Origin of the sequence: Clostridium sp. AF28-12 (assembly GCF_003435225.1) — a bacterium.
Taxonomy (GTDB): domain Bacteria; phylum Bacillota; class Clostridia; order Lachnospirales; family Lachnospiraceae; genus Pilosibacter; species Pilosibacter fragilis.
Genome location: NZ_QWGJ01000004.1, coordinates 115,344 through 173,014, shown reverse-complemented (window position 1 = coordinate 173,014; position 57,671 = coordinate 115,344). Strand labels below are relative to the sequence as shown.

The following is a 57,671-nucleotide window of genomic DNA, read 5'->3' as shown; positions in this document are numbered from 1 at the left end:
TGATGCCGAGTTCACCGCGCTGGCAAGGTTCACATCTCCCTCAAGCATGGAGGTGTACGGAACGCCAAGGGCCGATACCGGGCCAAACATCAGGATTGCCAGGGTTCTGCGGATCTCCAGGGAAAACGGCAGAAACTGATAAAACAAAACTGCCAGGACTGCAGAAACTGCAAATCTCGTTCCCAGGATCTTCGCAACACTGCCCGTCTGCTCTCTCGTCATATGTAACTCCAGTCCGAGACCGATCATGGTCATAGAGAGGAAGGTGTTGGCGTTCCCCACAGTCTCAGCTACCTGGTCCATGAAGACCGGAATACGGAGTCCCGCCATCGTCAGTGCTGTCATAATTACATAGCAGTCAAACGGGATGGATTTTAAGAGCTGGATCACGATCCTCCGGATCTGATGCTTATCTCCGGCACCGCCTTTTCCTGCCACTGACGCAGCCACCGCATAGGAACCACCAGTACAGACCACCGCGTTTCCCGTATCAAAAAGGCTGGTACAGGCCACGCCCGGCGCTCCTAAGAATCCCTGGACGAAAGGCATCGTAAAGCAGCCGATATTGTATCCCGACGCGTTTACGAGGCCAAACGCCTTCTGGTCCCTCGTCCCTTTCGCAAAAAGTCCGTATCCGATCACCGCATACGCACCGCTGCACAGGAAACCGATCAGCACGATCACCAGCATGGAGACATCCATGGTCGCCTGGCTGAAGTTATGGATGATCGCTGCCGGGAGTGTGATCTTCGTGACGAGCTTCGAGAAGACCGGAAGATCCGACTGGCTTAAAAGACCAATTTTTTTCAGACCATATCCCATCAGGATGATCAGGAAAAAGCAGCCCGCTTTTAGTAAAACTGAACTCATATTTCATGTTCCTCTTTTTATGTATTTTCTCGCAGAAATAGAAACAAAATTTGTAACTGTTCAGTAGGTCTGCGCACTTGCTGCTCTGACCGTAAGGAAACATAGGCTGGAAGGCAAAAATCCCATCAGCGAAGCTGATCTGGAATGGATTTTTGCACGTAACTATGAAGGTACTGAATAGTTACCAAAATTTATTATATCTCAAAGTCACACTTGAATCAATCATTCTTTTTCCGCCTGTTTTGCCCGCTCCTCCACTGGACATGTTTCCATTCTGATGTTATACTTGTTCTGTTCTCATACAGTTTTCAGGGAGGTTTTTACCATGTCCGAAGAAAAAGATGCAAAAATCCAGGAACTGGAAGCCGAAATTGCCCGTTTAAAGGACGAAAATTCAAAGCTTCAGGAGACCGTCCAGTGGATGCACGACCTGATCTGGAAGATGGTCCGTGAACGCGAGGGACAGAAAGGAGATCCGTCCGATGGTACATACGCTTGTCCCGATGTCCGTGAAAATTAAGATCAAAAATTTTGAGACACCGGCGAGACTGATCAACCATATGGAATTATCCTGCGCAGTCGGCATGGCGTGCCGTCAGGCTTCGCTTCCGTGTCCGGAGGGAACTGCCGGAACAGATCTCAAGGAATTCGTAAAGTCGGTTCCGGACACGATCTATTCGAGTTCTGCCGTTGACGAAAAGCTGAAAGTGCTGATCCGCGATTATATCTACAAAAAGGGCGAGGTTCTGGATGATGATTCTCTGGTCACCCTGAAGCTCGGATATGAAAACACTTAAGTGATCGTGAGGATCCCGAATCATCACGCACTACGATCCAAGTCCGGATCACAGGAAAGGAGTTTGCAGCTATGGATTTTACACCAGCAGAATTTCCAACCACTGGAGTTTCTGAAAAAGAATTCATTGATAAGATGATCGCTCTGGCAAAGGCCGGCGAAGACGAGATGGAGCATTTAAAATGCATATTCTACACATGGGCTGTTTTTTACGAGGCTGACGAGGAGACCACCAGCGGTATCGCTGAGTTCCTCGCAAATGCGGCTGAGATTGCAGAGAAAGACGCATTTATCAAAAGTCTGACTTGCATTTTATAAGAATTCGCACGTCCACGCAGTGCAGAGGCTGACTATTTTTTCTCTGCCGTGCTCATATAAAAAGATACCGATATGACCGCGAAACGCACAGCTCATACCGGTATCTTTTTTTGTTTAACAGGAAGGCACATTCTTTTTTATCTTCATTTATTCTTCAGTGCTGTCCTCTTCCGGGCAGAGATACTCAATCAGAGCGTCCTGCTCTTTTCCGGAAAGGCGGAAGAAACCTTCGCCCACGCAGAGGTAACCGTCCTCAACATAAACTTCGCTGGAATCGAAATACTCGCCCTTCGCGAACTTGCGGTTTAACTCCGCGTTGATCTCGCCATAGTTCTCCACCTGAAGGATCTTGTTTTTCTTCTGCTCGATCTTCATTAAATGATAATATGCTTTCTTTAAATAGTCGCCCCGTTTTTTCATTAGAGTTCTCCTTTACTTTCGTTTCATATTTCTCCCGGCAGTTCTTGGTTCCGGGAAGTGTTCTGTAATTTAAAGTGTAAAGCATGAAAATAATTTTGTCAATCTGTGCTGTTCTCTTTCCAGTATAAATAGCTTTTCATGTAATATTTCGTGTGATACTTCCCCCGTAGATATGCACTTTTAGCGTTTTATTTGAGCTGATAACATCTTTTAATATTTCTCGCAAACAGGCATAAAATAAGGGAAATCCCGATTTCTCAAGACTTCCCTTATAGTGGACCTGAGGGGAATCGAACCCCTGTCCGAAAACCTATCCCCTGTTCTTCTACTATCATAGTCTGTTATTTAGAATTCCCGCCCGAACCCGAAAGCAGACATCCTGATCCGTTTGGTAGCTTCATCATACGCCCGCGTGCGCAAAGCTTTGCACGTGTCGTTTCCTGCTTTAAATGATGCCGGTTACTTAAAATGCAGGTATTCTAAGGCCGACAGCTGCCTAAATTAGGCTGCGTATGCTAATTCGTCGTTAGCGTTTATATTTAGGTTTGCCATTTAACGCATTGCATGCGGATAGCTTCACCAGCTTCAAAGCCCCCGTCGAAACCAGTACAAGCCCTTACTGGCACTCTCTTCGGAGTTTATCGCATCGCCCGATCCGCAATGGGCCGCAGACATTCTTCCGATGCGTTCGCTTTTGACAGTGTTCAAAATCCAGGCGACCCCGAATTCTATACTGGTACTGTTCTCGCGTAACACAAATCTTACCATCACTCGCCCAAATTGTCAAGGGTCCGCAGTATAGATCCGCTCTAGTACAGGTTTTTCACCTTGAATTCCTTCTCCAGCTCTCTTCTCTGATCCTTCTTCGCGATATCAGCGCGCTTATCGTAGAGCTTCTTACCTCTTGCGAGACCAATCTCCACTTTTACGAGACTTCCCTTAAAGTATACCTGGAGCGGCACTAAGGTATAACCTTTTTCCTGGATCTTTCCCTTTAATTTGTTGATCTCGTAGCGGTGCATCAGGAGTTTTCTCTCGCGGAGCGGGTCCTTGTTGAAGATATTTCCCTTCTCATACGGGCTGATATGCATGCCGTAGATCATCACCTCGTCGTTTGTGATCCGCACGAAGGATTCCTTGATGCTGCACTTGCCCATACGCATAGACTTTACTTCCGTTCCCGCAAGGGCAATACCGCACTCGAACTTATCGTCGATAAAGAAGTCGAAATACGCTTTTTTATTGTTCGCGATCAGCTTAAAGCCGCTGCTCTTTGCCATAATCCTATCCTCTTTTCTGTTCCAGCCGGGAACTCATCCGACCGGAACTTATCTCTATATTATAATACCATTTCACTGCAAAGCAATGTTTTCCGGGAAATTTTCGCCGCCAATCCGTCGTGTCCGAATCATTTTGCCTAATCAAATTTTCTTACCGGCAGAAAATCTATGGTCTTCAAATATCTGTCCACAGAGACCACCTGGATCTTCACCGTCTGTCCCAGCTTATATTTCTTTCTCGTCCGCTCTCCCACTAACTCATAGTGTTCCTCATCGAACACATAGTAATCGCCATCCAGGTTCGCAAGGCGTACCATGCCTTCCACAGTGTTCGGGAGTTCCACATAGAAACCGTAGTTGCTGATTCCAGAGATCACACCGGTGAATTCCTCGCCGATATGGTGTTCCATGAACTGGACCTTCTTCGCCTTGTCGGTCTCCCGCTCCGCCTCGTCCGCAAGGCGTTCCCTGGATGATGTCCAGACCGCAACCTCCGGCAGGATCTTCTCGTAGTGGGCCAAGCGCTTCTTCGTGAGCTCACCGTGAAGGTTCTCCTTGATGATCCGGTGAATCTGAAGATCCGGGTATCTGCGGATTGGGGAAGTGAAGTGGGTATAATAGTTCGCCGCAAGACCGAAATGTCCCATGCAGTCCGTCGTGTACTTCGCCTGTTTCATGGAGCGGAGCGCCAGTCTCGCGAGAAGCGCCTCCTCCGGGGATCCGGCCACCTTTGCAAGAAGCTTCTGCATCTCCTTCGGGTGAAGCTCCCCGTTCTGGAGACGGATCGAGTAACCGAAATTGTTGATCAGGATTCCAAAGCGCTTGATCTTCTCCCCATCCGGCTTCTCATGGCTGCGGTACAGGAACGGCGCCTGCTGCCAGTAGTAATCTTCCGCCACGGTCTCGTTGGCCGCCAGCATGCAGTCCTCGATCAGCATTGTCGCCGCGTTCCGCTCGTATGGCTTGATCTCCACCGGGCGTCCCTTTGCGTCCAGGATGATCTTGCACTCCGGGAAATCGAAGTCCACAGCACCTCTCGCCATGCGCTTTTCTCTTAAGACGCGAGCGGTCTCGTCCAGAAGCAGGAACATCGGGACGAAATCCTCGTACTCTTCCAGGCACTTTTTCGCGAATTCAGCTTTCTCTTTCGCTGCGTCTTTCTTTTTCTCGAGATCATCTGCCTGTACATTTTTCAGACTCCGTTTCGATTTTTTCTGTTCATCATTCTCAAAACGCTCGTCCTGGTTCCGTCCATTTGTCTCTTCTAACTCAGCGTCCTCCCCGCTATTCTTTCCATTCTTCGCTTCCAGGATCGCATTCACCGCCGTGTACGTCATTCTCCGGTCAATGTTCACCACAGACTCGCAGATCTTATGTCCCACAATAATACCCTTTTCATCGATATCCATAAGACAGCTCATTGCCAGCCTGTCACATCCTGCATTCAGGGAACAGATTCCGTTGGAAAGTCTGTGGGGCAGCATCGGGATCACGCGGTCCACAAGGTACACGCTGGTTCCCCGCTTGTACGCCTCCTCATCGAGAGGACTCTTCTCCTTTACATAATGGCTCACATCCGCGATGTGAACGCCGAGATGGTAGATCGTCTCCCCGTTTACCGTCTCCTTCGACACACTGACTGCATCGTCCAGATCCTTCGCATCCTCTCCGTCGATGGTCACCATCGGCACATTTCGAAGGTCCACTCTTCCGTTCTTCTCGATCTCCTCCGCTACATACTCCGGCGAGAGCGCCTCCGGGACATGGGAGACCTCCTCCATCACCTCTTCCGGGAACTCCTCCGGCAGCCCGTAGGCCCGGACGATGGACAGGATATCCACTCCCGGATCATTGATATGGCCCAGAATTTCCTTTACATGGCCTTCCGGATTTTTATTTTTCGCCGCGTAAGTATCCAGCTTTACCACAACTTTATGCCCGGATACCGCGCCGTTTTCCTTTCCCCTGGGGATAAAGATATCCATGGTGATCCGCGGGTTGTCCGGGATCACGAAACCGAAATTCTTGTTTTTCTCGAAGGTTCCGATCAGGGTCTCATTGGCATGCTTCAATACCTTTAAGACTCTCGCCTCCGTCCGGCCGCCTCTTCCGTTCTCATTGATGACAACCTGGACCGTATCCCCGTCCATGGCATCCCCGGTATCATCCGGCGGGATAAAGAGATCGTCCTCCCTGCCCTCGATAGTCACAAAGCCGAAGCCCCGGTGATGAGCCGCAAAAACTCCCGTCTGGGCGAAGACCTCGGATCTCGCATATTTTCCCTTTTTCGAGATTCCAACCTTTCCAGACGCCACCAACTCATTTAAAACTTCTTCCAGCTCGCCGCGCTGCTCCTTTGTGACACCAAGAAGCATCGCCAGCTCTTTTAATTTCATCGGAACATATGTCGGGTCCTTCATCAGATCCAGCAGCATATTTTTCCGCTCTTCCATTAACTTTTCTTCCATTCTTCTCCTTAAATAATATCCGGTAAAATCCAAACAATCTAAAAGTTCCCAGCGCAGTATTCACACCGGGCAGCCGCAAATGATCAAATTAATAAGGTTCTGCAGACCATATTATAAATAATAAAGAGCGTGCCCTTTTGTCACCCGGAATCTTCATCGAAATTTCCTGTTAAACAAAAAACACTCCTGCACGGAAGTTATCGCTGCAAGAGTGTTCGTCATCTTAGAATTAAATTACCTTTAAATTTAATACCAGGGCAAGTACAAAAATCAGGATTGCCGCAATTTTTGTAAACTTTTCAAGGTTGCCTTCCATAGAACGGCCTTTATTTTTTCCCCAGTAGCTCTCAGCTACACCACTGATCGCGCCAAGTCCGGAAGTCTTTCCTTCCTGCATTAACACGATCACTGTCATCGCAATACATAAGATAACGAATACAATCGTCAGAATAATTCTAATCACCGACTACACCTCCTGTCCACAGATAAAGTCATCATAACATAAAAACTCAGGGCTGTCAATCTCCAGCTTGCGGCGCTGAAATCTCAGGCAGCATGCGGGCAGTTACTGACATTGCCCGTGTACAATAACTACGGACTTACTGTCTGCCGCGCTCGAAAGCGCATGGGGACGGTACGAAGCAGGCAGGCAGAAGAATGCCTGCCTGCTTCGGAAGTCTTTACGGATCACTGGAGCTTTTTCCAGTCGATCCAGTCGCCGTAATAGACGGTCTGGTCTTCCCCGTTTTTCGTCCATATCTTATATGGGTAGGAGCTCCCCGATAAGTCTGCGCTGAAACTGAACGTTTTATCCGCATTGTTTTCGTTTCCGGAAGATAAGATATTAGACATGGACTCCTCTCCCGGCACTGCCGCCAGATTTACAATATCAAAAAATGTATTGAGATAAAAAATGAGTGATGCTCGGTCTTTCAACCTGGCATCACTCGTTTTTCGTTGTTTCTTACCAACCCCGTTTGACAGATACCGTAAAATAGTTAAGTTTTTGGTTTAACTGTTTTACGAACACCCGGCATTGCAACGGATCATTTTTTGAGCCAGAAGATCCCGGATCGTCTCCGCGCAGAGTCTGGCATCCGGTTTCGCTCCTTCTTCGATCCGTTCTGAAATACACTCCTTCAGCACGCCTTTTTCCATATACGCGATCTTGATCCGGTAATTTCCAATCTCAATTCCCAAACAATTTTTCATCTTGAAGTTCTCCAATTCAGAACAGGTCAGTATACCAGCCGGTCAATTTTTCTCCGTATAATATCATAATAAAACAGGCCGCCGCGATCGCCGGGCCAAAAGGAACACGTTTTTCTTTCCGGAAAGACGCGAACCCCAGACCGAAGAGACAGCTTAAGATCAGGTAAAACAGGATCTCCCAGGCCGAGCTCAGGTAAAGTCCTGTCATAAAAAACAATTTGATATCGCCCCCGCCAAGGCTTTCCTTCCCTGTGAGCTTGTCAAAGACCAGAGATACGAGAAGCATCCCCCCGCCGAGGATCAATCCAAGGAAGAGACCTCCAAAGATTCTCTGGATCGGGTCCGGGAGAAACAGGGCGGTCGCTAAAAATATCACACAGCCCGCAATCTGCAGGCGGTCGGGGATGATCCATCCATGAAGGTCGGTCAGGCTGAGGATCATAAGGACTACTGTCAGAAGAATTCCCCTGAGACTCATCACAGACATGTCATAGCGATACACGATCATACAGCAGGCAATTCCCGATACCAGTTCCACAAAAAAGGCTTCTGCCGGTAGCTTTGCCCTGCAGTAGCGGCAGTGTCCTTTTAAAAGGAGCCAGGAAAACAGCGGGATCAAGTCCAGCACTCCCAGGACATGCCCGCAGTGGTCACAGTGGGACCGCCCGGCAAACACTGACTCTCCGGAAAGAAGCCGTCCCGCCGCGCAGTCCGCAAAGCTTCCGAGACAGCAGCCCAGGATGAATGTGATCGTTAGGATATATATTGTAATTCCCGGGCTGATGTGCAGCATATTGATACTCCTTTATCTTTTTGTCAAAGATCCTTTGTAGTCCTATCTTCGAGGGCCGAATGGGTTCTGTCCCTGGATCTTTCCTACGTTTCCATCCTCGTCGTAGTACGGGGCTGCCTGGATAATATTTTCGCCAGGCTTTGGTACATATCTGGACATTTCCGGCGTGATATCCACCATTGAGAGATCGATATATTCGATGCCAAGCTGGATCCGCAGTGTATCGATCAGCTGTTTTTCCGTTATATAGTTATGTTTGACCAGAGTCGTTCCCAGTCGTTCTTTTTCCTGTGCCTGATATTTTAATGCCTCGTCGAGCTACTCCTCCGTGATCAGCCCAGCCTCAAGAAACATATCCCCTAAACGTTTTGTATGCATAATTTGTCACCTCTGCAAGGATTCGGTCATATCTGACTGCCAATTTTCTGAACAGACATGTTCTTTTGTATTGTACCATAGGGAAACGTTCTTTTGTAATTTTTCTGGCCGAACGTCTGATTTTTATCTTCCAGCCTTTTTGTTTAAGCGAAAAAAACAGTCATCCGGTGCAGGTTCATGCCTGTATCAGATGACCGTTTTCAAATATTTGATCAATATTCCATTGATCCTACCGGATATCAGCTCCAAGACGGAACTTCAGGTTTCCGAGGATCTTCTTTACGAATCTCTCGATATCCTTCGGATCAAGTGCCTTGTCCTCCGGGACAAAGGTGATCTTGAATGCCATGCTCTTCTTACCCTTTCCGAGCTGCTCGCCGCGGTAAATATCGAAGAGCTCTGCGTCACCGACCTGCTTGCATGCCTTCCTGATCTCATTAATCAGGCTGCCGCAGCTTACATCCTCGTCAACGACCATAGCCAGGTCACGGGTAACCGTGTCATACTCGGAAATCGGTTTGTAGCGCAGACCTTCCGGCATATGGGAAGCAAGTGCCGCAAAGTCGATCTCACCGAGATAGATCTGGTTGTTTGCCTTGCTGTCCTTCGGGAGCTTTAACTCTCCAGCGACACTGTTTGCAAGTTTACCAAAGGAGCCGACGCGCTCACCGTCGCAGAGAACATACGCGGAGATTCCCGGATGGAGATACGGGACATCCTCCGCTCTCTCATAGTCGAAGCTTACACCGAAGGAAGCCGCAAGCTCTTCCATCGTCCCCTTCAGGGTAAAGAAGTCTTCTGCCTCACCGAATGCCGCGAATCCAACATGCGGGATCTCGTTCGGGAGTTCTGTGAGCGGAAGTGCCTTCGGATAGTATACATTCGCGTACTCGAAGAATCGTCCGGCTGCGTTGCCCTTCTTCACATTCTCAACCACCGTATTCAACATGGACGGAGCCAGTGTTGTGCGCATGATGGAAAGGTTTGTGGTAATCGGGTTCAACAGGCGAATCACATTGCGTTCTTTCGCATCTCCGGCGATATGAAGCGCGTCAAGGTCAGCGTCAGAATAGAACGCCAGTGTGGACACCTCAAAGTAACCCTGAGATACCATTACCTGTTTTAATTTTGTTCTTCTCTTCTGTACAGGGTTTAATCCACCGTTTGTAACTGCGGAATCCTTTAAGAATGTCGGCACAATGTGCTCGTAGCCGTACTCACGGATCACTTCCTCCGCGAGATCCGGCTCACCAACCTCGATATCTTCACGATAGCGCGGCGCTGTCACAGTAAGAACATCACCGTCGCGCTCAACCTCAAAGCAGAGTCTGCGGAGAATGTCAAGAACATTCTCTGACGGGACCTCGATTCCGAGGATCTTATTGATGCCGCTTAAGGTTGCGGTAAATTTCTTTCCTTCTCTCGGTGCGCCTGCGCTTACATCGAAGGCACTCGCTGTGATCTCGCCGCAACCGAGTTCCTCGATCAGGTGAAGGGCACGTGCCATACCGATCTCAACGGTATACTCTGCGATACCTTTCTCGTAATGGCTGGACGCATCCGTATTCTGTCCGAGGCTTCTCGCGGTCTTACGGATGTTGTCACGCATGAATTTTGCGGACTCAAAGAGAAGCTGTGTGGTGTTCTCTGTGATCTCACTGTTCATGCCGCCCATGATACCCGCAAGGGCTACCGGTTTGCTGCCGTCGCAGATCACAAGGTTGTTCTCGTTTAACTTAAACTCTTTTCCATCAAGTGTCTGGATCATCTCGCCGTTCTCCGCGCGGCGGACGATGATCTGGCTGCTCTCTAAGGTGTTCATATCAAAGGCATGCATCGGCTGTCCGATCTCAAGCATGACATAGTTTGTGATATCGACCACATTGCTGATGCTCCTTAAGCCGCAGAGTGCTAACTGGCGGCGCATCCATCTCGGGGACTGGCCCGGAGTGATGTTTCTGACACCATGACCTAAGTAGCGCGGGCAGAGATCCTGTGCCTCTACTTTGATGTCAAGGTTTTCATATTTATAATCGCTCTCTTTGTAGTCGAGAGCCGGCATTTTAAGCGGTTTGTCTAAGACTGCGGCAACCTCTCTCGCGATTCCTAAAACAGACTGGCAGTCCGCACGGTTCGCTGTTACAGAGATGTCGAAGATATAGTCGTCTAAGCCAACGACTTTCGCGATATCTGTTCCCGGGACGGTGTCCTTCGGAAGGTCTAAAAGACCGTAGACCTCAGAACCTGGATACAGGTCCTCGTTTAAGCCCAGCTCTTCACCGGAGCAGAGCATACCGTTGGACTCAATGCCGCGCATCGGTTTTGCCTTGATCCTGATACCGCCCGGAAGAGAGGAATTGTCAAGAGCCGCCGGTGTGTGCATGCCTGCGTAGACATTTGGAGCGCCTGTGACGATCTGAATGTCGTTTCCATACTCGCCGCAGTCTACTTTACATGTGTAAAGATGTGTTCCCTCCACCGGGGTACATTCTTTTACAACACCAACAACGACACGGTCGATCTCAGCGGAGAGATCGATCAGTTCCTCTACCTCAAATCCACAACCAAAAAGCTTATCCTCTAACTCCTGTGCTGTCACGTCAATGTCAACATATTCTTTCAGCCAACTAAATGGTACTTTCATGATCTTCTCCCTCCCTTATTAGCCTTTGAACTGCTTCAGGAAACGAAGATCATTCTCATAAAGCAGGTTGATGTTGTTAATACCGTATTTTAACATGGCAATACGCTCGATACCGATACCAAAAGCAAGACCGGAATACTCATTCGGGTCGATGCCGCAGTTTTCAAGCACCTTGTGGTGTACGATACCGCCGCCGAGGACCTCGATCCAGCCGGTGTGTTTGCAGAGCGGGCAGCCTTTTCCTCCGCACTCGAAGCAACTGACATCGACCTCAACGCTCGGCTCCGTGAACGGGAAATAGCTCGGACGGAGACGTGTCTTAACTTCGCTTCCAAAGATCGCCTGTACAAACTTGTCCAGCATACCCTGAAGGTCGCAGAGTGTGATCTTCTTATCCACAACAAGACCTTCCATCTGATGGAACATCGGGGAGTGGGTCGCGTCGCTGTCGGAACGGAATACGCGCCCCGGTGCCAGCATCTTGATCGGCGGCTTCTTCGCATCCATGACACGGATCTGTCCCGGACTTGTATGTGTGCGGAGTAAAATATCCTCAGCCACATAGAAGGTATCCTGCATGTCTCTCGCCGGATGGTTCTTAGCTACATTCAATCTTGTAAAGTTGTGATCATCATCCTCGATCTCCGGACCGTCATAGATCTCAAAGCCCATTCCGGCGAAGACATCGATCATCTCGTTCTCTGTGACGGTGAGCGGATGAAGTCCTCCTGCCGGGCGCATCTTTGCCGGCATGGTGATGTCGACCTGCTCGCTCTTGTTGCGGGCTGCAAGCTCCAGCTCATCCATCTTATTTTTCATTTCCTGGTAGCGTGCTTCTACCTGATTCTTAAATTCGTTGATCGTCTTACCAACGTTCGGGCGCTCCTCCTTCGGAACGCTTCCAAGACCTTTCATCAGGTCCGCAATGCTGCCTTTCTTTCCAAGGAAGTTCTGCCAGAACTCACCAAGCTGTTCCTTGGACTCTACACTGCCGAGAGCGGCTTCCATCTGCTCTTTCAGTGCCTTGATCTTCTCTTCCATAGTCCACCTCATTCTTTCGGTATGGTTTGGTTATCTATCAGTGCGGCGGTCAGGCTTTTCTACATATCCATATCTTCTTGTTTTCGCTTTCACGAAAACAAGAAGCACGGGACGTTCCCCGTATGATGATTTTCCCTGAAAAAGGCTTATGCAAGCGAGCTTGCAACACCTTTCCCAGGAAAAATCATCGCATGGCTGAACTGTTTACATAAAAAAAGCCCCGTCCCGCCTTGGGACGAAGCTGACTCTCCGTGGTACCACCCAGATTCCGCATGGTTCATATGCGGCACTCAAACGTCTGTAACGGGACTTCCCGTCCTGCACTACCGGAATTTCTTTCGCACAGGCTGCTCAAGAGTGAATTTACAAAAGCTTCCTTCGGAAGGTCTTTCAGCCGGTGAACCTTCTCTCTGTGATACCGGAATTTCTTTGTACTGTCTCTGTCATTGCGTTTTACACATTGACGATGGTAGCACAATCCGTAATATTTGTCAAGTGGCGGGCAGTCCGCCGGGATGGATCCATGTTTTAACCTAACCTGTGAATTTATTTCGAAACATTGCCCACATTTCTTGACACAATTCCCGTTTTATGGCATTATCACCTTGTGGCAGCAAATTATCTGCATATTATCTTTTATTTCATCCATTCGCATTCGCAATATGCAGGTCTTTTCGAGACAACACCTGTCAAAAAGGAGGAATTTCTATGGATTTTCTGACACTGACCATCGGTAAACAGAAAAACATTGCTCTGATCGCCCATGACAGTAAGAAGCATGAGATGATCGAATGGTGCGAGGCAAATAAAGAGATCTTAAAGGGACATTTCCTATGCGGCACAGGAACTACCGCGAGAATGATCACCGAAGCCACCGGTCTCCCGGTAAAGGGCTATAACAGCGGTCCTCTCGGCGGTGACCAGCAGATCGGCGCGAAGATCGTGGAGGGGCGCATCGACTTCGTTGTTTTCTTCTCCGATCCCCTGACTGCCCAGCCCCACGATCCGGACGTGAAGGCGCTTCTTCGTATCGCCCAGGTCTACGACATCCCGATCGCAAACAATAAGGCAACGGCAGATTTCATGATCTCCTCCCCGCTTATGAACGAGACATATGACCACCGGGTCATTAATTTCCATGAGGCGATCGCGGACAGGGCGAAGACGCTGTAAGATTATTGATTTCAACCAGGCGGCACAGATATCAGAAAAAGCAGAAAAACATTCAATGTGGATGTTCTTCTGCTTTTCTTACTTGCCAGTATTTAAATATACACAGATCTAAGAAATAATTCTATATTTGTAACTGTTCAGTACCTTCACAGTTACATGCAAAAATCCATTCCAAATCGGCTACGCCGATGGGATTTTTGCCTTTTAGCCTAGGTTTTCTTACGGTCAGCGCAGCAAGTGCGCAGACCTACTGAACAGTTACCTATATTTTTCTTATTTTTAAACCTCTAAACCATCAAGTGAGCTCTCCGCTGTTGATCACTGCTTCCAGTTCTTTCAGCCGGCTCTCCCCGTACACTTTCAGTCCATACCCGGCAAGCAGGGCCGCAGTCTTTCCCATTCCTTCGCGGAGTTTATGGGAAAAGGTTCCGTCATAGATGCCGTTTGAGCCGCATGACGGGCTTCTTTCTTTTAAAAGCGCGATGGTGCAGTCATATTTTTTCGCCTCCCGGAGCGCGAAGTCGGCGCCGAGGAGGAATTCTGCCGTGACGTCCTCGCCTTCCGTGTTCATGACCGCCTCGTCCGGCATATGGATCTCGGAGGCCGCCCGCGGGGTCGGAAGTCCGCCCGCCTGTTCCGGGCAGACCGGATGGAACTTTGCCTTTCCTTCCATTTTTTTCATAAAATCGAGCACATCCTGATTGCGGTTGTTCGAGCCGTCCCACTTGCAGTTTTCGCCGATGAGACAGGCACTGATCAATATCTGAAGCATAATTCTCCCTCTTTCAATGCACGCCGGACAGAGTTCCAGGCTCCTGCATCAACACATTCTGCTGCTCAGATGGCAGGAATCATCACACAGGTTTCTTATTTCTCTCAATCCGGCTGTATGATAAAAGCAGGATCGTCCCACACTTTTTCATGCGGAAGCGATCCTGCTTTCTTTCTATCTTTTCATAAGATCACGCTGCGTCTTCGTGATCCTATCTTCGTACGTTTCCGCGCAGATGGTGATCAATGATTACATCTGGCTCTTCTTGCTGATCATGGCTCTCTTTCTGAGAGTCGGATCCAGGATCTTCTTTCTGATACGAAGGCTTGTCGGTGTGATCTCAAGAAGCTCATCTGTATCGATGAAGTCCAGACACTGCTCCAGACTCATGATCTTCGGCGGAACAAGCTTTAATGCCTCATCGGCGCTGGATGAACGTGTATTTGTTAACTTCTTTGTCTTGCAGACGTTGATCTCGATATCCTCCGCCTTCGGGCTCTGTCCAACGACCATACCGGAGTAAACCTTTACACCCGGTCCGATGAACAGGGTACCTCTCTCCTGCGCGTTGAACAAACCGTAGGTGATGGACTCACCGGCCTCAAACGCGATCAGGGAGCCTGTCTTTCTGTAGCTTAACTCGCCCTTGAACGGAGCGTATCCGTCAAAGCTTGTGTTTAAGATACCGTTACCCTTTGTATCTGTCATAAACTCACCGCGGTAACCGATGAGACCTCTGGACGGGATCGAGAACTCAAGTCTTGTGTAGCCGCCGTTTGTCGGGCTCATTCCCTGAAGTTCGCCCTTTCTGCTTGTGAGCTTCTGGATGACAGCTCCGGTAAACTCATCCGGAACGTCAACATAAGCAAGCTCCATCGGCTCTAACTTTCTGTTTCTCTCGTCATATTTGTAGATAACCTCTGCCTTGCTGACAGCGAACTCAAAGCCCTCACGGCGCATATTCTCGATCAGGACGGACAGGTGAAGCTCACCACGGCCGGATACCTTGAAGCAGTCTGCGGACTCTGTCTCTTCTACACGGAGGCTGACGTCTGTGTTTAATTCACGGAACAGGCGGTCGCGGAGGTGACGGGAAGTGATGAACTTACCTTCCTGGCCTGCCAGCGGGCTGTCGTTTACCATGAAGTTCATGGAGATCGTCGGCTCGGAGATCTTCTGGAACGGAATCGCCTCCGGCTTTTCCGGGGAGCAGAGAGTATCACCGATATGGATATCCGGGATACCGGAGATCGCTACGATCTCACCGATGGTCGCGTTCTGTACTTCGACTCTCTTTAAGCCGTCGAATACATAGAGCTTACCGATCTTAACCTTCTTCATCTTGTCCGGATCATGATGGTTTACGATCACGCAGTCCTGATTTAACTTTAAGGAACCGCTGTCGATCTTACCGATACCGATACGGCCTACGAACTCGTTGTAGTCGATGGTGCTGATAAGGACCTGGGTCTCAGCCTCCGGATCACCTTCCGGCTCCGGGATATAGTTGATAATGGTCTCGAATAACGGACTCATATCCACTTCAGGATCATCTAATTCTTTCTTTGCGAAACCTGCACGGGCAGACGCGTAAACGAACGGACAGTCAAGCTGCTCATCAGATGCGTCGAGATCCATGAATAATTCAAGAGTCTCGTCGATCACTGCATCCGGTCTTGCCTCCGGGCGGTCGATCTTGTTGATGCAGACGATAACTCTTAAGTCAAGGTCAAGTGCTTTCTGGAGAACGAACTTCGTCTGCGGCATCGGTCCCTCGAATGCGTCGACAACAAGGACAACACCGTCTACCATCTTAAGGACACGCTCAACCTCGCCGCCAAAGTCCGCATGACCTGGGGTGTCGATGATATTGATCTTCACACCCTTGTAGAATACGGCTGTATTCTTGGAGAGGATGGTGATTCCTCTTTCTCTCTCGATGTCATTGGAGTCCATGACACGCTCTTCTACTTCCTGGTTTGCACGGAATACGCCGCTCTGCTTTAATAACTGGTCTACCAGGGTCGTTTTACCGTGGTCAACGTGGGCGATGATCGCAATATTTCTGATATCTTCGCGTTTGATCTTCATAATCAATCCTCTTTCTTCATCTATAACTGTCCTCTCACCGATCATTTCCCGACCCGTTTTGCACAGTCATCTTACATTGTATACACTACATTTCCTGATTTTTGCATTACCGACTCAAAATTATAGCATTCATGAAATCAAAATGCAATATATAATCTTTCAAAATTCGGGGCAGATCTGCCTTTTCTGTGTGTTTTTTTCTGTCCAATCGGCAGTTAGTTTTCTCTCACCCATTCAAAATGTCAGAACCCCCGTTTATACTGGCTTGCTGCGGCATTCAAGGATCAGCCTGATATCCCCTTCAAGACATAACTTCTGTATGTGCAGACTGATGCCCCGGCCGGCAGTTAAAACAGAATCACTTCCTTATTAAGTGTGCCGTACCACACCTCATCGCCCTTCCCGATCTTCGCGCCGCCGCTTGTCCCCTCGGTGATCTTCTTTTCCAGGCCATCGTACTCTGCCACCGGGACGAGAACGGAAAACTCCACCTTATCCGTGTACACGCTGTCCAGCACCGTCATATTTTCCTGTCCCAGAATGTACTGGATCTTTCCGACACCTGTGTAGTCCGTCACGATCTTCATCTCAAAGGCGCACTTCTTCTCAACGATCTCGGAAGCCGCAAGTCCCTCCTTCACAGCGCCGGAATAAGCCCGCACAAGACCGCCTGTTCCAAGCAGGGTCCCGCCGAAATATCTCGTCACGACGACACAGACGTTGTGGACATCCTCGCCTAAAAGCACGTCAAGCATCGGCCGGCCCGCCGTCTGGGCCGGTTCCCCATCATCGCTGCATCTTGTGAGCTCATGGTTCATGCCGATGGTAAAGGCCTGGCAGTTGTGGCGGGCGTCCCAGTATTTCTTTTTGATTTCGGCGATAAACGCCGCTGCCTCCTCCTCGGACTCCACCGGTTTCAGGTTCGCGATAAAGCGGGATTTCTTCACTTCGATCTCCGCTGTGCCGCCTTTGTATAAAATTTTCACGCTGTTAAGAGCCATATCTTCTCTCCTTCATATCCCGTCCAAACCTGCTGTCCGTCCCGTATATTTTTCCGTTATTTCCGGTTTCCGGGCAGAACCGGACAGGCAACCCTCATAATTCCGCATTGCGGAAAGTTATCCCTGTCATTCATATTTTTGTCATGTTTTTGACGATTCCGACCACAAAATGTAATTTTTCCTTCATATTTTCCCACTTTGCGGTCAAAAATATCATAATACAAACCAAACTTTTCCACAATAACTATTTATAAATGAATGAAACTTTGCTATAATTAGGGAATGATAAAGGAGGCATCCTGAATGAATTATGGAAAAAACGAGGTGGAAAAGACACTCCGCAAGACAAATTCCAGATCACAGAAGATCACCTCACATCTGGTGCTTCTTCTCACAAAGATCATCCTGATCCTGGTTCTGTTTGCAGCGGTGCTTGGAATCAGCTTCGGTTACGGAATCTTCAAGGGCGTTATCGACGCGGCCCCGGAGATCGATGTAGCGAGCATCGAGCCAAGCGGTTATGCCACCATGGTCTATGACAGTAAGGGAAACCTCACGGAAACGCTCGTAAAATCAGGAGCAAACCGTCTTGAGGCATCCTACGAGGAACTTCCCCAGTGCCTGATCGACGCCTTCGTCGCGATCGAGGATTCCAGGTTCTGGTCCCACAAAGGCGTTGATGTCCGTTCCATGGTCCGTGCGGCCGTCGGAATCATTACCGGTGACTCCAGTGCCGGCGGCGGAAGTACCCTGACCCAGCAGCTCATTAAAAACAATATCTTTGAAGGCGGCAATGAGGACACCTTCGGGGAGAAGCTTGAGCGAAAGATCCAGGAGCAGTATCTGGCGATCCAGTTAGAGAAGATCATGGATAAAAAGATCATCCTCAAAAACTACTTAAACACCATCAACCTCGGAAACAACACTCTGGGCGTAAAGGCGGCGGCTCTCCGTTACTTTGATAAGGATGTTTCGGACCTTACACTCTCCGAAGCTACCGTCATCGCCGGAATCACCCAGAACCCGTCGAGATTCAACCCGCTCTCCGAGAACGGAAGAAAACGCAACGAAGAAAAGCGCCGCGTGATCCTCCAGTACATGTACGAGCAGGGAAAGATTACGAAGGAAGAGCAGGAGGAGGCTCTTGCCGATGACGTTTACTCCCGGATCAAAAACGTGGATATCGTCACAAAAGAGACCCAGACGCCGTACTCCTACTTTACCGACGAGCTGATCGATCAGGTATTAAAAGCCCTGCAGGACAAGAAAGGCTACACGGAGACGCAGGCCTACAATCTCCTCTTCTCCGGCGGTCTTGAGATCCACACCACCCAGGATCCGGATATCCAGTCCGTGGTAGATGAAGAGATCAGCAGACCGGAAAACTACGACGTTGTCTACTACTCGATCGACTACCGTCTGTCGATCCAGCATCCGGACCAGACAACAACGAACTATTCCGATGAGACATTAAAAACATATTTCCGCAAGGAACTCGGCGAGACAAACTTCGACGGTCTCTTCTCCTCAAAGGAGAAGGCGGATGAGGCCATCGCAAAATACAAAGCTGCAGTGACAAAAGACGGGGATACGGTTCTCGGCGAATCTGTCCACTATGTACTTCAGCCTCAGGCGTCCTTCGTCCTCATCGACCAGTCCAGCGGCTATGTAAAGGCGCTCAGCGGCGGCCGCGGCCAGAAAGAGGTCAGCCGTTCCTTAAACCGTGCCACAAACACCCTGCGCCAGCCTGGTTCCACCTTCAAGGTCATCACATCCTTCGCCCCGGCGATCGATACCTGCGGTGCTACCCTGGGAAGTGTCTACTACGACGGCCCGTACACCATGGACACAAAGACGTTCCGGAACTGGTACAGCAGCAAGGGCTACATGGGCTACAGCACGATCCGTGACGGTATCGTCTACTCCATGAACATTGTTGCCGTCCGCTGCATGATCGAGACTGTGACACCGCAGCTCGGCGTGGAATACGCGAGAAACTTAGGGATCACTTCCTTAACAGATACGGACTACAACGCTTCCACCGCTCTCGGCGGTATCACAAAGGGCGTTTCAAACCTGGAGCTCACCAATGCCTTTGCGGCCATCGCAAACGGCGGTATCTACACGAAACCAGTGTTCTTCACCCAGATCCTGGACCACAACGGAAAAGTGCTTCTGGAAAATGCGCCGGAGACAAAGCGTGTACTTAAGGACTCCACCGCATTCCTTCTCACGGACGCGATGTCCCAGTCCATGGAAAGCAGCCGCATGTTCGCGTCCTCCGGAGTCAGCTTGAACTCCACAAGTGCAGTGGCAAATATTCCGGGAATGTCCAACGCCGGTAAGTCCGGTACCACAACAAACAATAACGATATCTGGTTTGTCGGATTTACCCCGTACTACACGGCGGGAATCTGGTCCGGATGTGACGATAACCAGAAGATCTCAGCCATCGGAAGCAGTACTTCCTACCACAAGAAGATCTGGAAAGCAATCATGACAAAGATCCATGAGGGGCTTGCGGACACCGGTTTCCCGGTTCCGTCCTCCGTCACAACTGCCCAGATCTGCCGGAAATCCGGAAAGCTTGCGATCCCTAGTGTCTGCGAGAATGATCCAAGAGGAAACGCCGTTTACACCGAGTACTTCGCAAAGGGAACTGTTCCAACAGAGGTCTGCGACCATCATGTACAGCTGACCGTGTGCAGCGAGTCCGGCGGACTTGCAACAGAATACTGCCCGGAGAAGAATACAAGGACCTTCATGGTGATTCCGGACGGCGAATCCGGCGGAACAGATGATTCTAGGTACCGTTCTCCGGGAACCTGCACGATCCACAGCTCGACCTCCGTTGTTCTTCCGAGCGAAGAAGACACTGAGAACATGGGTTCCACAAAGGTCGAGACTGTTCCGGAAACCGTTCCGGAGACCACAAAAGCAGCGCCGAAATCGCCGCTTGACCAGGTATATATTCCTGTGGGACCTGGATATAACTAATCCTAAGTAAAGCAATACGCCGGATAGATTGAGTTCTATCTGGCGTATTGTTATAGAATTTTAGTAACTGTTCAGTAGGTCTGCGCACTTGCTGCGCTGACCGTAAGAAAACCTAGGCTAAAAGGCAAAAATCCCATCGGCGTAGCCGATTTGGAATGGATTTTTGCATGTAACTGTGAAGGTACTGAACAGTTACGAATTTTATAAGATTCCAGACACTGCCTGCGGCGAATTTATAGTCGATAAAATTCTCTGTTGATTCGCAAATAGTAGTAAGCTGCCAAGCACCGCTCAGAAAGTTATACTGCTGAAAAATCCCCCAGCTTTAATACCGGGGGACTCTCTCTATTTACATCATGGCTTTTGTAAATACGACCTTTATTCCGCTTTTCTTTTCTTCATCTCTTCGATCATCACCGGAAGAATCTTTGTGACATCCCCGACGATTCCCGCATCTGCCACATCAAAGATGGACGCATCCTCATCCTTATTGATGGCTACGATATAGCCGGAACCGATCATGCCGGATACATGCTGGGTGGCGCCGGAGATTCCACATGCGATGTAGAGCTTCGGAGCGACGATCTTGCCGGACTGCCCGACCTGGTGGGCTCTGGATACCCAGCCTTCCTCGATTGCAGGTCTGGTGGCTCCCACAACACCTCCCATGACCTCCGCGAGCTCTTCCACAAGGGCAAAATTCTCCTTGTTGCCCATTCCTCTTCCGCCGGATACGATGATCTGTGCTTCCTCGAGGTTGACGGTCTCTGCGATCTCTTTTACTGTCTCAACGACCTTTGTGCGGACTGTGTCTGCGGAGGCGTCCTCAGCGATGACTTCGCCGGTTCTGCTCTCGTCTAATTTTTTTGCGAAAGAACCGGAACGTACGGTCGCAACATGCGGAAGGTTCTCTCCCATCTTCATGTCATTCAGTACATTTCCGTTGTAAGAAAGGGATGTGTAAACGCCGTCTGCAGTGATCCCTGTCACATCTGTCACACAGCCGGACTCAAAGACTGCGGAGACTGCCGGGGCGATCATCTTTCCCTCCGGGGTTCCTGCCATATAGACTGCCTTCGGCTGATATTTCTCCGCAAGTTTTACGAGGATCTGTGCCTTCTCCTCAGCCTGAAGTCCTTCCTCACCTGCCACGAGGACCTTGGAAGCTCCTGCTGTGATCACGGTCTTTGTATCAGTGTCCTTTCCAAATACAACAGCGATCACTTCCTCGCCGTTTGCCTTTGCAAGCTCTGCGGCCTTGCTGACTGTCTCAAGTGCTGCACCGACCGGTGCACCGTCTGCGCTCTGGGCGTAGACCATGATATTCTTTCCATCTGTATATTTCATCGTCTCAATTTCCTTCCATGCTTAATTCCGGCTGACATTCACGTTTTGTGCGGGCCAAAGCCGGTTCTGCCGATCCAGCATTCATCAGATTGCTTTTGCTTCGCTCATCATGGCGAGCGCCTGGCTTACCGCCTCCGCCGGATCTTCTGCCTTGATCTTCACACCTGCGGCTCTCTTTGCCGGTGCGTAGACCCTGAGGACCTCGACCTGTGCAGCTCCTGCCTCTTCTGCGGCGAGCTCCTCGATCGGTTTCTTTCTCGCTGCCATCTTGCTCTTGATCGTCGGATAGCGCGGGTCATACTCCGGCTTATTGACAGCCACAACGCACGGAAGCCCTGACTCGATCATGCAGTAACCTTCCTCCGTCTCCTGCTTTACTGTCACTTTTCCCTCTCCTGCTGTGATATCAACGGCATCTGCTGTTACCGGAGCGGAAAGCTCCTTCGCCAGGATCGTTCCCACCTGTCCGGAAGCGAAATCTGTGGTCTCTTTGCCGCAGAACACGATGTCAAATTTCTTTCCTGTCCTCTCCTCGATGGCTTCCTTCGCAGCCTTCAGTTCCTTTGCGATGATCTCCGGATCAGCGCTCTGGTAAGCGTCATTTGCCGCAAGGTACGCGTAGTCAGCGCCCACTGCCAGGCAGTTCTTTAAGGAGTTCTTAACGCTCTCATCGCCGATGGAAAGAACGGTCACCTCTCCTCCTGCCGCCTCTTTTAAGCGGACTGCCATCTCCAGCGCATATGTATCAAATGCGTTTACTACCGGTGTCACACCGTCAAGAGCCGGTGCCCCTGTCTTCGGATCCAGGGAGATCTCAACGGAATCGTCCGGAACCTGCTTTACACATACTAAAATTTCCATGTTTTCCTCCAAAATTCGTCCGGTTCCGGCAGAACCAGTTCTTCACGGATACTGCCGGACCGGTGTAATATCTCGAAATTTTGCGGCTTTCACAGCCGTTTCTCCGCCATTCATTTGCCTTTACGCGCAAATTGCTTTTACTTTCCTATCACGTTGTTTGCCACAACAATTCTCTGTACCTCATTGGTTCCCTCAAAGATCTGGAAGATCTTCGCATCTCTAAGAAGCTTCTCGACCGGGTACTCTCTGCTGTAGCCGTAACCGCCGAACATCTGGATCGCCTCAGAAGCAACCTCCATTGCGATATCGGACGCATAGCATTTCGCGATAGCGGATTCCTTCGTGTACGGAAGTCCCATATCCATCTTTGTTAAAGCATGGGCAACCATCTGACGGGCCGTCTCTGTCTTGATCTCCATGTCGGCTACCTTGAACTGTAATGCCTGGTTCTTGATGATCGGTTTGCCGAACTGGATCCTCTCCTTGCCGTATGCGACTGCCTCGTTGATGCCTCTCTGGGCGATACCTGTGGCAACGCAGCCCATCCATGCGCGGGCCTGGTCGAGAGTCTTCATGGCGATTCCGAAGCCCTTTCCTTCCTCTCCGATGAGGTTCGCTGCCGGGATCCTGCAGTCCTCGAATACAACGTCACAGGTATTGGAGGTACGGATACCCATCTTGTTTTCCTCATGTCCTGTGGAGAGACCCGGAGTTCCGGCATCTACCAGGAACATGGAGATTCCCTTTACCCCTTTGGATTTATCGGTCATGGCTGTCACGCAGTAGAAGGAAGCGACACCGCCGTTCGTGATGAAGCATTTTCTGCCGTTTAATACATACTCATCTCCGTCTTTCACCGCTGTGGTCTTGCCTGCGCTGGCATCGGAGCCTGCACCCGGCTCTGTCAGACAGAACGCACCGAAGCCTCCGTCGAGGATCAGATCGCAGACATGCTGCTTCTGCTCGTCGCTGCCCGCGATGAGGACCGGCTTCATGCCGAGGCCGCTGGCGGAGATCGTTGTGGCAAAGCCTGCGTCCGCGATCGCCATCTGCTCGATAAGGGCAGCTACATCCACACGGGAAAGGCCCGGGCCGCCGAACTCTTCCGGAACCTCGAGAGCCTGATAGCCCTGCTCGACCGCTTTATCATAAATTGCCTTCGGCCATTCGCCGGAAACATCGTATTCCTTGCACTGCTCTGCAACTTCTTTGTCACAGAAATTTTTAACGTCCTGCAGGAGATCCTGCGCCTCTTCAGAAATTAAGTATGCCATAATGAAATTCCTTTGCTGCTATGTCTTCTGCGGCCGCCCTGGAAAATATGCGGGCTTGCCGGACAGCAGCTTTCCTTTCTTTTTTATTTGCGCCGGCCGGTTCACGGGGGAAATTGCCGGCCGGCAGACAGTGTCAACAAATATATTGGTGTACGGCAGCCGTCTCACGGGGGAGAAAAGGGACTGCTGCCGGGGCTAAACAGAATACTTTACGCCTCTTCCTTCGGATCATAGCAGATCTTGCCCGGGTTTAAGATCATCTTCGGGTCGAAGGTCTCCTTGATGCCGCGCATCAGGCGCATGTTCACCGGACCTGCGAACTCTGCAAGATAGCCTTTCTTTCCAAAGCCGATTCCGTGCTCACCGGAGATCAGACCGCCCAGCTCTGCTGCCTTCCTGTAGATGTCTGCCATGAACTCGGAAACCTGTTTCTTGAAGGTCTCCTCGTCCATATCGTTCGCGCATGTATAGATATGTAAGTTACCGTCACCCGCATGTCCGAAGCTCTTGACCTCGAAGTCATATTTCTCGGACGCTCCCTTGACGTATGTCAGGTATTTCGCGATCTGGTTGACCGGAACGACGACGTCGCACTCATCGAGGAGCTTTGTCTCCGCCTCGATGGCCTCAAGGAAGGAGCTTCTCGCTGCCCATGCGTCTTTCTTCTTCGCCGGGGTATCAGCAACGAGAACATCCACAGCGCCCGCGTCGAGAACAACCTCAGCCGCCTGCTCTGTGAGCTCCTCCAGCTGTTCCATGTTGTCGCCGTCGAATGTCACAAGAAGGTAAGCGCCGATGTCAACACCCTCGACCTGCTTCGGGAATACGCTCTTTCCAAGGTAGCGCTCGGAAGCGAGAACGATCTCTTTCTCCATGAATTCCAGTGCCTGCGGCTGGAAGTGGTTCATGAAGAATTTCGGAACCGTCGCAATACAGTCTTCCAGGTTCTCATACGGGATGATCAGGCTGATGGTCTCCTTCGGTGCCGGGATGAGCTTTAAGGTGAGCTCTGTGATGATACCTAAGGTCCCCTCGGAACCGATCATTAAGTTTAATAGGCTGTATCCGGTGCTTGTTTTGGAGACTGTAGCGCCCAGCTTAACGATCTCGCCGGTCGGAAGGACAACGGTCATGGCGCGCACATAATCTCTTGTGCATCCATATTTGACGGCGCGCATGCCGCCTGCGTTCGTGGAAACATTTCCGCCGAGAGTCGCAAACTTTTCACCCGGATCCGGCGGATATAAGAGACCCTGCTTCTGTGCGTCCTCAGCGAGGTCATTTAACAGAACGCCCGGCTCCAAGCGGACTACGAAGTTCTCGAGATCATAGTCCAGGATCTTGTTCATCTTGCTCATGTCGATCATGACACCGCCGTCTACTGCAACAGCCGCGCCTGTAAGACCGGTTCCTGCTCCCCTCGGGATCACCGGGATGGAATTCTCATAACAGACCTTTACGATGGCCGCGATATCCTCTGTGGTCGTCGCCTCGATCACGACCTCCGGCGCGCCCTTTCCGTAGATCGGCATCTCGTCGTGGAAATAGTCACTGTTGATCTCTTCGCCCGCGTATACTTTTCCCGGAACGATCGCTTTGAACTGCTCCAGGATCTCAGGCGTTACCTCATTATACTTCTTTGCCATGTTTGCTTTCTCCTATTCTCATATATTGCCGCCACCCATATGACACATGTGCGGTTTTGTGTGATGCAATTGATTCTCTTTTATATTGGTAGTACCAATTATGATATATTTTAAACACCATGCACATTTGTTTGTTTATTGCGCACAATATTGATTGTTTTCTCTTTATTGGTAGAACCAATTCGTTCTAAAAAATAACTGCTATCAATAAGCAGTGTATTTTTTCCAATACAAGGATATCGCTGTCCCGGAATTTTGTCAAGACTTTTTGTTTTTCTTTGCGCAAATTTCGCACAGATTGTCTGATTTTTGTCAGGCTTGTTAGAATTATATCATAGTCATGGTTCCCGCTCTTTTCCCTGACTCTCAAAGCACTGGCTTATCGAAATAATCAGTCGGAACTCTGTCATGATTTTTATAAGTACTGGTAAATATAGTGGAAATGAAGCTTCAGTCCCTCTCTCGCCTTCTCGATATTTCCCTCCGCGAAACCTTCTGCCAGTGTCCTGTGGGCGCGGCTTAAGAACTGCTCGCTGTGCATACCCTCGATGATCTTTCCACGCATCTTCGGGATATACTCGTCCATGATCTTGTTGAGGGCCTTATAGTTTGCCAGCATACAGAAGTTTCCGGATGCCTCGATGAGAAGGTAGTGGATCGCCTTATCCCAGCGGACACGCTCCTCCTCCGTCTCCGCCCGCTCCAGATTGTCGAGATAGGACATCATCTTCTGGCGCTGCTCCTCCGTCGCCTGTTTCACCCCTGTCTCAATGGCCCCCCACTCCAGGGTAGAACGGAATTCCGTGATCTTATTCACGTCGATCTTCTTTAAAATATACATGAACGACAACATCTCCGCCAGAATCTCGTCAAAATTTCCGGAGACATAGTTTCCCGCACCTTGCTGGCTCTCCAGAACTCCCATGTTTTCCAGGATCCGGAGTCCCTCTCTCGCGGAATTCCGGCTGATCTCCAGCTTCTGGGCAAGTTCCCGCTCCGGGAGAAGCTTCTCACCCGCCTGGATCTCCCCGCTTCCGATTCCATGTTTTACATATTCAATGACTTTCTCGTAGGATTTCTCCATTTTTGATTCAGCAGTCCTTTCTTTTAACCAGAACTCCTGTACTTTCTACCCTGTTAGACTGATACACCGTTCAAACAGATCTAGCATCTCTCAGCAGACCGTACATTCATTCAAATAGAAAAGCACAGCCGCTGCCCCTTGAAACAGAGCTGACGTTCCATCTCCGCATCCATAACAAACTGCAGTCCGGCTGTGTTCTTAAATGTCTTTTTTGTGCGGAATCTTTTCCATAAGATTCCTGCTATTCTTCCATTGCCTTTTTGATCGCCTCAAAGAGCTCATCATACGTCTCGAACGCTGTGATCTCCGGATGATCTTTCTTGATCTGCTCCGTGCTGCGGAACAGGAATCCCGCCTTGCTCGCCTCTATCATTCCGAGATCATTGTAGCTGTCCCCGCTGGCGATCGTCTCAAAGCCGATGGACTGAAGTGCCTTCACCGTCGTATACTTGGACTTCTCGATCCGCATCTTAAATCCCGTGATCTCCCCGTCCGGAGCGACCTCCAGGGAATTGCAGAAGATCGTCGGCCAGCCAAGCTTCTTCATCAGAGGCTTCGCAAACTGCGTAAACGTATCACTGATAATGATGACCTGACCAAGCTCACGAAGCTTATCCAGGAACTCCTTCGCACCCGGAAGCGGATCGATCTTCTCGATGGTCTCCTGGATCTCCTTCAGTCCCAGTCCATGTTCCTTCAGGATCCCGATTCTCCAACGCATCAGCTTATCATAATCCGGCTCGTCCCTTGTCGTCCTCTTAAGCTCCGGAATCCCGCTGGCCTCCGCAAACGCGATCCAGATCTCCGGCACTAAAACTCCCTCTAAGTCAAGGCATGTGATATACATAACGGTTTCCTCCTCATTCCCGTGCTTTATTGTCATAATGAAAATATTATAACATTATCAACCTGAAAAATCTATAAATGCTTTAATTGCCCATAAAAATATGCTGCCCGCTGAATTTCCCAGCCAGACAGCATATCATTAAATTTATAGTCTTTTCAAAAAGATATTCCTGCCGGTTATTTCGCCGTCTCTTCCTTCAAATACTCATACATCACCCGCGCCCCATCACAGATACTCGTAATCTCCGCATGCTCCGAAGGATTGTGAGACACACCGCCCCGGCACGGAATAAATACCATACCGGAATCACAAATCTCCGCAAAAGACATGGCATCATGCCCCGCACCGCTGGGCATTCTCCGGCTGGAGATTCCAAGCCGCTTCGCCGCCTGCTCCAGACCGTCTTCCACTGACTCACTCATACTGATCGGAGGAATGCTGTTGATTTTCTCCGCCACATACTCGACACCGCGCTTCTTGCAGCTCTCCCGCACCGCTGCCTTAAACGCCCGCTCCATACGGTCGAGACTATCCTGATCGATTCCGCGCATATCCACGCCGAGCTCCACCCGGCCCGGAATCACATTCAGGACATTCGGATGATTCTGCACAACGCCCACCGTCGCCACCGACTGGTACGCGGATTCCCACTTTCCGATCTTCTCCATCTCCAGAATGATCTCCGCGGCCGCACAGAGCGCGTCGCTTCTCATATCCATCGGCGTCGCACCAGAATGCTCTGCCATACCACGAAGATACACCCGATACCTCACCGGCCCCGCGATCGTCCCGACAATACCGACCTGCGTCTTACATTCCTCAAGCACCTTTCCCTGCTCAATATGTAACTCCAGATATCTCCGAAGTCCCGATATCTTCTTCGGATGAAGCGTCAACCCCCGGCGCTCAAAAATACTCTCCAAAGACTCCCCGTCCTTCGACATCAGATGTCCGATATCCTGCTTATAGACCTCATGTGTAATCAGTCCACTACCGATCGTACAGCACCCAAAATTACTGGACTCCTCACACCGGAACGCCCCGACCCGAAGCGGGATCCTGATTCCATCCTCCTTCGCCCAGCGCATCACCATAAGCCCAGCCATCACGCCAGCCACACCATCATACCGTCCACCCTCGATCACAGAATCCAGATGCGACCCGATCAGCGTATACCCGTCCTCGTCTGTATTCGTCACATAAGTATTCCCAACCTCGTCCGTAATCACAGAAGCCCCGAGCTCCCTTCCAAGCCCCTTAAAGACCTCATGCATCGTGTCCTCCGTTTCCGAATACCCCAGCCGCGTCACGCCGCCCTGCGACGTACTTCCGATATCATAAAAACTCTGAAATAACCTTTCACAATACTGAACATCCTCGATCCGACGCTCCATAACAAGTACCTCCTGAGTTCCCCTAAGTATTTTCCAATCTATCTCATCTTCATTGCATATTTACTTTATCTCTATTTCGCAACAAGAAATAATTCTGACAATACCATTATAATCCATAAGAACTCAGAATTATATGTTCTCCCAGCCAAACTGAAACGCGCCTTTTTGTACGTACGGACAAAAACAGTCTCCCTGGCATGCCAGTACACAGCGGGGGTGAGGCTTCGGGCACGGATGCGCCTGAAGCCTCACCCCCGCGTACCCCTCGTCACTCCTTCATCCGCCAAGCCAAAACTCCCATATACAACTTAAAACCATCCTCCGGCCTTTTAATATCCAACCCCGTAACCGCCTGAATCCTCCCCAGCCGATACTTCACCGTATTCCTATGCGTATGCAGCACCCCAGCCGTCTCATCCAGACTCCCCGAACACATAAAATACGTCCACAGAGTCTCTAAAAACTCCCGACTCTCCACCGGTGCCAAAATCCTCTCAAATACATCCCTTTTCCCCGCTGAAAAAAGATCCTGCAACACACAGTACATCTCAACCTTTTCATATACGCAGACACAATTCTCAGGCTGAAGCTTTCTCATGACCCTAATTGCCTTAAACGCATCACTGTATGTATCGCGAATCCCGGCGAGTCCAGTCCGGACCGGACCGACAGAACAGACAAACTTATCCGTTCCCGCATTCCACAGAGAACATATTCTCTCCTCTTCAAAAAAATCCACAAGCGTCTCCCGAAGCCTGCACTCATCCTCTCCCTCAGTCAGAATCAGATACCCCTTCTCCAACGGAACCATCACACACTCCCTGATCCCAGCAGTCTCTCTCATCCTCTCCAACAAAGTCCGCCCCAGAAACCTGATCCCCTTCCAATCCTGCTCATCCGGCACATACCGCTTTCTGAAATTGATCACCACCGCCGAAAACCAGTCATGCTCCACGTCCATCCCAAAAAGCCGTCCCCGTTCCTCCATCAGGATCTCATCACTGTAATTCTCGTAAAGAATATCCTTCACATACTTCTCCAGAATCTCCGAGTTTCCCTCCTCCTCAAAGATCAGATTCATCACATTCACAATAATATCAATATAAGCCAGCTCCCCCGGAATCTCCAAAACCGGCAGTCCCACCTCATCCGCCGCTCTCTTCACACTCTCCGCGACAGTCTTCACATACTGCCCCGTCTTCACCGCAATACAGCAGCACGTATCCGCCAGATCCCGGATCAAGGCACACTGATCTTCCTCACTCTTCCGCACCGAATAAAAACTCGTGATCAGAAAATCATTTCCCTTGAGCCACCTCTTGATCTCCGGGACCTCCATCACCGTCACATGCTCCACTTTCCTAAAAAGTCCCTCTTCCCCCGCCACCACGCGGACACCCCGCATAACCGAAAGCTTCAGGACATCACTTACCTTTGCCACAAAAGTCCTTATCTCCTTTACAAATCATTACACTTTTCCATTCAAGGAACAATTGTTAATTACGTTATCTCCTAAGCGGAAATCATAACTTACGTTATAGACCCTAATACACATAACTATTTTACCACATTCTACGATTATTCTCAATCTATCCTTGCCTTAATGCCACTCCACTCCACAAGCCCCGTCATACTGTCTATCTCGTTGCCTCTCGTCTTCCTGTTCCATCACCTTACAAATAATCGTATCAATCTGCACCGAATCAGCATGTTTTTTACACCCTTCAAATTTAATCATCCCTATTTTTCAAATAATGTTTTTACATATAAATTCTCACCATAACAATACCGTTTAAAAAATTCCAAATATTTTTTACTCTTCCACAAACTCCCGCGTCTTTTTGTCCCTCCGAGACAAAAACAGCCCACACAGGCATGCCAGTACACAGCGGGGGTGAGGCTTCGGGCACGGGCGCGCGCCCGAAGCCTCACCCCCGCGTACTCCTGTCACTCCTTCATCCCCGGCCTGAAGATAATCGCACCCAGATATCCAAACACCAACGCCCCACTGATCCCCACAGCACTGGCTGTAAATCCCCCTTTAAAGATTCCAAGCACTCCATCCTCCGCCATCGCCTTCACAACCCCTTTCCAAAGTGTATTTCCAAATCCAAGCAGCGGCACAGTCGCTCCTGCCCCGGCCCACTCGGCAAACGGCTCATACACTCCCAAAAATCCAAGGACACTCCCGCTGACCACTAACAGCACCATGATCCTCCCCGGCATCATCTTTGTCTTATCCATCAGGATCTGCACCAGCATGCAGATCAGACCACCCACAAGAAAAGCTCTGATATATTCCATAGCCATACTCACTCCACTTCTCATTCCTAAGATTTATATTTTCACACTCTGTATGATCCACGTCCGTCTTCCCTTAACATTTTTTTCCAACAGATTGTTCCTCCTTCGAAAATCCCCGGCTAAGTTCTTACAGAAAATCCGGCGTCTCCAGCACCACCCCATGCGCGATCCCCGGCACACTCTTCCCCTCATTAAAGCTCACCGTAGAAAGCAGAGCCCCCGTCGGCAGAAACAGCACCCTTTTCCACTCCCCATTCCTGATCTTCGGCAAAACAAACCCGCAAAGCACCGCCGCTGAACACCCGCATCCGCTTCCCCCGGCATGGGTATCCTGCTCCTCCGGCGAAAACATCTCGATCCCGCAGTCCATATACCGGCTCTCGATCCGGTATCCTGCCTTCATAAGATAATCCAGCAGAAGTCTCCGTCCCACTGTCCCCAGATCCCCGGTGATGATCTTATCATAATGTGTCTCGTCCACCCCGAGATCCCTGAAATTTTGCAGGATCGTATCAAGCGCCGCCATCGCCATCGCAGCCCCCATATTCATGGAGTCATGAAAATCCATATCCACGATCTTTCCCGTCGTCACCGCCGTGATCTTCGCAAGCGGCGCTTCCTTCCCCCGGCAATCCCCGGAGGACACGATCACCGCTCCGCACCCAGTCACCGTCCATGTAGCCGAATACGGCCTCTGATTCCCATATTCCAACGGAAAACGGAACTGCTTCTCCGCCGAAGCGAAATGGCTGGAAGCGCCTACAAGAACATGATCCGCAAATCCACCCTCCACGCACATGGCGCCCAGCCCCAGACCTTCCCCCATGGTGGAGCATGCTCCGTAAAGCCCGAACATTGGGATCTCCAGATTTATATTTCCAAAAGAAGTGGCGATGAGCTGTGCCAGAAGATCCCCCGCAAACGAATACCTGATTTCTTCCTTCGAAAGCCCGCTCTTCTCGATCACAAGACCTGCAGTCCTGCTCTGAAGCTCACTCTCCGCCTCCTCCCAGCTTTTCTTTCCCAGCATGGGATCCAGCTCCACCCGGTCAAAAAAAACGCCAAGAGGCCCGTCTCCTTCCTTCTTTCCCACCGTCGACGCAGCCGCCATGATCAGCGGCGGATTTTCAAACACCACACTGGCACGCCCGCGCTGCTTTCTTAACGTTCCTGTTTTCTCATCCATTTTTCTATCCACTCCCATCTTTATTTTGGTCTCAATTCACCTATCAGTTACATCCATACATATCGTACTTTTTGAACAAAAACGACTCCAATCGTACTAAATAAATATACCTTAACACTCCAGTACCCCGTGCAGTCATTCGCAACAGGCTTCATCCTCACATAGGTACACCAAAATAAGGTCTCCATGCAAATAGAATCCCCAAAATAAACAAAAAGATGCAGGAATCCGAAGTTCACCTCGAATTTCCGCATCTTTTCCCACGACACACATTCTATAAATTTTTCACTCACATCGCCTGAAGCAGCCCCAAAATCACCGAGTACACCGCCTCATTCTTTTTCACCACAAATGCCAGCTCCTCCTTTGCCTGGTTCAGCCGGTGAAACAGCCGCCTTACACTCCGGTTCCCAGACCGCAGATATCCCGTCTCATCATAAAAATATCTCTCATCCAGCAAAACGACCAGCCGCTCCACATCCTCGCTGCTCCCGGCATTCTCCTCAAAATACCGATATCCCAGCGCCAGATACCCTTTTAAAAGCTTCTCTGCTTCCTCCTCATCATTCCCGTACCCAGCCGAGACATGGGGATACATCCGTCTCCCCTTTCCTCTGGTCAGGCGCATCATATTCTGGATAAAAACAGACAGCTCTGCGTTCGTCCGGATCCGGTTCGTCATCCGGAATGTCTGCACACCCGGCACAGATTTCCACACCATCTCAGCGCTCTCCCCCAGCTCATCCGGCGAGATCACATCCTCGCAGTCCCCGGAAAAGATCACCGGCCGCCGGGTACTGATCCCAGCCAGCAGTTCCCTCGCCCCAGGCTCAAGAAGATGTGCCTCATCCACCAGAACCGCGGAACACTCTTCCAGACCGCACTCCGCCCCAATTTCGGAATCTGGCAGATACTCCCCCCGCCGAAGTCTCTCATGAAGCCGCTTCCAGTCCTTCTTGCTCTCCCCGCAGTGGATCATGCAGACCCTCTGCTTCCCGGAAAGCTTCATAGCGATATCGTAGAGCAGCAGCGTCTTTCCCGTCCCCGGAAGTCCCGTAAACCAGTACGCCCCGGTCCGCTCCGCCCGGATTTTCTTTAAGATCTGGCGTTCAATATCCCGCTGCTGGGCAGTCAGGAAATATTCCTTGTTCAGGAATCGCTCCGGCTCTGTGAGAGGCGAGATCAGATACAGTTCCGCCTGAAACAGCTCCTCCACATCGCCCTCATAGTCCTTTCCGCCATCCCTCAGATCCGCGCAGAGCTGTTCCCAGTCCGCGTCCACGATCCGGTCGTGGTTCGTAAGGCGGACAAGCCGGTTCTGGCTGCTGATATATGTATAGGACCGGATCGTCTTTCCCTGCACCGCGAGATAATATCGGTTCTGTATCAACTGTTTCCGCAGTGCCTCATCGGAGACTGCTCCGCTCTTCAGCTCCACATTCACGATCTGGTCCTCCCTGATCTGCAGAAGGTCAAACTCCTTTCCCAGTCTCGGAATCTGAAACGAGTAAAAGAACCAAAGCGCATACACCTCGTCCATATGCGTCTCCAATTCCCTCACAAAGGCCTTCATGCTGTCAAGCTCCCACTCCCGCATCTTCAAAAAGTACCCGCGCCCCGACATCTGTCTCTCCAGCTTCTGGACGCAGGAAATATTCTGATTTCTTGTGAGCGTATAGATCGATACTGATTTCACGTTTTCCTCCGCTTATTCCATGCTGACGCTGTTCATATGCTCCACAGCCGCCGCATCTTCTCTCTCCATTATACGTTCCTGCCGGTTCGTTTACAAGTATCTCCAGAAATACTTCACCATCCCCAGCACCCAGCTCGCAAGGATCCCGTAGAGGATCACCGGTCCCGCGATCGTAAAGATCTTGCAGCCGATCCCGAAGACATGGCCCTCCGCCTTGTACTCGATTGCCGGGGACACCACGGAATTCGCAAATCCTGTGATGGGAACCAGGGCCCCGGCTCCACCGAATTTTACGATCTTCTGGTACACATGAAACCCCGTCAGGATCACGCTGAGGCCGATGAGACTCAATGTCGTCCACGCCGCCGCGCTCTCCTTCTCGATCCCGAAGGACATGTAGACGGATGTGAATACCTGTCCCAGCATGCAGATCAGTCCGCCAACGAGAAACGCCCGCCAGAGGTTCTTCCAGGTGTTGTGGACCGGTGTCACCTGCTTCACATATTTTCCGTACTCTTTCTTATCGATCTCCATAAATTCCTCCATGTATACTTTCAAATTGAACGTTCGTGAGACTTGGCGCGTGATTCTGGTCAGCGAAGCTGACAGATTCCTATCAGAATCACTGCGCATCCTCGCGGAGCGTTTATCTCAGTCGGAGATCAGACTCCCACTGAGATAAATCATCCGAATCCCCGCAGAAAATACACTGCCGATCCAAATGCCTTTCCCGCAGCCACCGCCAGGATCACATACTGCAGCCCCACCGCCAGCCCGATCCGGCGGTTCAGGATCGGCAGTGCCTTTAGCGTTTCCGCCAAAGACATCACAAGGCATCCCACGAAAATTCCGACAGCCGTCCCACACACTGCGAGCACAAACTTTCCAGGGAACGGAAACGCCACGCTGTAGAAGTCCGCCAGATTCCCCCATGTTCCCCCGAGGATCAGAAGCGTCTCATAGAGGATCACATGCTCCGCTGTGTGGGTCACACCGATGAGTCTCGGAAACACGCCGATGATGGCGAGGAAGGCAAAGATTCCGGCAGCGATCACTGCCCCGGCACCGAGGCCTGCAAAGGCCAGAATCCCAAGCTTAAGATACATCGACCCCTGACTCCTTTCTCCCGCCATTTTTGATCAACGTCTTATTTAAGTTCTCCTCGTAGAGCCGCATCTCCACCTCTATGGGCGTAGGGTCCACCGTGATCTTCCAGGAGGCGAAATGGTTGAAGAACAATAAAATCCCCAGGGCCAGTCCCACGGAGTAGGACGCCTCCAGGATCGTCGGTCCGTCCGCCCGGGTCCCGATGATCATCTCATAGAACTTCGCGAACACATCCGTCACGTTTGCGTCGTTGTTGAATGTCATGATGGCAAACGCCGCCCCGAAAAACGCCACCGCGGACACCATGGCCGTCTTCATCCACTCCCATACCAGACTTTCCTTCTTCCCTGCCCGGTATGTGACCACGAAATCCGATTCCCCGAGATTGTCCACCTGGATATTCTGGCCGGTCTTCTCGATCTTTTCCACGAGTTCCATGACATTTCCAACAAACGCTGCCTCTTTTCCCTTCCCGGAAAATGAGGTGATTTTCACGGCTTTCGCCTTCGCCTCCGCAGCCCTGTCGCTGCTGTGGACATCGGCGATCATTCCGAGGTACACTTCCGGCTCATAAACTTCCTTCACCTGGGGAAGCTTTAAGTAGATCGTCGTGCTGCTCATGCGCTCCACGGCTTTCTGTCCATATCCCCAATGGTCTTTAAAACCCCTGTGACAGTGCCTCGGCAGACTTCCATTTCCGTCCCCGGCACCATCACGAATGTCCCCGACTGCTCCGCTTTCTTTGCCGGGACCGCCACGAGAAAATACCAGAACACAAACACCAGTACTGCCAGCGCCAGCACCGCAAAAATGATCTCCACGTAGTCCTTTAACGGTTTCATAATATTCCACCTTCTCATCCTGTTTATCGCATTGCTTTACGCAAATAGGATGTTCCGAATCAATGGACATTATACATAACCATGGGCAGAATCATTTTCATCTTTTATGAAGTCAGTCTCTCCCTCATCTCCCTCAAGATCTTCTTCTCCAGCCGCGACACCTGCACCTGGGAGATTCCAAGCCGCCCTGCGATCACGGTCTGGGTCATATTTTCAAAATACCGCATTTTTATGATCTGCTGTTCCTTCTCCCCGAGACCGGATAAAAGCTCCGCCAGCACGATCCGGTCCAGGACCCTGTCATTCTCCGATGTCTTTTCCGCGATCTTATCCGCCAGACAGCCTCCGGATTCATCCCCGGCATCGAAGGGCTCGTAGATGGATCCGACTCTCGCCCCAGCTTCCATGGATGCCGCAACCTCCTCACGGCTGGCTCCCACCGACCTTGCAAGCTCCTCCACTGTCGGCTCCCGCCCGAGGTCCGCCTCCAGCTTTTCTCTCGCCGCCCCGACTTTTCCCGCCAGTTCCTTTAGCGGCCTGCTGACCTTGATCATCCCGTCATCCCGGAGAAATCTCCTGATCTCCCCGGTGATCATGGGAACGGCATAGGTGGAAAACCGGACGCCCAATTCTGTGTCGAAATGGTCGATGGCCTTTATAAGACCGATGTTCCCGATCTGGAACAGGTCATCCGGTTCCGGTCCTCTCCCGATAAATCTCCGGACGATACTCCAGACAAGGCCCGCGTTCTCCATGACGAGGCGGTCCCTCGCCTCTTTATCCCCTGCGTGTGAACGTTTTAAGAGTTCCGCAGTGTCCGCCATCCCGTCACCTGCCGATCTTCTTTTTCATGGTGACGGAGGTTCCCTTTCCCGGTGCGGAGACCACCTCCACCCGGTCCATGAAGGCCTCCATGAAGGAGAATCCCATGCCGGACCTCCCGTCCTCCGGACATGTGGTGAACATGGGTTCCATGGCCTGCTCCACGTCGCGGATCCCGACGCCCTCATCCCGCACCGTCACAGAAAGCAGCTGTTCCTTTTCCCATGCCGTCGCCGAAAGATAGATCTTTCCTTCCTGTCCCCGGTATCCGTGGATCACCGCGTTCGTCACTGCCTCCGACACGGCGGTCTTGATATCGTCCAGTTCCTCCAGCGTCGGGTCCAGACGGCTCGCGAAAACGGCTGCCACGACTCTCGCGAACTCCTCGTTCTCTGACCGGCTCTCCATAATAAGTTCCATAGTCTCACACTCCGGCATTCCTACATTTTTCCCGTTCTCTCCAGTCTGCTCTGCCTGTACTTTCTGCGTTTCCTGTACGGTCTGTCCTGTCTCTTCCATCCCTATACCTCCCTGCTGTAGATTGCTTCTTCTTTTGACTCATACTGATGCATCAGCCCCAGAATTCCCGCAACCTTTAAAACCCGCATCACCTGCGGGCAGGCACCGTAAAAACCGGTATGGCCTGCTTTCATCTGCTTGTAGCGGTTTAAGAGGACGCCGATGCCGGAGCTGTCCATGAACCGGGTACGCGTAAAATCGAAAATGATTCTGGAGACATAATTTTCCGCCATCAGAAGGTCCGTCTCATATCTCAGATTCCGGCAGTTGTGATGGTCGAACTCCTTCGGCAGGTGAATGATGAGTGTGGGGCCTTTTGCCTCGTATACGAATGAATCTTCCATAAATTTTTCCTCCCATTTCAAAATTTTGCAGCCAAATTCAGCCCACAGCCTGTATCCCAATGCGAGGCTGATTTTCACAAATTTTTCTTACCTCAAAACAGCTTTCTAAATCCATTCTCCTGTAGTTTTCTAGTCTGAAACAACAAAAAAGAGACCTCACAGTATTTTCTTCTGTAAAGTCTCTTTTAAGTTTTTTTGAAGTAAGTTTTATCAACGAACCTCTATACACTCTCTGTGAAACAGAAACCAGAATTGCTCCTTAGTATCCTCTCTCTTCCTTCGCCTTCTCCGCAAACTCCGAATCCGCAAAGTTCATGATGACCTGTCCGAACATCTGGTTCGCGTTGTCGGTATCGCCCTTTGCCTTGTATACCATTCCCATGTTGTAGATGACTTCCGGGTTCTTATCGTTGAATTCCATATATCTCTCATAATAGCGGAGCGCTGAGTCGTAGTCCCCGACAGAGTTTGACTGGGCTGCTGCCGCCATAAGGACTGTCGGGGCGTTGGCATCCATGTCCGCCTTGATTTCATTTAAGATCGCCACAGAGCTGTCATCCGTGATCTTCGACTGATCCATATCCACATAAGTCAGAACCGCCGTGTTCGTATCCCCTTTGCGGTACGCGTCCAGGATCTTTGCGAGCGCCGCGTACTGGTTCACCGTGCTTCCGGAATCGCCCTTTAAGTCATTTAACTGGCCTTCCGCGTCCTCCTTCTGCTTCTGGTAATCCTCAACCTGGAGCTTCAACTTGTCCGTCTCCTGGTTCGCGATATTTAACTTATCCGTGTAGGACTGCATCTCCTGATTATGTTCATAGTTTAACGTTCGCTCCCTCGCCGGCATGATGAGGAACACGACCATGACCGCACCCAGGACAAGACCAATACCGATGTTGATGATGGACTGCCAGCCCGTGTTCTCCTTGTAGGTCGGAGGCAGAATAACGTCATCGTCCTGCATCTCCCTGTGGGAAAACGCGTTCTTCATCTTCCGTTTCTCGACCTCCGCCTTGCCGGTCCGGCTCTTTACGTATTCCATGTACCGGGTGGCTTTCTCGTTATTGTTATCGATCTGAAGTACCTTGAACAGGGATTTTCCGGCTTTCGTGTAGTCCCCGTGCTCCATGTAGAGAAGCGCCAGAAGCAGATGCGCTTTCACGAAATTCGGCTTCTCGTCGACAATCCTCTTAAGCTGCAGGACCGCCAGATCATCACTGTCATTCTGGGCATAGAATAATGCCTGATTGAACTTCTTTACCATCTGGCTTGCGATCTCAAGCTGTCCCGGCTTTCTCTGGACCTCATCGAGGTAATAGTCTGCCCGGTTTCCGTCCGGCTGGAGATTGATGCTGATGACCCACTGGATCAGCGCATCTGACGTCTCACCCATCTCGTAAAAGATCAGTCCAAGAAGGTTTCTGGCATCTGTGTGGTATTTATTAAACTGCAGGGCGCGTTTTAAGAATCTCGCCGCCCCGGAAAGGTTTCTCTCCTTTGCCATTTCCAGACCGCGGTTGTAGTAGCTGTTGGCCGCGTACTGGATCTTCTGCATCTCATCCATATATTACTTTTCCTTTTTGATATCCTTCATGATGTCCATCATAATATCTGCCATATCTGTGAGATCGCTTTTTACGATGGCGTCGCTGACCGCCTCCACCTCAAGACTCGGCTTGAAGCGCTCGATCTCTTCCTCAAAGTTGATCATTTTTCTTCCTCCTTTGGTGTCCCGGCAGCAGCATACTGTCACCGGAACTCACCGCATGTCAATCTGCACCTGAAAATGCTCTGTTGATCAGTTCTGCGGTTCCCTGTTCTGCTTTATTTGCCGCATACCGGAACGGTCCGGTTAACTTGTGCTTTTGCTGATCTGTTCCTTTACTTCCCCCGCAAGATACAGTGACCCCGCGATAAGCGAAAGATCCCGTTCCCCATGCAGGCCAAGCAATTCCTTCACGGCATGTTTCACATCCCGGCTCACCCGGTACTCCGTCTCTTCTCCATATTCCGCCCGCAACTTTTCTGCCGCCGCTTCCAAATCCTCCACGGAGAGGGTCCGGTGTGACTCCATTTTCGATAAGATCCACAGATCCGGTTTCAGCCGCTCTGCAATCTCACGCAGCATCCGTTGATGATCCTTGTCCGCGGAGACCGCAAACAGGATCCGCACATGATCCGGCTTCCGAAGTTCCTTTAATCTGCAGGCCGCGTCGAGAAATGCCCGGATCCCATCCGCATTGTGGGCCCCGTCGAGGTAGACACCAGTGCTGATCTCCTCCATTCTTGCAGGCCATTTTGCCTTTTTTACTCCCTCTGCCGCCTGTCCAGGCGCCACCGGAAGTCCGGAAACCTCCAATGCCCGGATCGCCAGAGCTGCGTTCATGAGCTGGTAGGGAGCTGCAAATGGGATCTCAAACAAAATCTCTTCACCACGATAGGAAAAGCTCATTTCCTGATGTCCTGCCACGCCCGGATCCGGAGATTTTACGAGACAAGGCCGGATCCCGCGACAGACTTCATCCGGCGTCACTGGAAATCCTTCAGATTTCATCTCCTTTGCTTTCGCAAAGATCACCGCCGCTGCTTCCGATGAACTGTCATCATACACCACAGGACGCCGGGACTTTATGATCCCCGCTTTATGTGCCGCGATCTCCGGGATCGTGGATCCTAAAAACGCTGTATGATCGATGCTGATGGACGTGATGACGGAGACAAGCGGATTTTCCACAACATTCGTCACATCGTAAGTTCCGCCCATTCCTGTCTCTAACACGAGCACCCTCACACCCGCGTTCCGGAATATGCAGAGTCCCATGTAAAATAAAAATTCAAAATAGGTGGGATGGGGCTCTCCTCTCCTTTCCCATATCCTGCAGGCATGCTGTACCTCCAGGAATGCCCTGATAAATTCCGGCTCCGGGACCATCTCCCCATTTATAAGGAACCGCTCCCGGATATCCACAAGATGGGGGGACAAGAATGACCCACAGGGAATTTTTGCTTCCCGGATCATGGAAGTAAGGAATGCGCAGACGGAACCTTTTCCGTTGGTTCCCGCCACATGGATCACTTGAAATTTCCGGTCCGGTTCTCCAAGAATACCAAGAAATTCCCGTACTTTTAAAAGACTGCTCTTTTTTCTCGCATATCCCGGGATCGCCTCGATCTGATCCCAGACTTCCTGCATCGTTATGTACTCCAAGAAATCGCCTCCTGTTGTGACCTGCAATCGGAACGCTGTCTGGCGTTATTCTCGGTACAGAAAATATATGCCGTAAACGGCAGCGTTTCTTTCACTTATGATACCTGTTTATGGTATTTTTTGCAACCAGAACATGTCGGAAAGATTCGACAGGATTGCTGTATCCTACGGTATTTTGTGAACGAAAAAATGCTGTATGATACAGTGGCGGCAGCAGTCTGCTCCTCCCATAAAATGAACAGCCACAGGCCATAAAACCTGCGGCTGCCCTGACAGCAGGTCATGTTCCACCCGCTGTCCTTTCCTGCTGAAACCATTCAGCACTTTCATGCCATGGTCATATTTTCATCGATTACTTACCAAGCTGAGCCAGACGAGTCTTTACCTGCTCCATCATCTCGGTGTACTTCTGGAGTTTTGCCTTCTCCTCATCGATCTTCGCCTGCGGTGCCTTGCTTACGAACTTTTCGTTTGCAAGCATTCCGTTTACGCGGGCAAGCTCTTTTGTGAGGCGCTCTTCTTCCTTCTTTAAGCGCTCGGTCTCCTTCTCGATGTCGACAAGCTCAGCGAACGGCATATAGATCGCTGCCTTCGGGATCACTGCGGATACAGCGTCCTCACCGATTCCTGTCTTATCCTTCTGGATCACTACCTCACTGGCGGAAGCAAGGGTACTGAAGAATACACGGCTGTTCTCGAAGATATCCGTGAGATCGGCATCCTCAGTCACAACAAATACTTTTGCCTTTCTGCTCGGCGGAACGTTCATGGATGTGCGCACATTACGGATCGCGCGGACAGCCTCTTTGATGACCTCTACCGCGTGCTCGTCTGCCGCGAAGTTCCACTCTTCCTTATATACCGGCCAGGAGGAGATCATGATGGACGGCTCCTCATCCTGTAAATTGCAGAAGATCTCTTCTGTGATAAACGGCATGAACGGATGTAAGAGCTTTAAGGAATTGATCAGAACCGTCTTTAAGGTCCAGATCGCAGCCGCCTTCGTCCGGTCCTCATCGTTCCAGAGACGCGGTTTTACCATCTCGATATACCAGTCACAGAATTCCTCCCATACGAAGTCGTAGACCTTCTGGAGAGCGATTCCAAGCTCGTACTTGTCCATGTTTTCCGTTACTTCCTTCGCGAGGTCATTGACCTTGGAGAGGATCCATTTATCTGCTGCCGTGAGGTCTGTAAGCTTTGCCTCGCCTGCCGGCGCTTTCTCGATATTCATCATGATGAAACGGCTCGCGTTCCATACCTTGTTTGCGAAGTTTCTGCTGGCCTCGACTCTCTCCCAGTAGAAACGCATATCGTTGCCCGGTGCATTTCCTGTCATAAGTGTCATACGGAGAGCATCCGCGCCGTACTTGTCGATCACCTCTAACGGATCAATACCGTTTCCTAAGGACTTACTCATCTTGCGTCCCTGAGAATCGCGGACAAGACCATGGATCAGGACAGTGTTGAACGGGCACTCGCCTGTCTGCTCAAGTCCCGAGAATACCATACGGATAACCCAGAAGAAGATGATATCGTATCCGGTAACGAGAACGTCGGTCGGATAGAAGTACTTCATCTCATCGGTTTCCTTCGGCCAGCCCAGTGTAGAGAACGGCCATAACGCGGAGGAGAACCAGGTATCAAGGGTGTCCTCATCCTGCTTTAAATGTGTGCAGCCGCACTTCGGGCACTTCTCCGGCATCATCTTCGCAACCGTCATCTCACCGCACTCTTCACAGTAGTAAGCCGGGATCCTGTGTCCCCACCAGAGCTGTCTGGAGATACACCAGTCGCGGATCCCCTCAAGCCAGTGGAGATATGTCTTACCGAAGCTCTCCGGAACGAATCTTAATTTGCCGCTCTTTAATGCCTCGATGGCCGGTTTTGCCATCTCATCCATCTTTACGAACCACTGCGGTTTTACCATCGGCTCTACGGTTGTGCCGCAGCGGTCATGGGTACCAACGTTGTGGCTGTGCGGAACGATTTTCACGAGAAGGCCCATTTCCTTTAAGTCCTCGACCATGGCTTTTCTCGCCTCGTAGCGGTCCATGCCGAAGTACTTGCCCGGAACATTGATGGTCGCGTCATCGTTCATGATGCAGATCTCTTCCAGATTGTGGCGTTTTCCGACCTCGAAGTCGTTCGGGTCGTGGGCCGGTGTGATCTTTACGCAGCCGGTTCCGAATTCCTTGTCAACATACTCGTCGGCGATCACCGGGATCTCGCGGTCTGTGAGTGGAAGCTTTAACATCTTTCCGATGATGTCTTTGTAACGCTCGTCCTCCGGGTTTACAGCAACGGCTGTATCGCCGAGCAGTGTCTCCGGTCTCGTTGTGGCGATCTCGACAAATCTTCCCTCTTCGCCCACGATCGGGTAGTTGATGTGCCAGAAGAAGCCGTCCTGCTCCTTGTGCTCTACCTCAGCATCGGAGATGGATGTCTTGCAGACCGGACACCAGTTGATGATCCTGGATCCCTTGTAGATATATCCTTTTTCATAAAGGCGTGTAAATACTTCTAAAACAGCCTCAGAACAGCCTGCGTCCATGGTGAAACGCTCTCTGTCCCAGTCAGCGGAGGAGCCGAGCTTGTGGAGCTGTTTGATGATCCTTGTGCCGTACTCATCTTTCCATTTCCAGGCCTCTTTTAAAAATCCCTCACGTCCAAGGTCATTCTTGTTGATGCCCTCTTTTTTTAACTTGTCGATGACCTTGACCTCGGTAGCGATCGCCGCATGGTCTGTTCCCGGCTGCCAGAGTGCCTCATAACCCTGCATTCTCTTGTAACGGATCAGGATATCCTGCATCGTATTGTCGAGGGCATGTCCCATATGGAGCTGTCCTGTAATATTCGGCGGCGGCATTACGATCGTAAACGGCTTTTTGCCCTCGCGTCTTCCTCTCTCCGCGTCAGCGTGGAAATATTTGTTGTCCAGCCATTTCTGGTACAGACGGTCCTCAATGTCCGCCGGATTGTAGGTCTTTTCCAGTTCTTTCATGGTCTTCTCCTTAAAACTTTATCAACATGTTTCTTTTTTGTAACTGCAAAAATGTGGAGCAGTTACTGCTTTTCAATTTACTTTTTTATTATCAGCGCAAAATGCGCAGACTCACAAAATCATCTCGTTTACATCTGTTTTCTTACAACAGCGTACTCATCATCTGCCTGGTAAAAACCGCAGGAAAAGTCACTTCCGCGGAGGAACGCGGACATCTCGTCCTCGTCGAGATCTGCCTCACAGACATAATATCCATACTCGTCATCATATGTGTAAAAGGCGCAGGTCTCGCAGTTCGTGATCCGTACTTTTTTCTGTTTTGCATCTTTTTTTACCATCATGTACTCCTCTCGAAAGGCTGCTGCTGTGCGCCTGCCGGGCACTCCCTCAGCTGCTGCCAACATTCGTAATCCGGGCTATCGCCCTGCTTACTCATATAAGAAAAGCCCTCTGCACTCTCATGCAAAGGGCGAATCACCGCGTTACCACCTTTATTTACTGTCCGGATCCAGAACGATCCTCCAAACAGCATCTCTTCGTTCTTAACGAGGTCTCTCCCCGGGAACAGCTACTTTTTATTTCACCATTCCGGCTCCGAAGCTACCTTCCATTTTTGCATTCCCGGACCGACTTCCAGCCTGTGATCAGTCCTCTCTGAAGGTGCAGAAAATGTACTCCTCTTCTTCCCAGCCTTTCTTATATTCCATGGAGCAGGTCTCTTTATCAGCCGCCTGTTCCATATCACGGTCATCTGATTTTTCCGGCCGCTCTTACATAATATAGTAGAATCCTGATAAAATGTCAAGGGAAACTACAGCATTCTCCTGTATTCCATCTTCCACTGATTCAGGATATCCCCCGCCGCTGCGATCCGGCCAGCCGGGTCTTTCTCGAATACGGCGGCAAGCTTCAGCGTCTCCGGCGCCTTCTCTGACTCTTCTCTCGCCTCTTCCACTTCTTTATTCCAGACTTCCTTATCGTCCTCCCCGATCATCTCCCGGAATTTATCCTTAAGCGAAAGCTCCGGATTCAGTATCGTGAGGAAGTACATGCGTTTCACATACTCCGCCTCCGGCTTCGCATTCCAGGCATTCTCGTAGGCATGCATAGCTTTCTGGTAACAGAAGAGTTTCGCGTAGCAGGCCGCGATATTGTTCCAGACTTTTCCCCGGAAATCCCCGGAGAGATGGCGTCCGGCCCCATCTAAGGTCTGCTCGTAGATCGTGACCGCTTTTCCGAAAAGATCCAGACCATAGAAATAATCTGCGCGGCGCTTCTCGTACTCTTCCTCTGAGAGTTTTTTCAGTCCGTTCACGGTCTGTCGGTAAGCCGCCTGCTCCTTTGGGGTATAGTAATTACATTCCTTGAGGATCAGGTACAGAATCTCCTCCGTCGCCCCGTGGCTGTCCAACCATTTTTCCACCCGTTCCGCGAGAAACGGCATCCGAAGCTCACTTCTTAAAAACTCAGTCAGGCGTTTATCAATAAATCCCTCCAGCACCAGCAGCGGATTGTTGTAGATCACATAGCAGAGCTCCTGGGAGGAGTAGAGATGGATCCCAAGATCCTCGATATAAAGCGGAACCGTTACCGGTTCCTGTCTGCAGAGAATCAGGCTCATAATGTCACCTCCTGACGGACCACCGCGTCCGTTTTCGGGAACAGTTCCCCAAATCCCTGGTCCGTGAGCTTGACCACCATGGTCTTCTCATCTAAGAATCCCACAGCCACCCGGATCTTCGTCGTCTTATTCGGGCGCTCCGGAAATCCCTCAAGAGGGATCTTCACGGTCCTTTTTTTCTTTGGCTCCTGCTGCGGTGTGATCGTAAAGCAGATCTCTTTCTCCCCGTCCGGGATCACTTCCACCACACTTCTCGCCTCGTACCAGCTCTCACCGGCGGATGCCAGACTGATCTCCGTCTTTGTATCCCGCTTCATAACCTCCAGAGAGACTGTGGACTTTAATTTTCCCTCGCAGAGACATACAAAGGATCCGGAACCGCTCTCGTTTAAGTAATCCTCAGCCTTCATGGCCGCACCTTTTGCGAAGATGGCTGTCTCCACGAAGACTCTTCTCCGGTTGCAGATCTGCCTCATAAATTCCGGCGCCCAGTCGGTTCTCGCGAAACCTTTTCCCGTCAGGAAGATCGAGGAAAAGATCTTTTTCTGTAAAAACCGTTCTCCACAGGCACACAGGATCTTGTCTGCCATCTTTGCCCCGGAGCCTGTATCGAGAACGCTGAGGCTGAAACCCTCTTCCAGCTCCTCATGCTCCGCGATGGCTGTCATCCGGCGCGGTCCTCTCGTGACCTTCAGTTCATAGTAACGCAGGTCCTCATCGGATAAGGAAAACATGCCAACCTGACCGCCCCAGACATCTCTTCTCTGGTTCAGCACATAGTAGACGAAGCATTCCGTGTGGCTTGCGATATGGACATTTCCTCTCGGGATCCCAAGAGCTTCTACGCTGGCCGTAAGTCCCTCCAAAAGCTTCATCTCCAAATTTTTGAGGCTGATGACCAGCTCATCGATCCTCTGTCCGGCATACTCCGCACGCACCATGGCGAGGATGCTGCCTAAAAATCTCTGCAGCAGTTCCATTCCACCGTACTTTACGCCTCCAATGGTGGATGTTCCTTCTTTTGCTGCCAGGCTTAGGAGCTTATCAACGATGACGCCCTCGCCCACCAGCGTATATTTATATGCATCTTCCCCCACATACCACTCTTCCGCGGATTTTTTTCTGCAGATGACGGTCGGGAGCATCCACGCCTCCTCACGGCCCAGAACAGCCGCCTGAGTGTAGGTATCACAGAGGTCGATGCCAACGATCAGTTTCTCCATTTATTTGCCCTCATTATGCCAGACGGAACAGCTTTTTCGCGATCTGACTGTCCATCACGTATTCTGTCATGCTTTCTTTTAATTTCCGGTCATCCTTCATTCCGAGATAGAGGTTCATGGCATTTAAAGCCGTGAAGCGGTTTCCTTTATCCCCCGTTGCCGGTTCGCTGCAGGTCACTTCGCCCTCCGCCTTTTTCACCAGTCTTCCGTCCTCATTCTCCCAGATCTCGTACTCCATGATCTCACCGTCAAACAGGAGTTTCTGGCGCACATAGATCCCTTTATAGACCATGTTCATCTCTTCCTCATGGAACTCTTCTTCGTCCGGCAGGATCCGGATCTTTAAGATCGGTCTTCCGTCCGGCCGTCCATGGTACTCGATGATCTCCTTATCCATGACCTCGCCCGGCATATCCACATATTTTGCAAGATCCTTGTACCACGCAAATACCATACCTCTGGCGGAAAGGATATCCATCATCCGGGATAGCAGGGCCTTCTGCTCCTCAGTAATCTGTGCCAGAGTCGAATAAAATTTCGCCAGCGCCAGAAGATAGATCTCCGGCACCTTCCGAAGCTCCATACCGTGGATCGCGCCTTCCAGATACGCGAATACCTTATCCCCCGGGACTGTGTCACGCAGGAAGTATTCCGTACACTTCACTGTAAAGTACGCCTTCACGATCACATCACTGGTCTCTTTTCTCGACGCGTAAAGGTCAAATACCGTGTCCATATGCTTCTCACAGCCGGAGAAAAGGCACTGGGCCAGCAGGCGCTCCTCAAGGTCATATGTCTCCACATGGGTCTTCACTGCTTCCGCAAGGATCCTGAACATAGATTCCCCGCTGCCGTTATAATGCTCGCAGAGATAATCCAGGATCACGCTGTCCCCGTGTCCGTCCGAAAATACACGCCCCGCAAGGTGGAGGAGCAGGTCATCCTCCTCGAACATCCGGTCTAAGATCAGCTGGGATACCAGAGCCGCGAGACGTTTCACACGGATCTGCTCCTCGCCGAACTCCTTTATCATCTCGTATGCCTGAACCATGTAATTCTGGACGATCAGTGTCTCGCAGACATCCACACGTTCCGGTCTGGAGAGTGTCCTCTTGTCAAGTTTTAAGAGGTACGCTCCACCCTCCGCATCCATGGCCTCATCGTCGCCGAAAAGCGCCGCACGGTAGTAGGAAATGATCCTCGTCAGCATTTTCTGCTGGTAGGCCGGCTTCACCGGGAGTGTATCCAGAACAGTCTCGATCCCGGTCACATCTTCCTTCTCAAGGTCCTTTTTCTCCATGATCTCCAGACACGCCTTCATCTTTAACATCGGGTGGTCCGGGTACATCTCAAAGCATTTTTCTTCCAGTTCCTTCTCATCGAGAACCGGTTCCTTCGTATATTCCACGTCCATGTACCTGTTTCCGAAGGTATCCTGGAACATGATCACGCTGTCTTCAAAGAACAACGGCACATAGGCAGTCTGATTCTGCAGCGGGTAGGCATCCTCACCGGTCAGGATCTCGTTGGAAACGATCACATACTTCATCGCCGCATCCTTCACCTGGATCCGGTTTGCCTTTAAGATACCGGGCAGCACCCGGGCCACCTGATTATCGATCATATCGCGGTAAATGATATGTTTGTAGATCACCGCAAGTCTCCTGTTGATCCGGGACTCGAAAAGCTGCTCCATGGCAAACTTTTCCATCTCCCGCTCGTACTTTTTATAGAGCGGATCGTCCTGCGGAATATAGGCCGCCACATTGGCATAGAGGGCTGCACGGCTCTTCTGGTCCAGATGGGCGCACTCATAGGAGAAATACAGCAGTACCTGACGCGGCATCATCTTCTCATAATCATCCGGCAGAGCGTAGAGGAAATATTCGTAGATCCTCGTGAGGCTGATCTCCTCATTGATTCCCTTCTCATACCAGGAAAAGCTCTCTTTTCCGCGGGCATTTCCCTTAATTAACAGACAGCACACCGCCGTCAGCATGTCCTTCGTCGGGTATTTCTCGTAGAGCTTTGCAAGCAGGCGGTAATACAGGCGGTGGAAGAACTTCGCTCCCGGCGCCAGCGCGCAGATCCGCTCCGCCATCTCCTGCCCCACGAGGCCATTCATGACTCCGTAGTAGAGGGCATGGATCTCAAAGGCATCCATCGTCTTTAAGAGTTCCGGATTCTTCCCGAAGAGACGCACCGTCTCAATATAGAGGAACGGGCTGCGGCAGCCATTCTTATACTGCATCTTAAAGCTCTCCGCGAGGGCTTCCTCCTCCTCGTACATCTCCGGCAGCATCTTTAACTGCAAAAGCTGCAGGTAGAACCGGCCGTTGACGTCCTCCAGCTTTTTCCTGAACAGGCGGACCACAGCGTCCTTCTTCTCCTCGTCCGGTTCCAGGCGGTACTGCAGGTACTGGTAATAACAGTAGAGTGTTCCGATCCGGTCTCTGAGGGCAGAAACGGTATCCCACGCATCGTCCAGACATAAAGCCGCCTGATCCGGTCTCTCCGCGTCCAGATAAGTCTCCGCCTGCAGGAGGGACAGGATCACAGAACCGCCGTTTGCGCCGCGGATGGCATCCAGCTCGTTCTGGATCTTTCCGAGGACAGCTTTTTTCTCGTAGAGACCGCTCTCGTAGGCCTCACGGAGTTTCATGTACCGGCAGACACCGGCTTTGCTGATCTCGCCCTCAGCGCGCTTTCTATCCGGCTCCTCTCCCATAGCCTCGATCCGGATCACGGTGTCACCGTGGACGGTAAGAAGGCGGATCGCGCCGAGGTTCTTTCCCTTGTGCATTCTCTCCGGGTGGATCCTGAATCGCAGATCCAGACGGTCCTCTTCAAAATCCGCCTGAGTGATGACCTTCTTCGGGATCTCAATGAAATCGCCGTCAGCACGGACTTCCATATAGAGATAGCCCCAGGTATTTTTCCGCAGGACGACCTTGTCATTCACGATATCCTTCGGCTTGTCATAGACCTTCTTTGCCGTAGATAAGGTCAGCTCGATGGGTTCCTTCACTCCCGTCGCCAGAAAGAATTCCTCCAGGGCATTCTGGCGGTTTCCGTGTCCCCTTAAGCCTTCATAGATCGTGCGGATCCGCAGATCCTTAAACAGCGGCGCTTCCGTAAAATCCCGGTACTCCATGAGGCGCAGCGCCAGTTCCATATCCTTTTTCGCCAGCTCCACAAAATCATCCATAGATTTTAATGTGGACAGGACACGGACAGACTCGATCATTTCCACGCGAAAAAGAAAAGGAACCTCCAGTTCTCCGCTGTTTGTGACAAGCGTGAAGTTTCCCTTGATCAGGTCTCCGTTCTCGCACCAGGAGGTGTCGACTTCGTAGACAATATGGTTTCTTAAGCCCCCGAATGCGTTCTTTAAGATCTTCACGCGGCTGTGGCTTGAGTAGGCAAGGCCTTTGATATATAAATTGTTCTCACTTGCTAAGTATAGCTCTCTTTTATAAACCGTATCGCTCCCCAGAGTCTCCTCGATCTTCACAGGATCCAGAAACAGCTTCGGCATCTCCGCGTCCACGATTCCTCTGGAAAGGCGCATGATCCGTTCTCTCATATGTTTTCACCTTATATTTATAATCCGATTACGTACGAAGGCTGCAGGTTCCGCCAACACTTCCGATTCCGCATCGTCAGAACCAGCTGCCGGCCTGTACTTTCTTATGGTCATCGCAGACACATGCTCAGACCTGCTGATTTATTACGTGGTATCATCATAGCACATTTCCTGATCAAATTCACTACAAATTTCGACCTTTTTCATATGATGGAAGAAAAAGGGCTTGAATACCGCTGTGGAAACCTGTAAAATAGATGTATTCGCAGTGATTATAAGGAACTTCCCGTGTTCTGCCTGTAAGACCGGTTCCGCCTGATCACCGCATTCCGTGTAACTGTGTTTTTCACCGTTACCAACGATTTTTTGCCAAAGGAGCCTACGTGTATGTTATCTGATCCGATCACGCTCTACAAATTAATGATCCTCTACATGCTGGACCACGTCAATTTTCCGCTGACAAACTCCCAGCTCACGGATTTCTTTCTGGATCACGAATATACGACATACTTTACGCTCCAGCAGGCGTTAAACGAACTGAAAGAAGCGGGGCTGATCCGGATGGAATCCACCCACAACTCCTCCCGCTATGAGATCACCAAAGAGGGCGATGACACTCTCTCCTTCTTCGGAAACAACATCTCCCCGGCAATCATCGAGGATATCGACAGCTACTTAAAGAAGAACAAATTCCGCTTAAGAAACGAGGTCGGCGTCATCTCCGATTTCTATAAATCCACAAATCAGGACTATATCGTCCACTGTGAAGTCCGGGAAGGCAAATCTGTCCTCATCGGCTTCGACCTCTCCGTCCCCGACAAGGATCAGGCTGAGACTATGGCCAGCCACTGGAAGGAGCGGAGTCAGGATATCTACGCTTATGTGATGAAGACCTTGATGAAAGGTTAAAATATGCGTTTTGAAGTCTGCCGTCGGCAAATTTCTGAACGTACGTCAAAACGGCACCTGCTGCAGTAAAATTCTGCGGCAGATGCCGTTTTTCAGTACTTCCAAAATTTAAAGGTTCTGCTGCGCCTCTTTCGCCGCCTTCTTCGCCGCCCATTCCGCAGCTTTCTCCGCCTGGATCTCCTCCTCGGCAGTCAGAAGATCTTCTCCTGCTGCCATCTTGTCGATGAGGTTCCAGACGTCCTCTCTTCCCTGTTTTGTCTCGGCGGAGAACGGGATCAGGATATCCTGTTTTTCCATGCCGAGACCGGTGCGGATGAGTTTTACCTGCTTCTGGATCTGGCTGCGCTTGATCTTGTCAAGCTTTGTGGCAATGATGACCGGACGGAATCCGTTGTAAACGACCCAGTCGTACATGGTCTTGTCGTTGGCGGACGGCTCGTGGCGGATGTCCACAAGAAGGAAAACGCACTTTAACATCTGGGATTTGTGGAGATAATTCTCGATCATCCTGCCCCATTTTACCTTCTCAGACTGCGGGACCTTCGCGTAACCGTAGCCGGGGAGATCCACGTAGTAGAGAGCTCCGTTGATATTATAAAAGTTGATCGTCTGGGTCTTTCCCGGCTGGGAGGACGTTCTCGCCAACGCTTTCCGGTTCATGAGCGCGTTGATCAGGGAAGATTTTCCCACGTTTGATTTTCCCGCGAAGGCGAACTCCGGCAGCGTGTTCTCCGGCAGTGTGCTCGTCACACCGCAGACGGTCTCAAGTTCCACATTTCTGATTACCATATATTTCTCCTTGTATGTAACACTTCAGCACTTTCCTTGTCACACGCAAAAATCCATTTCAGAATGACTTTGTCGCTGGGATTTCTGCCTGTCAAACTATGCTTTCTTACAGTCGGCGCAGCACATGCGCAGACCCTCAGAACCGTTACCATTGTTTTTACATACCAGAGTCAACAGCCCTCTAACAGGCAAGGCCTGTCAGAAAGCCGCCAACCTTTGTAGCCTCGCATTACACGAACGCCTCGCGTACTACGTCATCCATAGTCTTCACAAATACGATCTCCATGCCTTTCGTGATCTCCTTCGAGATCTCTGCCATATCCGGACGGTTCTTATCCGGTACGAGAACCTTCTTCATATGTGCCATTCTTGCTGCCAATGTCTTTTCCTTTAAACCGCCGATCGGCAGTACCCGGCCTCTCAATGTGATCTCACCGGTCATGGCAACGCTTGCGCAAACCTTCTTTCCGGTCACCGCGGAGAGCATGGCTGTTGCCATCGTAATGCCCGCAGACGGACCATCTTTCGGCACGGCACCCTCCGGGATATGTAAATGCAGGTCATGTTCCTTAAAATACCTGCTCTCCACACCGTACCGGTCTGCCACGGAACGAACGTAAGTCAGCGCGATCTGCGCGGATTCCTTCATGACATCACCCATCTGTCCTGTCATCTGAAGCTTTCCATCACCCGGCATTACATTCACTTCGATCTGAAGTGTGTCGCCGCCGACGCTTGTCCACGCAAGACCTCTTACGATTCCGACCTCGTCCTCCTCATTGGCATTTTCGAAGGTGATCTTCTCTTTTCCGAGATACTTCTGAAGATTTCCCTCTGTGATATGCACAGTTTTTTTCTTCTTTTCCAGAAACTCCCTCGCCGCTTTTCTGCAGATCTCACCGATCCGGCGCTCCAGATTTCTCACACCGGCCTCTCTCGTATAGTTGTGGATGATCTTCTCCAATGCCTTATCGCTGAAGGAAAGCATCTCCTCCGTAAGGCCGTTTCTCTCTAACTGTTTCGGAATGAGATACTTCTTTGCGATATGGAACTTCTCGTTCTCTGTATAGCTGGATACCTCGATAACCTCCATACGATCAAGGAGCGGTCTCGGGATCGTCGACGCATCATTTGCCGTCGCGATAAAGAGAACGCCTGAGAGATCCAGCGGGATCTCCAGATAGTGGTCGCGGAACTTCACGTTCTGCTCCCCATCAAGGACCTCCAAAAGTGCTGAGGAGACATCTCCCCGATAGTCGGCAGAGACCTTATCGATCTCATCTAAAAGCATTAACGGGTTTGACACGCCTGCCTGACGCATTGCATCGGCGATACGGCCCGGCATCGCTCCCACGTATGTCTTTCTGTGTCCGCGTATCTCCGCCTCGTCGTGAATGCCGCCAAGGCTGATCCGGACATACTTCTTTCCGAGGGCGCGGGCAACCGATCTCGCGATGGAGGTCTTACCTGTTCCGGGCGGTCCCACAAGGCAGAGGATCGGGCTTGTGCCTTTCTTTGTGAGGGCACGGACCGCAAGGAATTCCAGTACACGGTCCTTAACCTTCTCCAGACCATAATGATCCTCCTCCAGGATCTCTTTCGCGTGAATGATATCCTGATTATCCCTTGAGACCTTCTTCCACGGCATCTCAAGCACCGTCTCGATATAGGTACGGAGAACATTCGCCTCCTGACTTCCTCCCGGCATACCCTTGAAACGCTGAATTTCTTTTTTGATCTTTTCCTTCGTTTCCTTGTCCGCGTTCAGCTTTTCCAGCTGTTCCATATATCCGTCGGCATCTTCCGTCCCGCTGTCATCTCCCAGTTCCTCACGGATCACTTTTAATTCTTCCCTTAAAATATAATCCCTCTGGTTCTTATCGATGTGCTCCTTCACTTTTCCCTGATAATCCCGCTTGATCATAAGGATCTCGAGTTCCCGCATCAGGTAGTACACGATCCGGTCATACAGATGGCTCCAGTAATCACACTCCAGCATCTCCTGCTTCACAGCAAAATCCCACGGAAATTCATTTGCTGTCTGGGTCAGAAGCTGCTCCAGATCCGTGATCACAAGAAGACTTCCGATAAAATCTTTCACAGCCTTCGGATTCGCGTTTCCGAATTCCTCTAATTTTTCCTTAACGATCCGGCTCATGGCTTCCTTCACAGTGTCGGTAAGCTGTTCTTCCAGCATCGGCGCTTCCTCGACCTCAGCTTCCAGATACGGTCCCTCCTCAAACAGAGTGAGAAGCGCCGCTCTCTTTTCGCCTTCCACCATCACACGGATGATGCCGCCCGGCATTTTCACGAGCTGTTTGATCTGGGAGATCGTTCCCATCTGGTACAGATCCGCGACCGCAGGTGTTTCCTGCTCCGGATGACGCTGGGTCACGAGATATACCTTCTGGTTTCCCATCATGGCTGTCTCAATGGCGCGGATCGATTTTTCCCGGCTGATGTCGAAATGCTGTACCATTCCCGGAAGGATCGTGAGTCCGCGGAGTGCCACCGCCGGCATCGTAATTTTCTTATCTTCCATTATTTCTCCTATGAACGCAACTGCCCGGCTTCTTTCCGATGCCTGTCAGCAGTTACGGGCAAATTTCTGTTGTGTAAAAAGGCTGCCGTGACATTTCTGTGCGCAGCAGCCCCTCTTATCTGCGGGATACGGGTCCTGCAGGTACAATTTTTCTCATACGGGAACGCCGTCCGTTACGCGATCTCCCCGTTACTCTCTTTTCTGGATCTTCCGGCCAATGCTTTTTTCGGCACCGTCACGTCGCGGTAAACGACTTCCGGTTTTTCCTTTCCGTCCACCGCGTCCTTCGTCACGGTGCAGATTCCCACGTTGGAATCAGACGGAACCTCGTACATCGTATCCATCATGACGGATTCCATGATAGCGCGGAGTCCTCTGGCGCCTGTCTTTCTCTCAACCGCCATATGGGCGATCTCGTGGACGGCATCCGGAGTAAACTCCAGCTTCACATCATCCAGCTCGAATAACTTCTGGTACTGCTTTACGAGGGCATTCTTCGGCTCTGTGAGGATCCGCACAAGGGCATCCTCATCCAGAAGGTCTAAGGATACCATAACCGGAACTCTTCCCACAAACTCCGGGATCAGGCCGAATTTCGTGAGATCCTGCGGCATCGCCTGCTTTAACAGCTTGCTGATATCCGTATTTTTCTTATCCACGATCTTCGCGCCGAAACCGATGGAACTTGTCTCCAGTCTGGATTCGATGATCCGCTCCAGACCGTCGAAAGCACCTCCGCAGATGAACAGGATGTTTGTCGTATCGATCTGGATCAGCTCCTGCTGCGGATGCTTTCTGCCGCCCTGAGGCGGAACGCTTGCAACAGTACCTTCCAGAATCTTTAACAGCGCCTGCTGGACGCCCTCGCCGGAAACATCACGGGTAATGGACACATTCTCGGATTTTTTTGTGATCTTATCGATCTCATCGATGTAAATAATACCGTACTCCGCACGGCTCACATCATTATCTGCTGCCTGGATCAATTTTAAGAGGATGTTCTCCACGTCCTCGCCGACATAACCGGCCTCAGTCAGCGTCGTTGCATCTGCGATTGCAAACGGAACACCTAAAAGCTTCGCAAGTGTCTGCGCAAGATAAGTCTTGCCGGAGCCGGTCGGACCGAGCATCAGGATGTTGCTCTTCTGAAGATCAACATCACTTTCCATCTTCGATGTGATTCTCTTATAATGATTGTAAACAGCCACGGAAAGAACTTTCTTCGCCTCATCCTGTCCGATCACATAGTCGTCCAGAAATTCTTTGATCTCCTTCGGTTTTAAGAGGTTGATTCCGGAGAAATCCGGTCTCTCCTCCTCGTTTCCGAGTTCTTCCTCAAGGATCTCACTGCAGAGTTCGATACACTCGTCACAGATATAGACGCCGTTGGTACCGGCGATCATTTTTCTGACCTGATCCTGATTCTTTCCGCAGAAGGAACATCTGATCTTTTCCTCTGGTCTTACTGGCATGTTCGCACCTCAATTCTAAATTCTTTATGTCTCGCTGCGCTCCGGCACTGTTTTCCGCCTTCGCGCCGTCCGGTCCTAGTGGCCGGAGATCACGCGGTCGATCAGACCGTATGCGGCAGCTTCCTCGGCTGTCATGTAGTTGTCTCTCTCTGTGTCGCGGGCAATCACGTCAAGTGGCTGACCTGTGTTTGCAGCCAGGATCTTGTTGAGCTTCTCTTTTGTCTTTAAGATCTGCTCTGCGACGATCTTGATCTCTGTCGCCTGTCCCTGGGCTCCACCGGACGGCTGATGGATCATGACCTCAGCATTCGGAAGTGCGAAGCGTTTGCCCTTCGCGCCGCTGGAGAGAAGGAACGCGCCCATACTTGCAGCCATACCGATACAGGTGGTGCACACGTCACATTTAATGTAATTCATCGTATCATAGATCGCCATACCGGCAGTTACGGAACCACCCGGGCTGTTGATGTAAAGGTTGATGTCCTTATTCGGATCCTCGGACTCCAGGAAAAGAAGCTGTGCAACAACAAGGCTTGCTGTCACATCGTTTACTTCCTCTCCTAGGAAAATGATACGGTCTTTTAATAATCTGGAATAGATATCGTAGGAACGCTCTCCTCTGCTTGTAGATTCAAGCACGTAAGGTACTAAGCTCATATTTTTTCCTCCATCTTTTCTTTTATATCTGTTACCAAAGTATTCCTTTTTATGCATTTTCCGGGTTACTGTACACGGGTAGGAATTTTCTGAACTAAAAATTCCGTACAATACAGTGGCGGTAGTGGATTTTGCCGATTCGGAATGCGAAGCATCGGCAAAATCAGTTACTGTTTGCGCAAGGCGTGAACAGTAACTTTTCCGGTGAATCTGTCGCCTGTGTCTGGGACCGGCCCGGCAGAAATCCACCTTTTTTCACATATTTTGGAACTATCCCTGTATAACCGATGAGGGATTGCCGCAGAAAAACTCTCCGCAGCAACCCCCTCTGTATGTGGTTTCTGATCCACTGTCGGACCGTTCCCCACCATGTTTTCCGTGCAGATTAGTCGTAAAGTATGTTGCTTTACTTAGTCAACGAACTTTGCCTCAGCTACAAGGAAGTCGATCGCTTTCTGTACAGCAAGGTCTTCTTTTAACTGTGCCATCTGCTCTTCACCGAACATACCCTTGATCTGTTCTTTATCCATCTTGAAGTCTGCAGCCATCTTGTCGAACTGCTCCTCAACTGCAACATCGTCAGCCTGGATGTTCTCAGCCTTTACAACTGCCTCGAGAACAAGTCTTGTCTGGATTCTCTTGATCGCCTGCGGCTTCATCTGCTCGCCGATCTTCTCAGCTGTCATGCCTGTGATCTCAACATACTGCTTGAAGGAGATACCCTGGCTCTCAAGTCTGCGCGCATAGTCGTTGACCATACCGTTAACCTGCTCCTCGACCATCTGATCCGGGATTTCCATTGTTGCGTTCTCGATAACTTTTGCAACAACCTTATCCTCGTCTGCTGTCTTAGCTGCTTCTACCTTCTCAGCCTGTAACTTCTCTGTAAGGTCCTTCTTGTACTCTTCCATTGTATCGAAATCAGATACTTCGCTTGCGAACTCATCGTTTGCTTCCGGAAGCTCTTTTCTCTGGATCTCTTTTACTTTTACTTTGAATACAGCCGGTTTGTTCTTTAACTCTTCTACATGGTACTCAGCCGGGAATGTTACGTTTACTTCGCACTCTTCGCCGGTCTTCTTGCCGATGAGCTGCTCCTCAAAGTTGTCGATGAATGTATGGGAACCGATCGT

Annotated in this window: 51 protein-coding genes, 1 other RNA gene and 2 other annotated features (2 of these 54 cut by a window edge); of the genes, 6 read left to right on the top strand and 46 right to left on the bottom strand. The window is 50.7% G+C overall.

Annotated elements, in window-relative coordinates; genetic code table 11:
* Positions 1-870, bottom strand: the 5' portion of a protein-coding gene (locus DWY93_RS05450; RefSeq protein ID WP_117469802.1) for an AEC family transporter. It extends 48 nt beyond the left edge of the window; 870 of the gene's 918 nt are visible here — the first part of the coding sequence; it begins with the start codon at positions 868-870; its stop codon lies beyond the left edge, outside the window.
* Positions 871-1,195: 325 nt separating this feature from the next.
* Between DWY93_RS05450 and DWY93_RS05445 the strand changes: the two genes are divergently transcribed.
* The 3 genes from DWY93_RS05445 to DWY93_RS05435 all read left to right on the top strand — a co-directional run bounded on the left by DWY93_RS05445 (position 1,196) and on the right by DWY93_RS05435 (position 1,984).
* On the top strand, positions 1,196-1,390 hold the full coding sequence (locus DWY93_RS05445) for a hypothetical protein (protein WP_015554706.1): 195 nt from the start codon (positions 1,196-1,198) through the stop codon (positions 1,388-1,390).
* On the top strand, positions 1,353-1,667 hold the full coding sequence (locus tag DWY93_RS05440; protein WP_117469803.1) for a DUF3837 domain-containing protein: 315 nt from the start codon (positions 1,353-1,355) through the stop codon (positions 1,665-1,667). Before DWY93_RS05445 ends, DWY93_RS05440 begins: the two co-directional genes overlap by 38 nt.
* Before the next feature lie 71 nt (positions 1,668-1,738).
* Entirely contained in the window at positions 1,739-1,984 is a 246-nt protein-coding gene (locus tag DWY93_RS05435) for a hypothetical protein (protein WP_117469804.1), read from the top strand.
* Between the two features lie 147 nt (positions 1,985-2,131).
* Here DWY93_RS05435 and DWY93_RS05430 read toward each other — a convergent pair whose 3' ends face one another.
* From DWY93_RS05430 to pheS, 11 genes are all read right to left on the bottom strand, one after another.
* On the bottom strand, positions 2,132-2,404 hold the full coding sequence (locus DWY93_RS05430; protein WP_015554709.1) for a hypothetical protein: 273 nt from the start codon (positions 2,402-2,404) through the stop codon (positions 2,132-2,134).
* A 272-nt stretch (positions 2,405-2,676) separates the two neighbouring features.
* Positions 2,677-3,020, bottom strand: a transfer-messenger RNA (tmRNA) gene (ssrA, locus tag DWY93_RS05425).
* 193 nt (positions 3,021-3,213) lie between these two features.
* Positions 3,214-3,684 (bottom strand): SsrA-binding protein SmpB, encoded by a 471-nt coding sequence (gene smpB / locus DWY93_RS05420; RefSeq protein ID WP_015554767.1) that lies wholly within the window; start codon positions 3,682-3,684, stop codon positions 3,214-3,216.
* 137 nt (positions 3,685-3,821) lie between these two features.
* Positions 3,822-6,152: an RNB domain-containing ribonuclease gene (locus DWY93_RS05415; RefSeq protein WP_117469805.1), complete on the bottom strand. Its 2,331-nt coding sequence runs from the start codon at positions 6,150-6,152 to the stop codon at positions 3,822-3,824.
* Positions 6,153-6,381: 229 nt separating this feature from the next.
* Positions 6,382-6,615 carry a preprotein translocase subunit SecG gene (gene secG / locus DWY93_RS05410; protein WP_021906090.1) on the bottom strand — a complete coding sequence of 78 codons (234 nt, stop codon included), beginning with the start codon at positions 6,613-6,615 and terminating at the stop codon, positions 6,382-6,384.
* A gap of 224 nt (positions 6,616-6,839) precedes the next feature.
* The gene (locus tag DWY93_RS17110; RefSeq protein WP_181968496.1) at positions 6,840-7,004 is read right to left on the bottom strand and encodes a hypothetical protein; all 165 of its coding nucleotides are present in this window, start codon (positions 7,002-7,004) and stop codon (positions 6,840-6,842) included.
* A 168-nt stretch (positions 7,005-7,172) separates the two neighbouring features.
* A complete protein-coding gene (locus DWY93_RS05400) occupies positions 7,173-7,364 on the bottom strand; it encodes a hypothetical protein (protein WP_015554769.1) in 192 nt (63 codons plus the stop codon).
* 16 nt (positions 7,365-7,380) lie between these two features.
* Complete coding sequence (locus tag DWY93_RS05395; RefSeq protein ID WP_117469807.1) at positions 7,381-8,157, bottom strand: A24 family peptidase; 777 nt, start codon at positions 8,155-8,157, stop codon at positions 7,381-7,383.
* 42 nt (positions 8,158-8,199) lie between these two features.
* Positions 8,200-8,421: a hypothetical protein gene (locus DWY93_RS17785; protein ID WP_278286472.1), complete on the bottom strand. Its 222-nt coding sequence runs from the start codon at positions 8,419-8,421 to the stop codon at positions 8,200-8,202.
* 343 nt (positions 8,422-8,764) lie between these two features.
* Positions 8,765-11,179 (bottom strand): phenylalanine--tRNA ligase subunit beta, encoded by a 2,415-nt coding sequence (gene pheT / locus DWY93_RS05385; RefSeq protein WP_117469809.1) that lies wholly within the window; start codon positions 11,177-11,179, stop codon positions 8,765-8,767.
* Positions 11,180-11,197: 18 nt separating this feature from the next.
* Positions 11,198-12,220 carry a phenylalanine--tRNA ligase subunit alpha gene (gene pheS / locus DWY93_RS05380; RefSeq protein ID WP_015554773.1) on the bottom strand — a complete coding sequence of 341 codons (1,023 nt, stop codon included), beginning with the start codon at positions 12,218-12,220 and terminating at the stop codon, positions 11,198-11,200.
* 228 nt (positions 12,221-12,448) lie between these two features.
* Positions 12,449-12,676, bottom strand: a binding site (T-box leader).
* Between the two features lie 252 nt (positions 12,677-12,928).
* On the opposite strand from pheS, the gene DWY93_RS05375 reads away from it, so the two are divergent.
* Positions 12,929-13,393 carry a methylglyoxal synthase gene (locus DWY93_RS05375; protein WP_117469810.1) on the top strand — a complete coding sequence of 155 codons (465 nt, stop codon included), beginning with the start codon at positions 12,929-12,931 and terminating at the stop codon, positions 13,391-13,393.
* A 295-nt stretch (positions 13,394-13,688) separates the two neighbouring features.
* Here DWY93_RS05375 and DWY93_RS05370 read toward each other — a convergent pair whose 3' ends face one another.
* The 3 genes from DWY93_RS05370 to DWY93_RS05360 form a co-directional block, all read right to left on the bottom strand.
* On the bottom strand, positions 13,689-14,165 hold the full coding sequence (locus DWY93_RS05370) for a DUF523 domain-containing protein (RefSeq protein ID WP_117469811.1): 477 nt from the start codon (positions 14,163-14,165) through the stop codon (positions 13,689-13,691).
* Between the two features lie 249 nt (positions 14,166-14,414).
* On the bottom strand, positions 14,415-16,256 hold the full coding sequence (typA, locus tag DWY93_RS05365; protein WP_117469812.1) for a translational GTPase TypA: 1,842 nt from the start codon (positions 16,254-16,256) through the stop codon (positions 14,415-14,417).
* A gap of 347 nt (positions 16,257-16,603) precedes the next feature.
* Entirely contained in the window at positions 16,604-17,257 is a 654-nt protein-coding gene (locus DWY93_RS05360) for a YigZ family protein (RefSeq protein WP_117469813.1), read from the bottom strand.
* A gap of 303 nt (positions 17,258-17,560) precedes the next feature.
* On the opposite strand from DWY93_RS05360, the gene DWY93_RS05355 reads away from it, so the two are divergent.
* Positions 17,561-20,254, top strand: coding sequence for a transglycosylase domain-containing protein (locus DWY93_RS05355; protein WP_117469814.1), 2,694 nt, complete (start codon positions 17,561-17,563; stop codon positions 20,252-20,254).
* Between the two features lie 378 nt (positions 20,255-20,632).
* Here the strand turns inward: DWY93_RS05355 and DWY93_RS05350 are convergent, their stop codons facing one another.
* The 26 genes from DWY93_RS05350 to DWY93_RS05220 form a co-directional block, all read right to left on the bottom strand.
* Positions 20,633-21,601, bottom strand: a complete 969-nt coding sequence (locus DWY93_RS05350; protein ID WP_117469815.1) for an electron transfer flavoprotein subunit alpha/FixB family protein — start codon at positions 21,599-21,601, stop codon at positions 20,633-20,635.
* Positions 21,602-21,685: 84 nt separating this feature from the next.
* Entirely contained in the window at positions 21,686-22,462 is a 777-nt protein-coding gene (locus DWY93_RS05345) for an electron transfer flavoprotein subunit beta/FixA family protein (RefSeq protein WP_117469816.1), read from the bottom strand.
* Between the two features lie 137 nt (positions 22,463-22,599).
* Positions 22,600-23,736 (bottom strand): acyl-CoA dehydrogenase family protein, encoded by a 1,137-nt coding sequence (locus DWY93_RS05340; protein ID WP_015554780.1) that lies wholly within the window; start codon positions 23,734-23,736, stop codon positions 22,600-22,602.
* 209 nt (positions 23,737-23,945) lie between these two features.
* Positions 23,946-25,382 (bottom strand): FAD-binding oxidoreductase, encoded by a 1,437-nt coding sequence (locus DWY93_RS05330; protein ID WP_015554781.1) that lies wholly within the window; start codon positions 25,380-25,382, stop codon positions 23,946-23,948.
* Positions 25,383-25,797: 415 nt separating this feature from the next.
* Positions 25,798-26,466 (bottom strand): GntR family transcriptional regulator, encoded by a 669-nt coding sequence (locus tag DWY93_RS05325; RefSeq protein ID WP_015554782.1) that lies wholly within the window; start codon positions 26,464-26,466, stop codon positions 25,798-25,800.
* A 241-nt stretch (positions 26,467-26,707) separates the two neighbouring features.
* Positions 26,708-27,313, bottom strand: coding sequence for a bifunctional phosphoserine phosphatase/homoserine phosphotransferase ThrH (gene thrH, locus DWY93_RS05320; protein WP_015554783.1), 606 nt, complete (start codon positions 27,311-27,313; stop codon positions 26,708-26,710).
* A 176-nt stretch (positions 27,314-27,489) separates the two neighbouring features.
* Positions 27,490-28,707 (bottom strand): hydantoinase/carbamoylase family amidase, encoded by a 1,218-nt coding sequence (locus DWY93_RS05315; RefSeq protein WP_015554784.1) that lies wholly within the window; start codon positions 28,705-28,707, stop codon positions 27,490-27,492.
* Between the two features lie 268 nt (positions 28,708-28,975).
* Complete coding sequence (locus DWY93_RS05310) at positions 28,976-30,148, bottom strand: PucR family transcriptional regulator ligand-binding domain-containing protein (RefSeq protein WP_117469818.1); 1,173 nt, start codon at positions 30,146-30,148, stop codon at positions 28,976-28,978.
* A gap of 506 nt (positions 30,149-30,654) precedes the next feature.
* Positions 30,655-31,011: a SpoVA/SpoVAEb family sporulation membrane protein gene (locus tag DWY93_RS05305; protein ID WP_015554806.1), complete on the bottom strand. Its 357-nt coding sequence runs from the start codon at positions 31,009-31,011 to the stop codon at positions 30,655-30,657.
* 127 nt (positions 31,012-31,138) lie between these two features.
* Positions 31,139-32,197, bottom strand: a complete 1,059-nt coding sequence (locus DWY93_RS05300; protein ID WP_117469819.1) for a stage V sporulation protein AD — start codon at positions 32,195-32,197, stop codon at positions 31,139-31,141.
* 289 nt (positions 32,198-32,486) lie between these two features.
* Complete coding sequence (locus DWY93_RS05295) at positions 32,487-33,893, bottom strand: ATP-binding protein (RefSeq protein ID WP_117471861.1); 1,407 nt, start codon at positions 33,891-33,893, stop codon at positions 32,487-32,489.
* Positions 33,894-33,983: 90 nt separating this feature from the next.
* The gene (locus tag DWY93_RS05290) at positions 33,984-34,427 is read right to left on the bottom strand and encodes a SpoVA/SpoVAEb family sporulation membrane protein (RefSeq protein WP_015554808.1); all 444 of its coding nucleotides are present in this window, start codon (positions 34,425-34,427) and stop codon (positions 33,984-33,986) included.
* Between the two features lie 149 nt (positions 34,428-34,576).
* A complete protein-coding gene (locus DWY93_RS05285) occupies positions 34,577-34,999 on the bottom strand; it encodes a stage V sporulation protein AB (RefSeq protein ID WP_015554809.1) in 423 nt (140 codons plus the stop codon).
* A complete protein-coding gene (locus tag DWY93_RS05280; RefSeq protein WP_117469821.1) occupies positions 34,989-35,621 on the bottom strand; it encodes a stage V sporulation protein AA in 633 nt (210 codons plus the stop codon). Before DWY93_RS05280 ends, DWY93_RS05285 begins: the two co-directional genes overlap by 11 nt.
* Positions 35,618-35,842, bottom strand: a complete 225-nt coding sequence (locus DWY93_RS05275; RefSeq protein WP_015554811.1) for a hypothetical protein — start codon at positions 35,840-35,842, stop codon at positions 35,618-35,620. Before DWY93_RS05275 ends, DWY93_RS05280 begins: the two co-directional genes overlap by 4 nt.
* A gap of 104 nt (positions 35,843-35,946) precedes the next feature.
* Positions 35,947-36,666 carry a SigB/SigF/SigG family RNA polymerase sigma factor gene (locus tag DWY93_RS05270; RefSeq protein ID WP_117469822.1) on the bottom strand — a complete coding sequence of 240 codons (720 nt, stop codon included), beginning with the start codon at positions 36,664-36,666 and terminating at the stop codon, positions 35,947-35,949.
* A gap of 4 nt (positions 36,667-36,670) precedes the next feature.
* The gene (gene spoIIAB, locus DWY93_RS05265) at positions 36,671-37,183 is read right to left on the bottom strand and encodes an anti-sigma F factor (protein ID WP_345941790.1); all 513 of its coding nucleotides are present in this window, start codon (positions 37,181-37,183) and stop codon (positions 36,671-36,673) included.
* A 2-nt stretch (positions 37,184-37,185) separates the two neighbouring features.
* Positions 37,186-37,527 (bottom strand): anti-sigma factor antagonist, encoded by a 342-nt coding sequence (locus DWY93_RS05260; protein WP_117469823.1) that lies wholly within the window; start codon positions 37,525-37,527, stop codon positions 37,186-37,188.
* A 259-nt stretch (positions 37,528-37,786) separates the two neighbouring features.
* Positions 37,787-39,091 (bottom strand): tetratricopeptide repeat protein, encoded by a 1,305-nt coding sequence (locus DWY93_RS05255; protein ID WP_117469824.1) that lies wholly within the window; start codon positions 39,089-39,091, stop codon positions 37,787-37,789.
* Positions 39,092-39,094: 3 nt separating this feature from the next.
* Positions 39,095-39,238 carry a hypothetical protein gene (locus DWY93_RS17105; RefSeq protein ID WP_015554816.1) on the bottom strand — a complete coding sequence of 48 codons (144 nt, stop codon included), beginning with the start codon at positions 39,236-39,238 and terminating at the stop codon, positions 39,095-39,097.
* Between the two features lie 141 nt (positions 39,239-39,379).
* Positions 39,380-40,735, bottom strand: coding sequence for a folylpolyglutamate synthase/dihydrofolate synthase family protein (locus tag DWY93_RS05250; RefSeq protein WP_117552179.1), 1,356 nt, complete (start codon positions 40,733-40,735; stop codon positions 39,380-39,382).
* Between the two features lie 352 nt (positions 40,736-41,087).
* Positions 41,088-43,739 carry a valine--tRNA ligase gene (locus DWY93_RS05245; RefSeq protein WP_015554817.1) on the bottom strand — a complete coding sequence of 884 codons (2,652 nt, stop codon included), beginning with the start codon at positions 43,737-43,739 and terminating at the stop codon, positions 41,088-41,090.
* Positions 43,740-43,867: 128 nt separating this feature from the next.
* Positions 43,868-44,077: a DUF6472 family protein gene (locus DWY93_RS05240; protein ID WP_117471860.1), complete on the bottom strand. Its 210-nt coding sequence runs from the start codon at positions 44,075-44,077 to the stop codon at positions 43,868-43,870.
* A gap of 124 nt (positions 44,078-44,201) precedes the next feature.
* Positions 44,202-44,436, bottom strand: a binding site (T-box leader).
* Between the two features lie 114 nt (positions 44,437-44,550).
* On the bottom strand, positions 44,551-45,360 hold the full coding sequence (locus DWY93_RS05230; protein ID WP_117471859.1) for a hypothetical protein: 810 nt from the start codon (positions 45,358-45,360) through the stop codon (positions 44,551-44,553).
* Positions 45,357-46,583 (bottom strand): DUF5716 family protein, encoded by a 1,227-nt coding sequence (locus DWY93_RS05225; RefSeq protein ID WP_117471858.1) that lies wholly within the window; start codon positions 46,581-46,583, stop codon positions 45,357-45,359. Before DWY93_RS05225 ends, DWY93_RS05230 begins: the two co-directional genes overlap by 4 nt.
* A 13-nt stretch (positions 46,584-46,596) precedes the next feature.
* Entirely contained in the window at positions 46,597-50,169 is a 3,573-nt protein-coding gene (locus DWY93_RS05220; protein ID WP_117471857.1) for a DUF5717 family protein, read from the bottom strand.
* A gap of 387 nt (positions 50,170-50,556) precedes the next feature.
* On the opposite strand from DWY93_RS05220, the gene DWY93_RS05215 reads away from it, so the two are divergent.
* The gene (locus DWY93_RS05215; protein ID WP_117471856.1) at positions 50,557-51,078 is read left to right on the top strand and encodes a DUF4364 family protein; all 522 of its coding nucleotides are present in this window, start codon (positions 50,557-50,559) and stop codon (positions 51,076-51,078) included.
* A 108-nt stretch (positions 51,079-51,186) separates the two neighbouring features.
* Here the strand turns inward: DWY93_RS05215 and yihA are convergent, their stop codons facing one another.
* From yihA to tig, 5 genes are all read right to left on the bottom strand, one after another.
* Positions 51,187-51,867: a ribosome biogenesis GTP-binding protein YihA/YsxC gene (yihA, locus tag DWY93_RS05210; RefSeq protein ID WP_117471855.1), complete on the bottom strand. Its 681-nt coding sequence runs from the start codon at positions 51,865-51,867 to the stop codon at positions 51,187-51,189.
* A 229-nt stretch (positions 51,868-52,096) separates the two neighbouring features.
* A complete protein-coding gene (lon, locus tag DWY93_RS05205) occupies positions 52,097-54,409 on the bottom strand; it encodes an endopeptidase La (protein ID WP_117471854.1) in 2,313 nt (770 codons plus the stop codon).
* 173 nt (positions 54,410-54,582) lie between these two features.
* The gene (clpX, locus tag DWY93_RS05200) at positions 54,583-55,881 is read right to left on the bottom strand and encodes an ATP-dependent Clp protease ATP-binding subunit ClpX (RefSeq protein WP_117471853.1); all 1,299 of its coding nucleotides are present in this window, start codon (positions 55,879-55,881) and stop codon (positions 54,583-54,585) included.
* 75 nt (positions 55,882-55,956) lie between these two features.
* Positions 55,957-56,538, bottom strand: a complete 582-nt coding sequence (clpP, locus tag DWY93_RS05195; RefSeq protein ID WP_015554830.1) for an ATP-dependent Clp endopeptidase proteolytic subunit ClpP — start codon at positions 56,536-56,538, stop codon at positions 55,957-55,959.
* 410 nt (positions 56,539-56,948) lie between these two features.
* A protein-coding gene (tig, locus tag DWY93_RS05190) for a trigger factor (RefSeq protein WP_117471852.1) crosses the window boundary here: on the bottom strand, positions 56,949-57,671 show its 3' portion. Its footprint extends 567 nt past the window's final position; the window shows 723 of its 1,290 coding nt (coding positions 568-1,290); the start codon falls outside the window, past its right edge — the gene reads right to left on this strand; it ends in the stop codon at positions 56,949-56,951.

Coding starts and splice junctions, on each gene's coding strand:
- DWY93_RS05445 (WP_015554706.1), top strand. CDS start 1,196: ATGTCCGAAGAAAAAGATGCAAAAATCCAGGAACTGGAAGCCGAAATT.
- DWY93_RS05440 (WP_117469803.1), top strand. CDS start 1,353: ATGGTACATACGCTTGTCCCGATGTCCGTGAAAATTAAGATCAAAAAT.
- DWY93_RS05435 (WP_117469804.1), top strand. CDS start 1,739: ATGGATTTTACACCAGCAGAATTTCCAACCACTGGAGTTTCTGAAAAA.
- DWY93_RS05430 (WP_015554709.1), bottom strand. CDS start 2,404: ATGAAAAAACGGGGCGACTATTTAAAGAAAGCATATTATCATTTAATG.
- smpB (WP_015554767.1), bottom strand. CDS start 3,684: ATGGCAAAGAGCAGCGGCTTTAAGCTGATCGCGAACAATAAAAAAGCG.
- DWY93_RS05415 (WP_117469805.1), bottom strand. CDS start 6,152: ATGGAAGAAAAGTTAATGGAAGAGCGGAAAAATATGCTGCTGGATCTG.
- DWY93_RS17110 (WP_181968496.1), bottom strand. CDS start 7,004: ATGTCTAATATCTTATCTTCCGGAAACGAAAACAATGCGGATAAAACG.
- DWY93_RS05400 (WP_015554769.1), bottom strand. CDS start 7,364: ATGAAAAATTGTTTGGGAATTGAGATTGGAAATTACCGGATCAAGATC.
- DWY93_RS05395 (WP_117469807.1), bottom strand. CDS start 8,157: ATGCTGCACATCAGCCCGGGAATTACAATATATATCCTAACGATCACA.
- pheT (WP_117469809.1), bottom strand. CDS start 11,179: ATGAAAGTACCATTTAGTTGGCTGAAAGAATATGTTGACATTGACGTG.
- pheS (WP_015554773.1), bottom strand. CDS start 12,220: ATGGAAGAGAAGATCAAGGCACTGAAAGAGCAGATGGAAGCCGCTCTC.
- DWY93_RS05375 (WP_117469810.1), top strand. CDS start 12,929: ATGGATTTTCTGACACTGACCATCGGTAAACAGAAAAACATTGCTCTG.
- DWY93_RS05370 (WP_117469811.1), bottom strand. CDS start 14,165: ATGCTTCAGATATTGATCAGTGCCTGTCTCATCGGCGAAAACTGCAAG.
- typA (WP_117469812.1), bottom strand. CDS start 16,256: ATGAAGATCAAACGCGAAGATATCAGAAATATTGCGATCATCGCCCAC.
- DWY93_RS05360 (WP_117469813.1), bottom strand. CDS start 17,257: ATGGCTCTTAACAGCGTGAAAATTTTATACAAAGGCGGCACAGCGGAG.
- DWY93_RS05355 (WP_117469814.1), top strand. CDS start 17,561: ATGAATTATGGAAAAAACGAGGTGGAAAAGACACTCCGCAAGACAAAT.
- DWY93_RS05350 (WP_117469815.1), bottom strand. CDS start 21,601: ATGAAATATACAGATGGAAAGAATATCATGGTCTACGCCCAGAGCGCA.
- DWY93_RS05345 (WP_117469816.1), bottom strand. CDS start 22,462: ATGGAAATTTTAGTATGTGTAAAGCAGGTTCCGGACGATTCCGTTGAG.
- DWY93_RS05340 (WP_015554780.1), bottom strand. CDS start 23,736: ATGGCATACTTAATTTCTGAAGAGGCGCAGGATCTCCTGCAGGACGTT.
- DWY93_RS05330 (WP_015554781.1), bottom strand. CDS start 25,382: ATGGCAAAGAAGTATAATGAGGTAACGCCTGAGATCCTGGAGCAGTTC.
- DWY93_RS05325 (WP_015554782.1), bottom strand. CDS start 26,466: ATGGAGAAATCCTACGAGAAAGTCATTGAATATGTAAAACATGGAATC.
- thrH (WP_015554783.1), bottom strand. CDS start 27,313: ATGTATATCACATGCCTTGACTTAGAGGGAGTTTTAGTGCCGGAGATC.
- DWY93_RS05315 (WP_015554784.1), bottom strand. CDS start 28,707: ATGGAGCGTCGGATCGAGGATGTTCAGTATTGTGAAAGGTTATTTCAG.
- DWY93_RS05305 (WP_015554806.1), bottom strand. CDS start 31,011: ATGGAATATATCAGAGCTTTTCTTGTGGGTGGTCTGATCTGCATGCTG.
- DWY93_RS05300 (WP_117469819.1), bottom strand. CDS start 32,197: ATGGATGAGAAAACAGGAACGTTAAGAAAGCAGCGCGGGCGTGCCAGT.
- DWY93_RS05290 (WP_015554808.1), bottom strand. CDS start 34,427: ATGGAGATCGATAAGAAAGAGTACGGAAAATATGTGAAGCAGGTGACA.
- DWY93_RS05285 (WP_015554809.1), bottom strand. CDS start 34,999: ATGTATCTTAAGCTTGGGATTCTGGCCTTTGCAGGCCTCGGTGCCGGG.
- DWY93_RS05280 (WP_117469821.1), bottom strand. CDS start 35,621: ATGAGCAGCACGACGATCTACTTAAAGCTTCCCCAGGTGAAGGAAGTT.
- DWY93_RS05275 (WP_015554811.1), bottom strand. CDS start 35,842: ATGAAACCGTTAAAGGACTACGTGGAGATCATTTTTGCGGTGCTGGCG.
- DWY93_RS05270 (WP_117469822.1), bottom strand. CDS start 36,666: ATGGCGGACACTGCGGAACTCTTAAAACGTTCACACGCAGGGGATAAA.
- spoIIAB (WP_345941790.1), bottom strand. CDS start 37,183: ATGGAAGAGACAGGACAGACCGTACAGGAAACGCAGAAAGTACAGGCA.
- DWY93_RS05260 (WP_117469823.1), bottom strand. CDS start 37,527: ATGGAAGATTCATTCGTATACGAGGCAAAAGGCCCCACACTCATCATT.
- DWY93_RS05255 (WP_117469824.1), bottom strand. CDS start 39,091: ATGGATGAGATGCAGAAGATCCAGTACGCGGCCAACAGCTACTACAAC.
- DWY93_RS17105 (WP_015554816.1), bottom strand. CDS start 39,238: ATGATCAACTTTGAGGAAGAGATCGAGCGCTTCAAGCCGAGTCTTGAG.
- DWY93_RS05245 (WP_015554817.1), bottom strand. CDS start 43,739: ATGAAAGAACTGGAAAAGACCTACAATCCGGCGGACATTGAGGACCGT.
- DWY93_RS05240 (WP_117471860.1), bottom strand. CDS start 44,077: ATGGTAAAAAAAGATGCAAAACAGAAAAAAGTACGGATCACGAACTGC.
- DWY93_RS05230 (WP_117471859.1), bottom strand. CDS start 45,360: ATGAGCCTGATTCTCTGCAGACAGGAACCGGTAACGGTTCCGCTTTAT.
- DWY93_RS05225 (WP_117471858.1), bottom strand. CDS start 46,583: ATGGAGAAACTGATCGTTGGCATCGACCTCTGTGATACCTACACTCAG.
- DWY93_RS05220 (WP_117471857.1), bottom strand. CDS start 50,169: ATGAGAGAACGGATCATGCGCCTTTCCAGAGGAATCGTGGACGCGGAG.
- DWY93_RS05215 (WP_117471856.1), top strand. CDS start 50,557: ATGTTATCTGATCCGATCACGCTCTACAAATTAATGATCCTCTACATG.
- yihA (WP_117471855.1), bottom strand. CDS start 51,867: ATGGTAATCAGAAATGTGGAACTTGAGACCGTCTGCGGTGTGACGAGC.
- lon (WP_117471854.1), bottom strand. CDS start 54,409: ATGGAAGATAAGAAAATTACGATGCCGGCGGTGGCACTCCGCGGACTC.
- clpX (WP_117471853.1), bottom strand. CDS start 55,881: ATGCCAGTAAGACCAGAGGAAAAGATCAGATGTTCCTTCTGCGGAAAG.
- clpP (WP_015554830.1), bottom strand. CDS start 56,538: ATGAGCTTAGTACCTTACGTGCTTGAATCTACAAGCAGAGGAGAGCGT.